At 71.2% G+C, this 51,914-nt stretch carries 47 protein-coding genes, 1 tRNA gene and 3 pseudogenes (1 of these 51 only partly in view); 28 read left to right on the plus strand and 23 right to left on the minus strand.

What is annotated here, in order from left to right:
- Both ACZ51D_RS27770 and hisF read left to right on the plus strand, forming a co-directional pair.
- Positions 1–30, plus strand: the 3' end of a protein-coding gene (locus ACZ51D_RS27770) for a RidA family protein (protein WP_465618320.1). The gene continues 432 nt to the left of window position 1, outside the view; 30 of the gene's 462 nt are visible here — the last part of the coding sequence; its start codon lies beyond the left edge, outside the window; the stop codon is at positions 28–30.
- Positions 27–797, plus strand: a complete 771-nt coding sequence (gene hisF / locus ACZ51D_RS27775) for an imidazole glycerol phosphate synthase subunit HisF (protein ID WP_360505455.1) — start codon at positions 27–29, stop codon at positions 795–797. Before ACZ51D_RS27770 ends, hisF begins: the two co-directional genes overlap by 4 nt.
- Before the next feature lie 143 nt (positions 798–940).
- Here the strand turns inward: hisF and ACZ51D_RS27780 are convergent, their stop codons facing one another.
- The 6 genes and pseudogenes from ACZ51D_RS27780 to ACZ51D_RS27805 form a co-directional block, all read right to left on the minus strand.
- The gene (locus tag ACZ51D_RS27780) at positions 941–1,720 is read right to left on the minus strand and encodes a VOC family protein (RefSeq protein WP_465618322.1); all 780 of its coding nucleotides are present in this window, start codon (positions 1,718–1,720) and stop codon (positions 941–943) included.
- Positions 1,721–1,915: 195 nt separating this feature from the next.
- A pseudogene (locus ACZ51D_RS27785) lies at positions 1,916–2,146 on the minus strand (LuxR C-terminal-related transcriptional regulator); the annotation flags it as partial.
- Positions 2,147–2,391: 245 nt separating this feature from the next.
- Positions 2,392–3,036, minus strand: coding sequence for a TIGR03085 family metal-binding protein (locus tag ACZ51D_RS27790; protein WP_465618324.1), 645 nt, complete (start codon positions 3,034–3,036; stop codon positions 2,392–2,394).
- Between the two features lie 101 nt (positions 3,037–3,137).
- Positions 3,138–3,953, minus strand: a complete 816-nt coding sequence (locus ACZ51D_RS27795) for a protein kinase family protein (protein ID WP_465663783.1) — start codon at positions 3,951–3,953, stop codon at positions 3,138–3,140.
- 69 nt (positions 3,954–4,022) lie between these two features.
- Positions 4,023–4,157 (minus strand): hypothetical protein, encoded by a 135-nt coding sequence (locus ACZ51D_RS27800; RefSeq protein ID WP_465663784.1) that lies wholly within the window; start codon positions 4,155–4,157, stop codon positions 4,023–4,025.
- Positions 4,154–4,288: pseudogene (locus ACZ51D_RS27805) on the minus strand (radical SAM protein); the annotation flags it as partial. The pseudogene ACZ51D_RS27805 and the gene ACZ51D_RS27800, both read right to left, overlap by 4 nt.
- Between ACZ51D_RS27805 and ACZ51D_RS27810 the strand changes: the two are divergent.
- Together ACZ51D_RS27810 and ACZ51D_RS27815 are read left to right on the plus strand one after the other, a co-directional pair.
- Positions 4,287–4,517, plus strand: a pseudogene (locus ACZ51D_RS27810) (tetratricopeptide repeat protein); the annotation flags it as partial. The pseudogenes ACZ51D_RS27805 and ACZ51D_RS27810 sit on opposite strands and share 2 nt — an antisense overlap.
- A gap of 30 nt (positions 4,518–4,547) precedes the next feature.
- Positions 4,548–5,051: an NUDIX domain-containing protein gene (locus ACZ51D_RS27815; protein WP_465663785.1), complete on the plus strand. Its 504-nt coding sequence runs from the start codon at positions 4,548–4,550 to the stop codon at positions 5,049–5,051.
- Between the two features lie 324 nt (positions 5,052–5,375).
- Here the strand turns inward: ACZ51D_RS27815 and ACZ51D_RS27820 are convergent, their stop codons facing one another.
- Complete coding sequence (locus ACZ51D_RS27820; RefSeq protein WP_465663786.1) at positions 5,376–5,948, minus strand: hypothetical protein; 573 nt, start codon at positions 5,946–5,948, stop codon at positions 5,376–5,378.
- A 134-nt stretch (positions 5,949–6,082) separates the two neighbouring features.
- Here ACZ51D_RS27820 and hisI point away from each other — a divergent pair, with 134 nt between their 5' ends.
- The 19 genes from hisI (at position 6,083) to ACZ51D_RS27915 (ending at position 26,999) form a co-directional block, all read left to right on the plus strand.
- A complete protein-coding gene (gene hisI / locus ACZ51D_RS27825) occupies positions 6,083–6,454 on the plus strand; it encodes a phosphoribosyl-AMP cyclohydrolase (RefSeq protein ID WP_465618328.1) in 372 nt (123 codons plus the stop codon).
- A gap of 35 nt (positions 6,455–6,489) precedes the next feature.
- Positions 6,490–8,013 (plus strand): anthranilate synthase component I, encoded by a 1,524-nt coding sequence (locus ACZ51D_RS27830; RefSeq protein WP_465618330.1) that lies wholly within the window; start codon positions 6,490–6,492, stop codon positions 8,011–8,013.
- A gap of 66 nt (positions 8,014–8,079) precedes the next feature.
- Positions 8,080–8,574: a Uma2 family endonuclease gene (locus ACZ51D_RS27835; RefSeq protein ID WP_465618332.1), complete on the plus strand. Its 495-nt coding sequence runs from the start codon at positions 8,080–8,082 to the stop codon at positions 8,572–8,574.
- Between the two features lie 26 nt (positions 8,575–8,600).
- On the plus strand, positions 8,601–9,191 hold the full coding sequence (locus ACZ51D_RS27840; RefSeq protein WP_360510007.1) for a TIGR02234 family membrane protein: 591 nt from the start codon (positions 8,601–8,603) through the stop codon (positions 9,189–9,191).
- Positions 9,192–9,383: 192 nt separating this feature from the next.
- The gene (locus ACZ51D_RS27845) at positions 9,384–9,665 is read left to right on the plus strand and encodes an HGxxPAAW family protein (RefSeq protein WP_465618334.1); all 282 of its coding nucleotides are present in this window, start codon (positions 9,384–9,386) and stop codon (positions 9,663–9,665) included.
- A 156-nt stretch (positions 9,666–9,821) separates the two neighbouring features.
- Complete coding sequence (locus ACZ51D_RS27850; RefSeq protein ID WP_360510005.1) at positions 9,822–10,262, plus strand: DUF2752 domain-containing protein; 441 nt, start codon at positions 9,822–9,824, stop codon at positions 10,260–10,262.
- Between the two features lie 212 nt (positions 10,263–10,474).
- Positions 10,475–11,281, plus strand: a complete 807-nt coding sequence (gene trpC, locus ACZ51D_RS27855) for an indole-3-glycerol phosphate synthase TrpC (protein ID WP_360510004.1) — start codon at positions 10,475–10,477, stop codon at positions 11,279–11,281.
- 9 nt (positions 11,282–11,290) lie between these two features.
- Positions 11,291–11,440, plus strand: a complete 150-nt coding sequence (gene trpM, locus ACZ51D_RS27860) for a tryptophan biosynthesis modulator TrpM (RefSeq protein WP_373560517.1) — start codon at positions 11,291–11,293, stop codon at positions 11,438–11,440.
- Positions 11,441–11,489: 49 nt separating this feature from the next.
- The gene (trpB, locus tag ACZ51D_RS27865; RefSeq protein ID WP_360510003.1) at positions 11,490–12,758 is read left to right on the plus strand and encodes a tryptophan synthase subunit beta; all 1,269 of its coding nucleotides are present in this window, start codon (positions 11,490–11,492) and stop codon (positions 12,756–12,758) included.
- Between the two features lie 2 nt (positions 12,759–12,760).
- On the plus strand, positions 12,761–13,570 hold the full coding sequence (gene trpA / locus ACZ51D_RS27870; protein ID WP_465663787.1) for a tryptophan synthase subunit alpha: 810 nt from the start codon (positions 12,761–12,763) through the stop codon (positions 13,568–13,570).
- 288 nt (positions 13,571–13,858) lie between these two features.
- Positions 13,859–14,104, plus strand: coding sequence for a hypothetical protein (locus tag ACZ51D_RS27875; RefSeq protein WP_360509887.1), 246 nt, complete (start codon positions 13,859–13,861; stop codon positions 14,102–14,104).
- A gap of 108 nt (positions 14,105–14,212) precedes the next feature.
- Positions 14,213–14,761 (plus strand): MauE/DoxX family redox-associated membrane protein, encoded by a 549-nt coding sequence (locus ACZ51D_RS27880; RefSeq protein ID WP_465663788.1) that lies wholly within the window; start codon positions 14,213–14,215, stop codon positions 14,759–14,761.
- A gap of 96 nt (positions 14,762–14,857) precedes the next feature.
- Positions 14,858–15,721, plus strand: a complete 864-nt coding sequence (locus tag ACZ51D_RS27885; protein WP_465618342.1) for a DsbA family protein — start codon at positions 14,858–14,860, stop codon at positions 15,719–15,721.
- A 120-nt stretch (positions 15,722–15,841) separates the two neighbouring features.
- Positions 15,842–16,903 carry a prolipoprotein diacylglyceryl transferase gene (gene lgt / locus ACZ51D_RS27890; protein ID WP_465618344.1) on the plus strand — a complete coding sequence of 354 codons (1,062 nt, stop codon included), beginning with the start codon at positions 15,842–15,844 and terminating at the stop codon, positions 16,901–16,903.
- Between the two features lie 149 nt (positions 16,904–17,052).
- Positions 17,053–17,790, plus strand: coding sequence for a VIT1/CCC1 transporter family protein (locus tag ACZ51D_RS27895; protein ID WP_465618346.1), 738 nt, complete (start codon positions 17,053–17,055; stop codon positions 17,788–17,790).
- 420 nt (positions 17,791–18,210) lie between these two features.
- Positions 18,211–22,812, plus strand: a complete 4,602-nt coding sequence (gltB, locus tag ACZ51D_RS27900; RefSeq protein ID WP_465663799.1) for a glutamate synthase large subunit — start codon at positions 18,211–18,213, stop codon at positions 22,810–22,812.
- The gene (locus ACZ51D_RS27905) at positions 22,805–24,265 is read left to right on the plus strand and encodes a glutamate synthase subunit beta (RefSeq protein ID WP_465618348.1); all 1,461 of its coding nucleotides are present in this window, start codon (positions 22,805–22,807) and stop codon (positions 24,263–24,265) included. Before gltB ends, ACZ51D_RS27905 begins: the two co-directional genes overlap by 8 nt.
- Before the next feature lie 349 nt (positions 24,266–24,614).
- The gene (locus tag ACZ51D_RS27910) at positions 24,615–25,481 is read left to right on the plus strand and encodes a helix-turn-helix domain-containing protein (RefSeq protein ID WP_465663789.1); all 867 of its coding nucleotides are present in this window, start codon (positions 24,615–24,617) and stop codon (positions 25,479–25,481) included.
- A 60-nt stretch (positions 25,482–25,541) separates the two neighbouring features.
- Complete coding sequence (locus ACZ51D_RS27915) at positions 25,542–26,999, plus strand: aldehyde dehydrogenase family protein (RefSeq protein ID WP_465663790.1); 1,458 nt, start codon at positions 25,542–25,544, stop codon at positions 26,997–26,999.
- A gap of 96 nt (positions 27,000–27,095) precedes the next feature.
- On the opposite strand, the gene ACZ51D_RS27920 is transcribed toward ACZ51D_RS27915, so the two are convergent.
- The 7 genes from ACZ51D_RS27920 to ACZ51D_RS27950 all read right to left on the minus strand — a co-directional run bounded on the left by ACZ51D_RS27920 (position 27,096) and on the right by ACZ51D_RS27950 (position 35,386).
- Positions 27,096–28,040, minus strand: coding sequence for an AraC family transcriptional regulator (locus tag ACZ51D_RS27920; protein WP_465663791.1), 945 nt, complete (start codon positions 28,038–28,040; stop codon positions 27,096–27,098).
- A gap of 84 nt (positions 28,041–28,124) precedes the next feature.
- Complete coding sequence (locus ACZ51D_RS27925; RefSeq protein WP_465618355.1) at positions 28,125–29,051, minus strand: NADP-dependent oxidoreductase; 927 nt, start codon at positions 29,049–29,051, stop codon at positions 28,125–28,127.
- A gap of 137 nt (positions 29,052–29,188) precedes the next feature.
- Complete coding sequence (locus ACZ51D_RS27930) at positions 29,189–29,758, minus strand: Uma2 family endonuclease (RefSeq protein ID WP_465663792.1); 570 nt, start codon at positions 29,756–29,758, stop codon at positions 29,189–29,191.
- A gap of 82 nt (positions 29,759–29,840) precedes the next feature.
- Positions 29,841–31,673, minus strand: coding sequence for a bifunctional metallophosphatase/5'-nucleotidase (locus tag ACZ51D_RS27935; RefSeq protein WP_465618358.1), 1,833 nt, complete (start codon positions 31,671–31,673; stop codon positions 29,841–29,843).
- A gap of 341 nt (positions 31,674–32,014) precedes the next feature.
- The gene (locus ACZ51D_RS27940) at positions 32,015–32,656 is read right to left on the minus strand and encodes a hypothetical protein (RefSeq protein ID WP_465663793.1); all 642 of its coding nucleotides are present in this window, start codon (positions 32,654–32,656) and stop codon (positions 32,015–32,017) included.
- On the minus strand, positions 32,643–34,295 hold the full coding sequence (locus ACZ51D_RS27945; RefSeq protein WP_465618362.1) for an extracellular solute-binding protein: 1,653 nt from the start codon (positions 34,293–34,295) through the stop codon (positions 32,643–32,645). Before ACZ51D_RS27945 ends, ACZ51D_RS27940 begins: the two co-directional genes overlap by 14 nt.
- The gene (locus ACZ51D_RS27950; protein WP_465618364.1) at positions 34,292–35,386 is read right to left on the minus strand and encodes a substrate-binding domain-containing protein; all 1,095 of its coding nucleotides are present in this window, start codon (positions 35,384–35,386) and stop codon (positions 34,292–34,294) included. Before ACZ51D_RS27950 ends, ACZ51D_RS27945 begins: the two co-directional genes overlap by 4 nt.
- 327 nt (positions 35,387–35,713) lie before the next feature.
- On the opposite strand from ACZ51D_RS27950, the gene pyk reads away from it, so the two are divergent.
- The gene (gene pyk / locus ACZ51D_RS27955) at positions 35,714–37,144 is read left to right on the plus strand and encodes a pyruvate kinase (RefSeq protein ID WP_465663794.1); all 1,431 of its coding nucleotides are present in this window, start codon (positions 35,714–35,716) and stop codon (positions 37,142–37,144) included.
- A 41-nt stretch (positions 37,145–37,185) separates the two neighbouring features.
- On the opposite strand, the gene ACZ51D_RS27960 is transcribed toward pyk, so the two are convergent.
- Positions 37,186–37,821 carry a hypothetical protein gene (locus tag ACZ51D_RS27960; protein ID WP_465663795.1) on the minus strand — a complete coding sequence of 212 codons (636 nt, stop codon included), beginning with the start codon at positions 37,819–37,821 and terminating at the stop codon, positions 37,186–37,188.
- Between the two features lie 267 nt (positions 37,822–38,088).
- Positions 38,089–38,163, minus strand: a tRNA-Leu gene (locus ACZ51D_RS27965).
- Between the two features lie 66 nt (positions 38,164–38,229).
- Here ACZ51D_RS27965 and ACZ51D_RS27970 point away from each other — a divergent pair.
- Entirely contained in the window at positions 38,230–38,916 is a 687-nt protein-coding gene (locus tag ACZ51D_RS27970; protein WP_465618370.1) for an ANTAR domain-containing response regulator, read from the plus strand.
- A 58-nt stretch (positions 38,917–38,974) separates the two neighbouring features.
- On the opposite strand, the gene ACZ51D_RS27975 is transcribed toward ACZ51D_RS27970, so the two are convergent.
- From ACZ51D_RS27975 to ACZ51D_RS28000, 6 genes are all read right to left on the minus strand, one after another.
- Entirely contained in the window at positions 38,975–39,691 is a 717-nt protein-coding gene (locus tag ACZ51D_RS27975; protein WP_360499094.1) for an ABC transporter ATP-binding protein, read from the minus strand.
- Positions 39,688–40,509 (minus strand): ABC transporter ATP-binding protein, encoded by an 822-nt coding sequence (locus ACZ51D_RS27980; RefSeq protein ID WP_465618777.1) that lies wholly within the window; start codon positions 40,507–40,509, stop codon positions 39,688–39,690. Before ACZ51D_RS27980 ends, ACZ51D_RS27975 begins: the two co-directional genes overlap by 4 nt.
- 8 nt (positions 40,510–40,517) lie before the next feature.
- Complete coding sequence (locus ACZ51D_RS27985) at positions 40,518–42,443, minus strand: branched-chain amino acid ABC transporter permease (RefSeq protein WP_465663796.1); 1,926 nt, start codon at positions 42,441–42,443, stop codon at positions 40,518–40,520.
- Positions 42,444–42,448: 5 nt separating this feature from the next.
- Positions 42,449–43,378, minus strand: a complete 930-nt coding sequence (locus tag ACZ51D_RS27990; protein ID WP_360499098.1) for a branched-chain amino acid ABC transporter permease — start codon at positions 43,376–43,378, stop codon at positions 42,449–42,451.
- A 197-nt stretch (positions 43,379–43,575) separates the two neighbouring features.
- Positions 43,576–44,808, minus strand: a complete 1,233-nt coding sequence (locus tag ACZ51D_RS27995) for a branched-chain amino acid ABC transporter substrate-binding protein (RefSeq protein ID WP_360499100.1) — start codon at positions 44,806–44,808, stop codon at positions 43,576–43,578.
- Positions 44,809–45,400: 592 nt separating this feature from the next.
- Positions 45,401–45,877 carry a PaaI family thioesterase gene (locus ACZ51D_RS28000; protein ID WP_360499102.1) on the minus strand — a complete coding sequence of 159 codons (477 nt, stop codon included), beginning with the start codon at positions 45,875–45,877 and terminating at the stop codon, positions 45,401–45,403.
- A gap of 289 nt (positions 45,878–46,166) precedes the next feature.
- Here ACZ51D_RS28000 and polA point away from each other — a divergent pair, with 289 nt between their 5' ends.
- The 3 genes from polA to ACZ51D_RS28015 all read left to right on the plus strand — a co-directional run bounded on the left by polA (position 46,167) and on the right by ACZ51D_RS28015 (position 50,640).
- The gene (polA, locus tag ACZ51D_RS28005; RefSeq protein WP_465618779.1) at positions 46,167–48,851 is read left to right on the plus strand and encodes a DNA polymerase I; all 2,685 of its coding nucleotides are present in this window, start codon (positions 46,167–46,169) and stop codon (positions 48,849–48,851) included.
- 88 nt (positions 48,852–48,939) lie between these two features.
- Positions 48,940–49,617: a hypothetical protein gene (locus ACZ51D_RS28010; protein WP_465663797.1), complete on the plus strand. Its 678-nt coding sequence runs from the start codon at positions 48,940–48,942 to the stop codon at positions 49,615–49,617.
- A gap of 261 nt (positions 49,618–49,878) precedes the next feature.
- Positions 49,879–50,640: a GNAT family N-acetyltransferase gene (locus ACZ51D_RS28015; RefSeq protein WP_465618379.1), complete on the plus strand. Its 762-nt coding sequence runs from the start codon at positions 49,879–49,881 to the stop codon at positions 50,638–50,640.
- A 142-nt stretch (positions 50,641–50,782) separates the two neighbouring features.
- Here the strand turns inward: ACZ51D_RS28015 and tgmC are convergent, their stop codons facing one another.
- Positions 50,783–51,844 (minus strand): ATP-grasp peptide maturase system methyltransferase, encoded by a 1,062-nt coding sequence (gene tgmC, locus ACZ51D_RS28020; protein WP_465663798.1) that lies wholly within the window; start codon positions 51,842–51,844, stop codon positions 50,783–50,785.
- Between the last annotated feature and the right edge of the window lie 70 nt (positions 51,845–51,914).

The following is a 51,914-nucleotide window of genomic DNA, read 5'->3' on the forward strand; positions in this document are numbered from 1 at the left end:
GCAAAGACCCTGGAAGGCAATCAGCCGTGACCCTCGCCGTACGAGTCATCCCCTGTCTGGACGTGGACGCCGGGCGGGTGGTCAAGGGCGTCAACTTCCAGAACCTGCGCGACGCCGGCGACCCGGTCGAGATGGCCAAGCTCTACGACGCCGAGGGCGCCGACGAACTCACCTTCCTCGACATCACCGCCTCCTCCGGCGACCGGGAGACCACCTACGACGTGGTCCGCCGCACCGCCGAGCAGGTCTTCATCCCGCTCACCGTCGGCGGTGGCATCCGCGCCGTCGAGGACGTCGACAAGCTGCTGCGGGCCGGCGCCGACAAGGTGGGCGTCAACACCGCCGCCATCGCCCGGCCGGAACTGGTCCGGGAGATCGCCCAGCGGTTCGGGCGGCAGGTGCTGGTGCTCTCGGTGGACGCCCGGCGCTGCCCGGAAGGCACCGAGACGCCGTCCGGCTTCGAGGTCACCACGCACGGCGGACGCCAGGGCACCGGCCTGGACGCCGTCGAATGGGCGGGCCGCGCCGCCGAACTGGGCGCCGGGGAGATCCTGCTCAACTCGATGGACGCGGACGGCACCAAGGACGGCTACGACCTGGAACTGATCCGGGCCGTGCGCAAGGCCGTCTCCGTGCCGGTGATCGCCTCCGGCGGGGCCGGCAAGCTCGCCGACTTCGCGCCGGCCGTGGACGCGGGCGCGGACGCGGTGCTGGCCGCCAGCGTGTTCCACTTCGGGGACCTGCGGATCGGCGAGGTCAAGGGCGCGCTGCGGGAGGCCGGGCACCCGGTGCGGTGACCGTTTCGTGCGGATGAGGGCCCGCCGGTGCTGGTGCGCACCGGCGGGCCCTCACGTGTCTCAGGACTCCTGCCGCGACTCGGGTCCCGTCGCGACTCAGGTACGGCCGCGACTAGGGTCCGCGACTCAGGTACGGCCGCGACTCAGGACTCCCGCGGCTCGCCGTGGATCAGCGCGAACGGGGCGCCGTTCGGATCCGCCAGCCAGGCCAGCCGGCCGACGTTCTCCACGTCCGAGGCCGCCATCAGCACCGAGGCGCCGGCCGCCGTCGCCTTCGCGATCACCGCGTCCACGTCGGCGGCCGCGAAGTACGGCGTCCAGGCGGAGGGCTGCTCCGGGGACATCGTCGGGGCGATGCCGCCGAAGCTGGTCGCCTGCTGGTCGCCCTCGGAGGTCGAGATCACCCGGTAGGCCATGCCCGGCGACGGCTCGAAGTTCTCCATCCGCCAGCCGAACAGCTTCTCGTAGAAGGCGAAAGCGACCTCCGGGCCGGAGGTGTGCAGCTCCGACCAGACCAGCGCGTCGTCCTCGGAGACGATGCCCAGACCCTTGGTGTTGCCGGCCTGCCAGACGGAGAACTCGGCGCCCTGCGGATCGGTGAGCGCCGCGAACCGGCCCTCCTGCATGACGTCCATCGGCGGCACGCGGACGGTGGCACCGGCCTGCTCGGCGGCCTTCACCGTGGCGTCCACGTCCTCGGTGCGGAAGTACGTCGTCCAGGCGGACCGCGCCCCCTCGTCGAGATTGCCGAGGGCGCCGACGGTCTTGCCGTTCAGCTGGAAGAAGCCGTAACCACCGGCCTCGGGGACCTCCTGGAACGTCCAGCCGAAGACCTTCCGGTAGAACTCGGCGGTGGCGGGGATGTCCGGGCTGCCGAGGTCGATCCAGCAGGGGGAGCCGGTGGGGAAGTCGGTGGTGAGCATGGAGTGGTGCCCCTTCGACGCAGAGTGACCGGGAGTGGCCGGGAAGGTTCCGTCGGGCGCGAGCACGCCCCCGCCCCGGCCACCTGCGAGTCTGCACCCGGGCACTGACTTCCGCAGCTCGGGCACGGCTGACCCGCGGATTCGTCGTGGACGGCTACGCCGTGCGTGGCCCCGCAGTAGCCCCGTGCCGGCCGCTCACAGCCAGCCGCGCTGCGCCGCCTTGAGACCGGCCTCGAAACGGCTGGCGGCGTCGAGCCGCTCCATGAGGGCGGACATCTGGCGACGCACGGTGCGCACCGAGATGCCGAGCCGCTTGCCGGCGGCCTCGTCGGTCAGGCCCGTGCCGAGCAGCCGGAGCAGGTCGCGTTCGGCCGGGGTGAGGCCGGTGTCGTGATGGGTGGGCCGGTCGGCGCCGAGCGGCACGGCGGTGGCCTCCGACCCGGGCCAGACCGGAAAGCTCTACCTCTACAAGGGCACCGGCAGCGGCCTGAGCTCCCGCACCGAGATCGGCTCCGGCGGCTGGTAACCGGAGAACGGACGACGCCGACCCGGTAGCGGGAGTGATCTGCGGTGACGGTGCTGCCCCACAGGTTGCTGTGGGGCAGCACCGTCACCGCGCCGGCCGCTTCCACCGGCACCCTCCCCGGCCCGATGCGCAAAGGGCGGGCGTCCTACGGCGCAGGCAGCGGCAGGACGTGCCGGAGGGCCTCGACCGCGTCCGGGGCGCCGTCGACGGTCAGGGTGGTACGGGCACCACGGCCGTAGACGAACAGGACCAGCTCGCCCGGTTCGCCGGTGAGGTGGACGGTGGGAGCGCCGGCCGGGCCGACGGTCAGCGACCGGCCGTCCGGGCGGGCGAGAGTGAGACGGACGGGAGAGCGGCGGCCGGCCTCCAGCCGGGCCAGCAGGGGAAGCCGGCGCCAGAGCGCCTCGGCGCGCCCCGGCGGGACGGGCTGCGCCGTCCAGTCCTCGCCGGCACGCAGGACGTCCTCGGCGTGCACGAAGTACTCGATGGTGTTCGCCGCCTCATCCGCGCCGGGCAGGGCGAACAGCGAGAACACCGGCGGCCCGCCCCGGAACAGCCGCACCAACTCCTCGTACGGTCGCGCGGCGTAGTCGTCCTGCACCCGCTGCGTCCACCCGGCCAGCGCACCCACCCGGATACCGGCCGCCGCATCGGCACGGCGCTCCCGGATCACCAGATGGGCAGCGAGGTCCCGGGTGGTCCACCCCCCGCAGAGCGTGGGGGCCTCCGGCCCGGCAGCGGTGAGGAGTTGAGCGAGACGGTGGCGCTCGGCAAGCGCATGGTTCGACATGCTGAAAGCCTAGGGGGTGCACACATCCGGCCCACCCGGAGCCACCCCCTCGCCTGCCTCCCGGGCTACGGAGGAGCGGCCCGGTCCTTGGGACCGGCGAGCTAACGGGCGTGCATCATCCGGAAACGGGCCCATTGCCGAGCCGCCCGGTTCAGCCCGGCGGTCCACGGGTCCGGATCGTCTCCGGCGATGTCAGCCCACATGCGGGCCTGAGCCTCCGCGAAGACGTCTACCACCGCCGTATCGCCGGTCTCCCAAGCCGGAACCCTGGCAGCCCAGGCTTCCGCGGCAGCCGGGCTGTGGCCGCCCGCCGCGATCAACCAGATCACCCACAGGGCTGGGTCGATCCAGGGCGCTCCACGGGTGGGCCACGCCCAGTCGACCAGCAGGACACGGTCGCCCCGAACCAAGACGTTCTCGTTGTTCAGGTCGGTGTGCAACAGGAAACTGCCGGCGAACCGGGCCGGCATCCCGGGGTCGTCCACGTAGGCGGCCCATCGTTGCTCGGCACGGCGAAGCCCGACCGGGGGACACGGGGTGCGACCGAGTCGGCCGAGGACGTCGACCATCAGCTCCAGATCCCCCACCTCCCTGTAGTCGGCGTGGCGGGCCTCGACGTACTCGAACGCGACGAGGCTCCAACCCCCGATGTCCAGGTGCCACAGCAGCTCGGGGGCGAGGCCTTCCACATAGCGGTTGATCTCCGTCTCACGCCGCTGCGTCCACACGCGTGGGTGGTTCAGCTGCATCCCCTTGACGAAGACAGCGCCCCCGGAAGTGGTGAGCTTGGCAGCGATCTCGGAGTTGAAACCGGCCGAGACGGTCTCCGCGGCAAGGACCGGCGTGCCGAGGCGGGCGGTGACGGCTCGGTGCACCGAATCGGGCAGGTCTGCCCAATGAATGCGGATGGTGGTCACGATGCCCAGCTTCCCAGAGCCTGCCCGGAGGCCGACGGCACCACAGCCGTCGGCCTCCGGGACTGCGTGCTAACGGTACGGATTGTCGTCGCTGCACCCGGGGAGGGCGTCAGCGCCGAAGTCCTCCATGCCGCTGATGAAGCCCAGCGTCTCGTCGTCCTCCTCGTGCCGGGTGGCGGTCATCTCGACCATGACAGCGGTCATGCTGCGTTTCCCTTCTGTCCGTGCTGGCAGTAGGTGTTCAGTGGTGCCTTCGCCTCCTGGTAGCGCTTGGCCAGTGGCCGGCAGACCGAGCAGTTCTCGGACAGCCGGCAGCCGGAGCAGCCACCGGTGCGTGTTCACGCCCTCACCTACGCCGATCTCGGGGACAGCCTGGCTGCTCAGGCCCGAGCAGACGAGGCGGTAGCGACCTGGGGGCGCGCGCTCGACCTCATGGACGGCATGACCTCGGATCGGACGAGAAAGGCGATCTCCTCAATCCGCCCCTGTTTGGCGATCTACCGTAGCCGTGGCGTTCCGGGAGTCGTTGACCTGGAGCGCCGTGCACGCGAGGCATTGACATAGCAGCCGCACCGCAGGAAGGACCGGACCGACATGGCTCAGTCGACCACTGAACAGACCGCCGCTCTCAAGCCCGCCACGGAGTCGATGACCCTGTTGGTTGCCGCCGTCATCGTTCACGACCTCGAAGCCCAGCGGGTCGTTCTTCTCCGACGAGGGCCCAAGGCCAAGTTCGCCCAAGGCTTGTGGGACCTGCCCGTAGGAAAGAGCGAACCCGGCGAACCGATCACCGAGACGGCGATTCGCGAACTCAAGGAGGAAACAGGGCTTGTCGTCACTCCCGGCGACCTGCGTCTGGCCCACGTCATTCACGGGGCCCGAGGCGTCGAGGCGCCCAACGGTTTCCTGACCGTCGTCTTCGCAGCTCACCGCTGGTCCGGCGAACTGGCGAATGGGGAACCCGGCAAGCACTCGGAGGTTGCGTGGGTCGGCGCCGAGACCGTGCCGGAAGAATTCGTCTCCACCACCAGGGAAGCTCTGATCGGGTACCTCGACAACGGTCCGAGCGTCTCCCTCGATTCGTGGCAGGAGCAGTGAAGTAGGTATGCATTTGCCCCCTGTCTCGTTCTCGTGATCGCCGCCCTCACCTCTCTGGCTGTGTCGCTGATCCTTCTGTCTTACCGTATGTCTCCCCAGGTGCTTGCGGCATCCCTCCTCGACCGAGGAGGGATGCCGCAAGCATTTTCTCTTTATATCTAAATTTTTTTCTTCTTCATGGCGACCGCCTAGCTCTCTGAGTGGGCAGGGGTAATTGCGGCGATGCACCTCGGGTGTGCCGAGGGGCATCGCAGCCAATTAATTCTTCTCCTCGGCTGACGCCTCGTTCGGACCCTTGGCCCCGGCTCTCTTGTATCCGAATTCCTACGGGTGCAGCCGGCCGGTGAGTTTGGGGGCGCCCTGTTTGTTGCCGCCGGTGAGGGTGCAGGTGTAGTCGCGCCAGCCCTGTTGGTAGTTGACCAGGGCGGGGCCGAACTGGCGGCCGTAGTAGGTCTTTCCGTCGGCCTGTTTGGCTTTGGCGGTGGCTTCGGCTTCCTTGCAGCCGTCGCGCATGGCGAGGGCGATCGGGATTTCGCCGGTGAGATTGTCGGGCAGTTTGAGGTCGGCGATGACTTCGCCGTCGTGGTCGCCGGTGCAGGGGCGTTCTTCGGCGCGGGTGATCACCGGGCTCAGCTGCGGGTGGTCGAAGCAGGTGCCGACGGGGAAGTAGGCGTACGGCGGCTGTGGCTTGGTCGGCGTCGGGCTGGGTGTCGGGGTCGGCGTGGGGGTGGCCGTGGGGGTGGGTGGGGGCGGTGCGGCGGCCGGCTTCCTGTCGTCCGGCCAGAGCACCGCGGTGGCCAGCACCGCGAGGAGGGCGACCAGCACGGCGATGACGGTGAGGACCAGGCCGCGCGACGGGCGGGAGGCGGCGGCTGCGGGCGGCTGCTCGGGGGTCATGGCCATGAGGATGGCCCACGCGTGCGGCGCCTGGCAGGCGGTTGGCCGAACTCGCCCCCGTACGGGCGGATGACCGGGACCAGAGGTCGGACGGACCAGCCGGGTCGGACGGCCGGGCTGACACAATGGGCCGCATGTCCACCACACCCGCCACTCCCGGCACCACCGCCCTGGCCCCCGAGATCGCCGCCCGCCTCAAGCGCACCGAGGACGGCCTTCTTCCGGCCATCGCGCAGCAGTACGACACCGGCGAGGTGCTGATGCTCGGCTGGATGGACGACGAGGCCCTGCACCGTACGCTCACCACCGGCCGCTGCACCTACTGGAGCCGCAGCCGCCGCGAGTACTGGGTGAAGGGCGACACCTCCGGTCACGTCCAGGCGGTCAAGTCGGTGGCCCTGGACTGTGACGGCGACACCCTGCTGGTCAAGGTCGACCAGGCCGGCGCGGCCTGCCACACCGGCGACCGCACCTGTTTCGACGCCGACGTGCTCCCCTTTTCCTGATCACCCGACCACAACTCCAGAAGGTGCCGCCGCGCATGGACCTCGAAGCCTTCCGCAAGCTCGCCGTCGACACCCGGGTCATCCCGGTCACCCGCAGGCTCCTCGCGGACGGCCTCACTCCGATCGGCCTCTACCGCAGCCTCGCCGGGGAGCGGCCCGGCACCTTCCTGCTGGAGTCCGCGGAGCAGGGCCGCAGCTGGTCGCGCTACTCCTTCGTCGGCGTGCGCGGCGCCGCCACGCTGACCGTCGACCAGGACGGCAACGCCCGCTGGCTCGGCACCCCGCCGGTCGGCATCCCCACCACCGGCGACCCGCTGCAGGTGCTGCGCGCCGCGCTGGAGGCGCTGCACACCCCGCGGCACGCCGACGACGGCCTGCCCCCGCTCACCGGCGGCCTGGTCGGCTACCTCGGCTACGACATCGTCCGCCGGCTGGAGAAGCTGCCCGACCTCAACCCGGACGACCTCAAGCTCCCCGAGCTGACCATGCTGCTGGCCACCGACCTGGCGGTGCTCGACCACGCCGACGGCACGGTGCTGTTGATCGCCAACGCCGTCAACCACAACGACCTGGCCACCGGCGTGGACGAGGCCTACGCGGACGCGGTGGGCCGGCTGGACGTGATGGAGGCCGACCTGTTCAAGCCGGTCGACCCAGGCCTGGCCACCTTCACCCCGGCCGGCCCCGGCGAGGTGCACTCGCCGTTCGGCGGCGAGCCGTACCGGGCGGCGGTGGACGAGATCAAGGAGCGGATCCGGGCCGGCGAGGCCTTCCAGGTGGTGCCGTCGCAGCGCTTCGAGGCGCCCTGCCCGGCCTCCGCGCTGGACGTTTACCGGGTGCTGCGCACCACCAACCCCAGCCCGTACATGTACCTGTTCCGCTTCCCGGGCCCGGACGGCACCGCCGAGGGCGGCTTCGACGTGGTCGGCTCCAGCCCGGAGGCGCTGGTCAAGGTCACCCGGGGCGAGGCGATGCTGCACCCGATCGCGGGCACCCGGCACCGCGGCGCCACCCCGCACGAGGACGCGGGGCTGGCCGCCGAGCTGCTCGCCGACCCCAAGGAGCGGGCCGAGCACCTGATGCTGGTGGACCTCGGCCGCAACGACCTCGGGCGGGTCTGCGAGCCGGGCAGCGTCGAGGTGGTCGACTTCATGCAGATCGAGCGGTACAGCCACGTGATGCACATCGTCTCCACCGTCACCGGCAAGGTCGCGCCCGGGCGGACCGCCTTCGACGTGCTGACCGCCTGCTTCCCGGCGGGCACCCTCTCCGGCGCGCCCAAGCCGCGGGCGATGCGGATCATCGAGGAGCTGGAGCCCACCCGCCGCGGCCTGTACGGCGGTTGCGTCGGCTACCTGGACTTCGCCGGGGACTCCGACACCGCGATCGCGATCCGGACCGCGGTGCTGCGCGACGGCACGGCGTACGTGCAGGCCGGGGCGGGCGTGGTCGCCGACTCGGACCCGTACGGCGAGGACACCGAGTGCCGCAACAAGGCGGCCGCCGTGCTGCGGGCCGTCGCCACCGCCAATACGCTGCGGAGGCCGGAACTGTCCTGACCGGAGCTGTCCTGACCGGAGCTGTCCTGACCGGAACTGTCCTGAGGCGTGAGGGAGGCGGCCGGGGTGCCCGAGGTGCCGTACGACGAGCTGCGCTGGGAGGTCGTGCTGGGCACGGCCGGGCAGCTCGGCGAGCAGCCGGCGGGCCACGGCCGGGTGCTGTCCGGTGTGGCGGTCGACTTCCCGGCGGCGCCCGGCGGCCTGGCTCCCGACGAGGTGGCGGTGCTCGCCCCGGACGTCGCCGTGCTCGCCCGCGACGCGGTGCGGGGCGAGCGGGGCCGGTTCGGCGCGGCCGGGGTCGAGGCGGTGCTGGAGGTGGCCCGGCCCGGTCTGTCGGAGGCCGGGCGGGCGTACGCGCGCAGCGGCGTGCCGCTGTACGTGGTGGTCGACCCGGCGGCGGCGGTCTGCACCGTGCACACCGCGCCGTCGCCCGAAGGGGTGTACCGGGAGGCCGAGCGGGTGCCGTTCGGCAACGACCTGTTCCTGCCGCTGGGCGGGCGGACGGTGGTGCTGCGGACGGACGTCTTCCCGGGCCCGTTCCCCACCCCGGGTACGGACTGAGGTGTCGGTCGGGGGATAGTGGACGGGTGAGCGCTGACCAGACCCCCGCCCCCACCGCCGCCGCAGGCCGCCGCACGCTCGGCGTGATGCTGCTGCTCACCGTGCTGAGCGCCGTGCTGGTGCTGACCGCGGCCGGGCGGACCTGGGCCCAGGGCCGGGCCGGCACCCTGGACGTCTCCGTCACCGGCGGCAACATCTCCGAACTGCCCGGCGGGCTGGCCCTGGTGGGCCTCGCCGCGGCCGTCGCGGTGTTCGCGGTGCGCGGCGCCGGACGGCTGGCGGTCGGCGCGCTGACCCTGCTCGCCGGGATCGGCGCGGCCGCCGCGTCGGTCGCCGGGGCGGGCGACACCGCCGCGCTGGACGCCGAGGCCGCCCGCAAGCTCGGCCTGACCGGCTCGGCGGCCACCGAGGTCGCGCACACCGGCTGGCCCTGGGTCGCGTTGGTCGGCGGCGTGCTGCTGGCCCTCGCCGGACTGCTCACCCTGCGCTACGGCCGCCGCTGGCCCGCCATGGGCAGCCGCTACGAGGCGCCGACCCGCAAGGCCCCGGCCAGGGCCGAGACGCCCGGCGACCTGTGGAAGGCGCTGGACCGCGGCGAGGACCCCACGGCCCTCTGAGGCCCCACGGCCCTCCGAGGGGCGCTCGGCCGCCCCGTCGGGCCCCGTACCCGCCCGAAGCGCGCATGTGACGCGATAGACGCGGCACCCGCTTTGGGGGCCCGGTGTGTGGCCCGGCACAATGGAACCCGTCCACCCGCCGACGGCCCCGCAGGCCCGGTCGGGCCCCGAGAGCCAAGGAGCACCACGCAGATGGCAGCAGCAGCGCACGGCCACAACCCCGCCGCCTGGACCGGCGTCGTCATCACCTTCGTCGGTTTCGGCATCGCGGGTGTCGCGATGATCCTGCCGTCGGTGCTGCTCGTCTGGGCCGGCCTGGCGGTCGCCCTGGCCGGTGGCGTGGTCGGCAAGGCCATGTCGATGGCGGGCATGGGCAAGCAGCCGAGCACCAACGTCTACAAGTCGGTCGAGGAGCAGAGCGAGGCCCGCGCGGCCCGCCAGCCCCACCCCGCCGTCGCCGTCGCCGCCGCCTGACGACCGGCCCCCGTACGGAACGGCTGCCTCCGGGACGGTTTCCGTACGACGTACGGGAAGGCCTTCGTAGGACACGCCTTTCGCACAACCGAACGGCGGGCGCGCCGCGCCCGCCGTTTCGTCGTCTCCGGGCCCGGGCGCGGGCAGAATCGGGGCGTGAACGCCGCCCCCACCGCCTCCGCCCCGTCGCCCGTGCTGCGCCGGCTGGGTCCGCCGCTGACCGCGCTGGCGGCGGTGGCCGTCCCGACCGTGTACGTCGCCGTGGTGGACCCGAACAGCCCCGGGCACTACCCGGACTGCCCGTTCCTGACCGCCACCGGCTGGTGGTGCCCCGGCTGCGGGGGGCTGCGCTGCGTCCACGCGCTGACCCACGGGGACTTCACCGGCGCGCTGCACGACAACGCCGCCGCCGTCCTGCTGTTGGGCGTGCTGGGGGTGCTCTGGCTGCGTTGGGCCTGGGCCGCGCTGACCGGTGGGCCGCTGCCGAGGGTCACCGTCGGGGGCCGGCGCTGGGCGCTGATCGCGCTGCTCGTGCTGGTGTTTACCGTGGTGCGAAACTCGCCGGTCGGAGCGGGTTTGGCGCCGCCACTGGTCTGAGCGGCGCGAACGGCCCGGTCGGGGGTGGAGAAGCGGTGAAGTCGCAGTTGAGGGCGGCCGGAGCGGGCGTCCGGTCCGCGAGACGTGTGCCGGGCTGATGCGCCCCGCGCCCCCGGGTGCCGATACCATCGAAGAGCCGGCGGGTTGCCGCCCGCGCGGTTCTGCCGGCCGACCGGCAGAACCGACTGGCAGATAAAGATGGGGGCTCCTGCGTGAGTGTGCTCGACTCGATCATCGAAGGGGTCCGCGAGGACCTCGCCGAGCGGCAGGCCCGGGTCTCCCTGGACGAGCTGAAGGAACGCGCCGCCAAGGCCCCGGAGGCCAAGGACGGCGTCGCCGCCCTCAAGGGCGACGGGGTCCGGGTGATCTGCGAGGTGAAGCGCTCCAGCCCCTCCAAGGGCGCTCTGGCCTCGATCGCCGATCCGGCCGCCCTGGCGCGCGACTACGCGGCCGGCGGTGCCGCCGCGATCAGCGTGCTGACGGAGCAGCGCCGCTTCGGCGGTTCGCTGGCCGACCTGGACGCCGTCCGCGCCGCGGTGGACACCCCGCTGCTGCGCAAGGACTTCATCGTCACCGCGTACCAGCTGTGGGAGGCCCGCGCGCACGGCGCCGACCTCGCGCTGCTGATCGTCGCGGCCCTCGACCAGTCGGCCCTGGTGTCGCTGATCGAGCGCGCCGAGTCGATCGGTCTCACCCCGCTGGTCGAGGTGCACGACGAGGAGGAGATCGGGCGCGCGGTGGACGCCGGGGCGCGGATCATCGGCGTCAACGCCCGCAACCTGAAGACCCTCGAGGTGGACCGCAACACCTTCGGGAACGTGGTCCACGCCATTCCGGACCACATTGTCAAGATCGCCGAGTCCGGGGTGCGCGGCCCGCTGGACGTGATCAACTACGCCAACCTGGGCGCCGACGCGGTGCTGGTCGGCGAGTCCCTGGTGACCGGCAAGGACCCGCGTGCCGCGGTCGCCGACCTGGTCGCCGCCGGGGCCCACCCCGCCGTCCGGCACAAGGACTGACACAGCCCGATGAAGATCGCCACCCGACTCGCCCCCGGCTGCCGCCCGCGCGGCTGCCGCGCGCCCGCACGCCGGGTGCTGGGGCGTCGGGTGCGGTACGTGATCGGCTGCGAGCCCGGCCAGGTACCGGGACGACGATGGCGCGTGACGCGCGGCTGACCCCAGCCGATCAGACGTCACTGTCGTCCAACTCCCCAAGGGAAACCACATGTCCGAGAAGGACTACCTGCCCGGTGCCCAGGTGCCGGACGCGCGCGGATACTTCGGCGCGTACGGCGGCCGCTTCATCCCCGAGGCGCTGGTCGCCGCGGTCGAGCAGGTCGCCGAGGAGTACGAGAAGGCCAAGACCGACCCGGCCTTCACCGCCGAGCTCGACGCGCTGCTCAAGGACTACACCGGGCGCCCGAGCCCGCTGACCGACGTGCACCGCTTCTCCGCCGAGGCGGGCGGCGCGCGCGTCCTGCTCAAGCGCGAGGACCTCAACCACACCGGCTCGCACAAGATCAACAACGTGCTGGGCCAGGCCCTGCTCACCAAGCGGATGGGCAAGACCCGGATCATCGCCGAGACCGGCGCCGGCCAGCACGGCGTGGCCACCGCCACCGCCTGCGCGCTGTTCGGCTTCGACTGCACCATCTACATGGGCGAGGTCGACACCCAGCGCCAGGCGCTGAACGTCGCCCGGATGCGGATGCTCGGCGCCGAGGTGGTGGCCGTCACGTCCGGCAGCCGCACGCTGAAGGACGCCATCAACGAGGCGTTCCGCGACTGGGTCGCCAACGTGGACTCCACCCACTACCTGTTCGGCACCGTCGCCGGGCCGCACCCGTTCCCGATGATGGTCCGCGACTTCCACCGGGTCATCGGCGTCGAGGCGCGGCAGCAGGTGCTCGACCGGACCGGGCGGCTGCCCGACGCCGTGGTCGCCTGCGTCGGCGGCGGCTCCAACGCGATGGGCATCTTCCACGAGTTCATCCCGGACGCCGGCGTGCGCCTGATCGGCTGCGAGGCGGCCGGCGAGGGCGCCGAGACCCCCCGGCACGCCGCCACCCTCACCAAGGGCGACCCGGGCGTGCTGCACGGCTCCCGCACTTACGTCCTGCAGGACGAGGACGGCCAGACCATCGAGTCGCACTCGATCTCGGCCGGCCTGGACTACCCGGGCGTCGGCCCGGAGCACGCCTGGCTGAAGGACACCGGACGGGCCGAGTACCGCCCGGTCACCGACGACGCCGCGATGCAGGCACTGCGGCTGCTGTCCCGCACCGAGGGCATCATCCCGGCCATCGAGAGCGCCCACGCGCTCGCCGGGGCCCTGGAGCTCGGCCGCGAACTCGGGCCGGAGGCCACCATCCTGGTCTCCCTCTCCGGGCGCGGCGACAAGGACATGCACACCGCCGCCGAGTACTTCGGCCTGTACGACGAGCCGGGCGCCGGTACCGCCGGCGGCGCCGGTTCCGCCCAGGGGGGTAAGTGATCATGGCTACGAAGCTGAGTGACGCCCTGGCGGCCGCCAGGGCCGAGGGGCGCGCCGCGCTGATCGGCTACCTGCCGGCCGGCTTCCCGACCGTCGACGGCGGCATCCGGGCGGTCAACGCGCTGCTGGAGGGCGGCTGCGACGTGGTCGAGGTCGGCCTGCCGCACTCCGACCCGGTGCTGGACGGCGCCGTCATCCAGACCGCCGACGACATCGCGCTGCGCGGCGGCGTGCGGATCAAGGACGTGCTGCGCACCGTCCGGGAGGTCGCGTCCGCGCACCCCGAGGCGGCGGTGCTGGTCATGACGTACTGGAACCCGGTCGACCGCTACGGCGTGGCGCGCTTCGCCGCCGACCTGGCGGCCGCGGGCGGGGCCGGCTGCATCCTGCCGGACCTGCCGGTGGAGGAGTCGCAGGAGTGGCGCAAGGCGGCGGACGAGCACGGGCTGGACACCGTGTTCGTGGTCGCCCCCAGCAGCAAGGACGCGCGGCTGGCCGAGGTCACCGCGGCGGGCAGCGGGTTCGTGTACGCGGCCGCGGTGATGGGCGTGACCGGCACCCGGTCGGCGGTCGGGTCGCTGGCCGAGGACCTGGTCGCGCGCACCCGGGCCACCACGGACCTGCCGGTCTGCGTCGGGCTCGGGGTCTCCGACGCCGGGCAAGCGGCGGAGGTCGCGCGGTTCGCGGACGGCGTGATCGTCGGTTCGGCGTTCGTGAAGCGGATCCTCGAAGCGGGCGACGACGAGGCGGCGGCACTGGACGCCGTGCGCGCGCTGGCCGGGGAACTGGCGGCGGGCGTGCGGAGGCGCTGACACTCGGTCGGAACGGTCGATCGACGGCCCGCCACTCCCCGGGGAGTGGCGGGCCGTCGGCGTCGGGGCTGTCGGCGTCGGGCGGGACGGGTCGAGGCGGGGGCCGTCGGCTGAGGGCGGGACGGCGCGGCGCGGCGCGGGTCGGGACGGGTCGGCGCCGGGCGCGTCGACTTCGGGGTGGCCCCGAACGAGTGAACAGCGGCGGCGACACGCATCAGCGGGGGTTGACGGGCGTTGAGTGGAGGGACGAGTGCACGGAGGCAGCGGAGCGAGCGAAGGGGTGAGCCGGTGCGGGGTTTTCATCGGGCCGTTCTGCTGCGGGCGGCGGCGGCCGCACTGGCTCTCGGCGCCGCCGTCGGGGCGCACACCGAGGTGGGGCAGGCGCTGGCCAAGCGGGGTGCCGAGCGGGCGGAGCGGGAGGCGGTCGCGTGTGCCGAGGCGGCCCGCTGGGACGCCGCCGAGCGGGCCGGCCGCACGCAGCACGAGGGGCGTCCGGACCTGTTCGACCCGGGGCGGATGCCGGGGTGCCGCTGACGTACGGGTGTTCGCCGGATTCGGACAGACCGTCATCTAACGTCACCCATAGGGCTTAATTCCTGAATACGGAGGAACCCCCCTTCATCCCTTACGGTTCATCAGGAAGTGAACGAGTTTCCCGAGGGGGGTTCCCTGATGGCCGGCCCGGCAGCACAGTCCGGTGACCCGGCACCCACGCCGTCGGCGCGTCGGCCGGTGCCGGCCTGGAGCGACTGGCTGGGCACGGCCGCACGGCTCGGCCTCGCGGTGGTCTGGGGCTGGGCCGGACTGGCCAAGATCGCCGACCCGGCGGAGGCCGCCCAGGCCGTGCGCGCCTACGAGATCCTGCCCGAGAGTCTGGTCAAGCCGATCGGCTACGGCCTGCCCTTCCTGGAGCTGGCGCTCGCGCTGCTGCTGGTGATCGGGCTCGGCGTCCGGCTGGTCGCCGGGGTCTCCGCGCTGCTGCTGCTCGTCTTCATCGCCGGGATCTCCTCCGCCTGGGCGCGCGGCATCTCGATCGACTGCGGCTGCTTCGGCGGCGGCGGGCACGTCGACGAATCCCAGACGGCGTACCTACAGGAGATCCTGCGCGACACCGGGTTCCTCCTGCTGGCCGGGTGGCTGCTGTGGCGGCCCCGTACCCGGTTCTCGGTGGACGGCTGGCTGGCGAGCTGACCCTCCGGCCCCACCGGACCCCCCACCGCTGCACCCCCACCCCGCACCCCCACCCCTGCACCCGACGAAGGCTCCCCGACCGTGGATGTCAAGGCAATGAGCGAGAAGAACCGAGAAGGCAAGCGCACCGCCCGCGAGCGGATGCTGGAGCAGCGGGCGGCCGACGAGGCCTCCTCCCGGCGCAAGAAGAAGCTGATCGTGGGCGGCGCCGTGCTCGCGGTGATCGCCGCCGCCGTGATCGCCGGCGTCGTGGTGCAGAACGAGCGCTCCAAGCCGGAGACCCCGACCGCCGCCCCGGCCGGGACCATCGGCGACAAGAACCTCGTCATCCCGGTCGGCGCGGGCAACGCGCCCGCCGTCCTCACCGTCTACGAGGACCCGCGCTGCCCCGCCTGCGGCGCCTTCGAGCGGGAGTTCTCGGCGACCGTCGACCAGCTCGAGGACGCCGGCAAGGTCTACACCAACTACCACATCGTGTCGTTCATCGACCGGGCCGTGCCGGGCAAGGGCTCCAAGGCCGGCGCCAACGCGCTCGCCTGTGCCCAGGACGCCGGGCACTTCCGGGACTACCACGACGTGCTGTACCGCAACCAGCCGGACGAGACCAGCGACGCCTTCGGCAACAAGGCCGTCCTGCTGAACCTGGCCAAGCAGGTCAACGGGCTGGACACGCCTGAGTTCCAGGCCTGCGTCAACGACAACAAGTACGGCGGGTGGGTGTCCTCGGTACAGCAGGACTTCGACAAGTCCAGCTACAAGTCCACCCCGACCGTGCTGCTCAACGGCCAGCCGATCTACCCCAAGAACGGCAACGACGAGATCACCCCGGAGAACCTGGTGAAGTGGGTGGACGCCGCCAACCAGGGCAAGCAACTGGGCACGGCGGGCTCGCACGGGCAGACCCCGGCGCCGACCAGCGGCGCCTCGGAGGCCAACAACCCGTCGCCGAACGCCGGCTGACCCCCGCACCCGGCCGCCGCGCCCTCCCCGTCCGGAGGGGGCGGCGGCCGCTGTTGTTCGGTTTCTGTGACCCGGGGGGTGTCGGACGGGGGCCGTCGACCCTGTAGCGTCGGAACTGCCATGGATATCGCCTACATTCCCAGCCCGTCGCGGGGCGTCCTCCACCTCGGACCCATCCCGCTGCGCGCCTACGCCTTCTGCATCATCCTCGGTGTCGTCGTCGCCGTCTGGCTCGGCAGCAAGCGCTGGGTCGCCCGGGGCGGTGGTAAGCACACGGTCGGCGACATCGCCGTGTGGGCCGTGCCGTTCGGACTCGTCGGCGGCCGCCTCTACCACGTGATCACCGATGGCGGCCGGCTGTACTTCGGTGAGGGGAAGAACCCCTGGGACGCCCTCAAGATCTGGGAGGGCGGCCTCGGGATCTGGGGCGCGATCGCGCTGGGCGCGGTCGGCGCCTGGATCGGCGCCCGCCGCCGGGGCGTGCCGCTGCCCGCGTACGCCGACGCCATCGCACCGGGCATCGCCCTCGCGCAGGCGATGGGCCGCTGGGGCAACTACTTCAACCAGGAGCTGTACGGCCGCGAGACCACGCTGCCCTGGGGCCTGAAGATCCACAAGGTGCTGCCGGACGGCACGGTCGTGGACGGCGTCTACCACCCGACCTTCCTGTACGAGTCGCTTTGGTGCGTCGGCGTCGCGCTGCTGGTGATCTGGGCGGACCGCCGGTTCACGCTGGGCCACGGCCGGGCCTTCGCGCTGTACGTGGCCGCGTACACCGTGGGCCGGTTCTGGACCGAGTGGCTGCGGATCGACGAGGCGCACGTCTACTTCGGCCTGCGCCTGAACGACTGGGTGTCCATCGCGGTGTTCCTGGGCGCCGTGGCGTACCTGGTGATCGTCGGCAAGAAGCGGCCCGGCCGGGAGGACCCGGCGAGCATCGACCCGGGCGCGCAGCTGGAGATGGAGGGCCACGACGGCACGGCGGGCGGCACGGCGGACGCCACGTCGGATGCCAAGGCCGAGCGGAAGGCCGGCGCCGTGGGCGAGCAGAAGGCCGACGCCAAGGCCGGGAAGGACGCGGACGGGAAGAAGCCGTCCCGGTCCGTGGACGAAAAGCCGGCCGCCGAGCCGACTGCCGTGATCGCCGAGAAGGCCGGCGAGGACGCCAAGAACCCGATCTGACCTGGGACTTCCCCCCGGCTGAGGCCACCCTTCGCGAGGCTTGCGAAGGGTGGCCTCAGTGCTGTTCGGACAGCCTTACTTTGCTGGAAATGCCCAGGTCAGGCGGGCTACGTTCAAGGCGGACGAACGACGACGGAGGGGAAGAGACGATGACTGTGACCACCCTGGAGCCCGATGCCGGACACCAGCCCCGGATACCCGCGGCCGGTCACCACCGGGACGTCAACGGCGGCTGGCTGCGCCCGGCGGTGTTCGGCGCGGTGGACGGGCTGGTGTCCAACTTCGCGCTGATGACCGGTGTGGTCGGCGGCGCGGTGTCCAACGGCACGGTGATCCTGACCGGGCTGGCGGGCCTGGCGGCCGGTGCCTGCTCGATGGCGGCGGGGGAGTACACCTCGGTGGCCTCGCAGCGGGAGCTGGTGCAGGCCGAGATCGAGGCCGAGCGGCTGGAACTGAGCCGCAACCCGCACGGCGAGCTGGCCGAGCTGGCCCAGCTGTACGTCTCGCGCGGGGTGGACCCGGAGCTCGCCCACGAGGTGGCCCGGCAGCTGTCCGCCGACCCGGAGCTGGCCCTGGAGGTGCACGCCCGCGAGGAGCTGGGCGTCGACCCCACCGACCTGCCCTCGCCGCTGGTCGCGGCCGGGTCCTCGTTCCTGTGCTTCGCGCTCGGCGCGCTGCTGCCGCTGCTGCCGTACCTGCTGGGCGCGACCTCGCTGCTGCCGGCCCTGGTGCTGGCGGGGGCCGGACTGTTCCTGTGCGGCGCGGTGGTGGCCCGGGTGACGGCGCGCAGCTGGTGGTTCAGCGGACTGCGGCAGCTGGTGCTGGGCGGGGCGGCGGCCGGGGTGACCTACCTGCTCGGCCTGTTGATCGGCGGGCATGTGGGATGACCCAGAACTGTGCATGATTATGCTGGGCAGCGCGTGACGTTTCACACATGGGCGTCGCGTAGCGCCTGGCCTAGTCTCATCATCCGGGCCTCGGCGCCGCGGATTCGCATCCGTGGACGGGCCCCCGGGATGGATTCGCAGGCGGCCATGATCGGCCTCTGTGGCGATCCGGTTTCGCCCCTGTTTCGGGCCGCGGAGGGTTGGGCACAATCGTCGGGACGCGCACTGTGGCGCGTCCTTCTTCCCACACCCCCTGACCTGCGGCTCGTCCCGCCATGTGGACGGGATATTCCGCTTCTCGGGATCCTGGGCATCATGTAACTTGCACGACACCGCACCACCGCATCAGGGCCAACGTCGTCCCTACTTGCACCAACTTGCCGAAAGACGACGACGGGAGAGCCGATGCTGCCTGCATCCATGCACTCCGCCAACGAGCCCCAGGCCGGCGCCGCCCGCCAGCCGTACGCGCTCGTGCCGGATGCGCGACCTGCTGCTCAGGGCCTGTACGACCCGCGAAACGAGCACGATGCCTGTGGCGTCGGTTTCGTCGCCACGCTGACCGGCATCGCCGACCACACCATCGTCGAGCAGGCGCTGAACGTCCTGCGCAACCTGGAGCACCGCGGCGCCACCGGCGCCGAGCCGGACTCCGGTGACGGCGCGGGCATCCTGACCCAGGTCCCCGACGCCTTCCTGCGCGGCAAGGTCGACTTCGAGCTCCCGGCAGCCGGCTCCTACGCCGTCGGCATCGCCTTCCTGCCCGACAACGACGACGAGGACGCCGCCGCCGTCGCCCGGATCGAGGGCATCGCCGCCGAGGAGGGCCTCACCGTCCTCGGCTGGCGCGACGTCCCGGTCACCCCGGACCTGCTCGGCGCCACCGCCCGCAGCGTCATGCCGCGCTTCCGCCAGATCCTGCTGTCGCACGGCGAGAGGGCCGGCATCGAGCTGGACCGGATCGCCTTCGTGGTCCGCAAGCGGGCCGAGCGCGAGGCCGGGGTCTACTTCCCGTCGCTGTCCGCGCGCACCATCGTCTACAAGGGCATGCTGACCACCGGCCAGCTGGAACCCTTCTTCCCCGACCTGTCGGACCGCACCTACGCGTCCGCGCTCGGCCTGGTGCACTCGCGGTTCTCCACCAACACCTTCCCGAGCTGGCCGCTCGCCCACCCGTACCGCTTCGTCGCCCACAACGGCGAGATCAACACGGTCAAGGGCAACCGCAACTGGATGAGCGCCCGCGAGTCCCAGCTCGCCACCGACCTGATCCCCGGCGACCTGTCGCGGATCTTCCCCGTCTGCACCCCGGACCACTCCGACTCCGCCTCCTTCGACGAGGTCCTGGAGCTGCTCCACCTCGGCGGCCGCTCGCTGCCGCACTCGGTGCTGATGATGATCCCGGAGGCGTGGGAGAACCACGCCACCATGGACCCGGCCCGCCGCGCCTTCTACCAGTACCACTCCAACCTGATGGAGCCCTGGGACGGCCCGGCCTGCGTCACCTTCACCGACGGCACCCAGATCGGCGCCGTGCTCGACCGCAACGGCCTGCGCCCCGCCCGGTACTGGATCACCGAAGACGGCCTCGTCGTCCTCTCCTCCGAGGTCGGCGTCCTCGACATCGACCAGGAGAAGGTCACCAAGAAGGGCCGGCTGCAGCCCGGCCGGATGTTCCTGATCGACACCCTCGAAGGCCGCATCGTCGAGGACGAGGAGATCAAGTCCGCCCTCGCCGCCGAACACCCCTACGAGGAGTGGATCGGCGCCGGACAGATCCAGCTCGCCAAGCTGCCCGAGCGCGAGCACATCGCCCACACCCACGCCTCCGTCACCCGCCGCCAGCAGACCTTCGGCTACACCGAGGAGGAACTGCGCGTCATCCTCGCGCCGATGGCCCGCACCGGCGGCGAAGCGCTCGGCTCGATGGGCACCGACTCGCCGATCGCCGCGCTGAGCGAGAAGCCGCGCCTGCTGTTCGACTACTTCGTGCAGCTCTTCGCGCAGGTCACCAACCCGCCGCTGGACGCCATCCGCGAGGAACTCGTCACCTCGCTGCTCTCCAACCTCGGCCCGGAAGGCAACCTGCTGGCCGCCGAGGCCTCCGCCTGCCGCTCGGTCGGCATCACCTTCCCGGTGATCGACAACGACGAGCTGGCCAAGCTCGTCCACATCAACGCCGACGGCGACCAGCCCGGCCTCAAGGCCGTCACGCTCTCCGGCCTCTACAAGGTCGCCACCGGCGGCGAGGGCTTGGCCTCCCGCCTCGCCGAGATAGCCGCCGAAGCCGACGCCGCGATCGCCGACGGCGCCCGGATCATCGTGCTCTCCGACCGGCACTCCGACGCCGAGCACGCCCCGATCCCCTCGCTGCTGCTCACCTCCGCGATCCACCACCACCTCATCCGCACCAAGCAGCGCACCCAGGTGTCGCTGCTGGTCGAGGCCGGCGACGTCCGCGAGGTGCACCACGTCGCGCTGCTGATCGGCTACGGCGCGGGCGCGGTCAACCCGTACCTGGCCATGGAGTCCGTCGAGGACCTCGTCGCGCAAGGCACGTTCCTGAATCAGCGGGGCATCGAGGGCGTCGAGCCCGAGAAGGCCATCAAGAACCTGATCAAGGCGCTCGGCAAGGGCGTGCTCAAGGTCATGTCCAAGATGGGCATCTCCACCGTCGGCTCCTACCGCGGCGCCCAGGTCTTCGAGGCCATCGGCCTCTCCCAGGACCTGGTCGACGGCTACTTCGCCGGCACCACCACCAAGCTCGGCGGCATCGGCCTGGACGAGATCGCCCGCGAGACCGCCGCCCGGCACGCCAAGGCGTACCCGGCCTCCGGCATCCCGGCCGCGCACCGCGCCCTGGAGATCGGCGGCGAGTACCAGTGGCGCCGCGAGGGCGAGCCGCACCTGTTCGACCCGGACACCGTCTTCCGGCTGCAGCACTCCACCCGCAACCGCCGGTACGACATCTTCAAGCAGTACACGGACCGGGTGAACGAGCAGTCCTCCCGCCTGATGACGCTGCGCGGCCTCTTCCAGCTGGACGGCCTCGACCGCGAGCCGATCCCGGTCGAGGAGGTCGAGCCGGTCTCCGAGATCGTCAAGCGCTTCTCCACCGGCGCCATGTCCTACGGCTCCATCTCGATGGAGGCGCACGAGACGCTGGCCATCGCGATGAACCGCCTCGGCGGCAAGTCCAACACCGGCGAGGGCGGCGAGGACCCGGAGCGCCTGTACGACCCGGAGCGCCGCTCCGCGATCAAGCAGGTCGCCTCCGGCCGCTTCGGCGTCACCTCCGAGTACCTGGTCAACGCGGACGACATCCAGATCAAGATGGCCCAGGGCGCCAAGCCCGGCGAGGGCGGCCAGCTGCCCGGCCACAAGGTGTACCCGTGGGTCGCCAAGACCCGGCACTCCACCCCGGGCGTCGGCCTCATCTCGCCGCCGCCGCACCACGACATCTACTCGATCGAGGACCTGGCACAGCTGATCCACGACCTCAAGAACGCCAACCCGGCGGCCCGCATCCACGTGAAGCTGGTCTCCGAGGTCGGCGTCGGAACGGTCGCGGCCGGCGTGTCCAAGGCACACGCCGACGTGGTCCTGGTCTCCGGCCACGACGGCGGCACCGGCGCCTCGCCGCTCACCTCGCTGAAGCACGCCGGCGGCCCCTGGGAGCTCGGCCTCGCCGAGACCCAGCAGACCCTGCTCCTCAACGGGCTGCGCGACCGCATCGTCGTCCAGACCGACGGCCAGCTGAAGACCGGCCGCGACGTCGTCATCGCCGCGCTCCTCGGCGCCGAGGAATTCGGCTTCGCGACCGCCCCGCTCGTCGTCTCCGGCTGCATCATGATGCGCGTCTGCCACCTGGACACCTGCCCGGTCGGCGTCGCCACCCAGAACCCGGTGCTGCGCGACCGGTTCTCCGGCAAGCCCGAATTCGTCGTCAACTTCTTCGAGTTCATCGCCGAGGAGGTCCGGGAGATCCTGGCCTCGCTGGGCTTCCGCTCCATCGAGGAAGCCGTCGGCCACGCCGAGCACATCAACGCCCAGGCCGCGATCGACCACTGGAAGGCCGCCGGGCTCGACCTGGCCCCGCTCTTCCACGTGCCGGCCCTGCCCGAGGGCGCGGCCCGCCACTGCACCACCACCCAGGACCACGCGCTCGACAAGGCCCTGGACAACCAGCTCATCACGCTCGCCGAGGACGCCTTGGAGCGCGGCGACGCCGTCCGCATCCAGCTGCCCATCCGCAACGTCAACCGCACCGTCGGCACCATGCTCGGCCACGAGGTGACCAAGCGGTACCGCGGCGAAGGCCTGCCGGAAGGGACCATCGACGTCACCTTCACCGGCTCCGCCGGACAGTCCTTCGGCGCCTTCCTGCCCCGCGGCGTCACGCTGCGCCTGGAAGGCGACGCCAACGACTACGTCGGCAAGGGCCTCTCGGGCGGCGTCGTGATCGTCCGCCCGGCCCGCGACGCCGCCGCGATCGGCGCCGACGCGCAGAACCACGTCATCGCCGGCAACACCATCGGCTACGGCGCCACCGGCGGCCGGATCCACCTGCGCGGCAAGGCCGGCGAGCGCTTCGCCGTCCGCAACTCCGGCGCCACCCTGGTCGTCGAAGGCGTCGGCGACCACGGCCTGGAGTACATGACCGGCGGCCGGGTCGTCATCATCGGCGAGACCGGACGCAACCTCGCGGCGGGCATGTCCGGCGGCATCGCGTACGTCCTGGACCTGCGCCCCGCCAACGTCAACGACGGCATGGTGGGCATCGAAGCCCCCACCGCCGCCGACCGCGACTGGCTGCGCGAGACCGTGCAGCAGCACTACGAGGAGACCGGCTCCACCGTCGCCGCCGAACTCCTGGCCGACTGGGGCAGCGGAGTCTCCCGCTTCTCCAAGATCATGCCGACCGACTACAAGGCAGTGCTCGCCGCCAAGGACGCCGCCGAGCGCGATGGCCTCTCCGAGGCCGAGACCACTCGCAAGATGATGGAGGCGGCACATGGCTGACCCCAAGGGCTTCCTGACCACGCCCAAGCAGCTGGCCGAGCGCCGCCCCGTGGACGTCCGTCTGCGGGACTGGAACGAGGTCTACGTCGAGCGCAGCCTCCTGCCGATCATCACCAAGCAGGCCGGCCGCTGCATGGACTGCGGCATCCCGTTCTGCCACAACGGCTGCCCGCTCGGAAACCTCATCCCCGAGTGGAACGACCTCGCCTACCGGGACGACTTCGTCGGCGCGATCGAGCGGCTGCACGCCACCAACAACTTCCCGGAGTTCACGGGCCGCCTCTGCCCCGCGCCGTGCGAGTCCGCGTGCGTCCTCGGCATCAACCAGGACGCGGTGACCATCAAGAACGTCGAGGTCACCATCATCGACAAGGCCTGGGACCGCGGCGGCGTCACCCCGCAGGTGCCGGAGCGCCTGTCCGGCAAGACCGTCGCCGTCGTCGGCTCCGGCCCGGCCGGCCTCGCCGCCGCCCAGCAGCTCACCCGCGCCGGGCACACCGTCGTCGTGTACGAGCGCGCCGACCGCATCGGCGGACTGCTGCGCTACGGCATCCCCGAGTTCAAGATGGAGAAGCGCCACATCAACCGCCGCATCGAGCAGATGCGCGCGGAAGGCACCCGGTTCCGCACCGGCGTGCACGTCGGCGAGGACATCACCGGGCAGCAGCTGCGCGAGCGCTTCGACGCCGTCGTCGTCGCGGCCGGCGCCACCACCGCCCGCGACCTGCCGGTGCCCGGGCGCGAGCTCAAGGGCGTCTACCAGGCCATGGAGTACCTGCCGCTGGCCAACAAGGTGCAGGAAGGCGACTTCGTCGAATCGCCGGTCAGCGCCAAGGGCAAGCACGTCGTGGTCATCGGCGGCGGCGACACCGGCGCGGACTGCGTCGGCACCGCCCACCGGCAGGGCGCCGCCTCCGTCACCCAGCTCGAGATCATGCCGCGCCCCGGCGAGGACCGGCCCGGACACCAGCCGTGGCCGACCATGCCCATGACGTACAAGGTCACCTCCGCCCACGAGGAGGGCGGCGAGCGGATCTACTCCGTCAACACCACCCACTTCACCGGCGACGAGGACGGCAACGTCCAGGAACTGCACCTCGTCGAGGTCGAGTTCAAGGACGGCCGGTTCGAGCCCGTGCCGGGCACCGAACGGGCCATCCCCGCGCAGCTCGTCACCCTCGCCATGGGCTTCACCGGCACCGACGTCAAGAACGGGCTGGTCGAGCAGCTGGGAGCCGACCTCGACGCGCGAGGTAACATTGCCCGCGACGGCCGGTTCGCCACCAATGTCGATGGCGTGTACGTCTGCGGAGACGCCGGCCGAGGCCAGTCGCTGATCGTCTGGGCCATCGCGGAAGGCCGTTCGGCCGCTGCCGCGGTGGACACGTACCTGGGCGGCAAGACCCCGCTTCCCGCCCCGATCCGGCCCACGGACCGCCCCCTGGTGGTCTGACGATCCGACCGGCCCCCGAACCCCCGGCGCCGCATCGCCGGGAGCTCAACCCGCTGCCCCCGCCAGCGTCGCCGGGCCAACGCGGTCTCCTGGCGCCTGCCCTCTTCCCCGACCAGTTGGAGGGCGGGCGCCGTCGCGTTTTCCGGGAGGTTTTCCGGGGGGTGCCGGGCAGGGGAACCGGTGGGTGCCGCCGTTTTTTCGTCCGCACACCGAGGGTTGGCTCACAGCGGAACCACAGGCTTCTCCCAGGGACCGGAAAGCCTCCCGGGACGGGCTGTTGTTCGTCGGTGCCAGGTGGCAGACTGCCGCCGACGGCCGGGGGGCTGCGCGAGTGCGGAGGGTGACTTCGATGGGCACGACTCAGGCAGGCGGGGGCGCGACGGTACGACGCCTCATGCTCGGCACCCAGCTGCGCAAGCTCCGTGAGGCCAGAGGCGTCAGCCGGGAGGAAGCCGGGTACTCGATCCGCGCCTCCGAATCCAAGATCAGCCGGATGGAACTCGGCCGCGTCGGCTTCAAGGAACGCGACGTCGCCGACCTGCTGACCCTCTACGGCGTCGACGCCGAACAGGAACGCGCCACCGTCCTCGGACTGGTCCGCGACGCCAACGCCAACTCCTGGTGGCACGAATACGGCGACGTACTGCCCGGCTGGTTCCAGAACTACCTCGGGCTCGAGGAATCCGCCGCCGAGATCCGCAGCTACGAGGTCCAGTTCGTCCACGGGCTGCTGCAGACCGCCGACTACGCCCGCGCCGTCGTCACCGCCGGCTGCCACGACCACGGGGCCGAGGAGATCGAACGCCGGGTCGACGTACGCCTCAAGCGCCAGGCCGTACTCACCGGCGAACGCGCACCGCAGCTCGTCGCCGTACTGGACGAAGCCGCACTGCGCCGCCCCTGGGGCGGACCCGAACTGATGCGGGCCCAGCTCGACCGGCTGCTGGAACTCGGCGAACTGCCCAACGTACGGCTGCAGGTACTGCCCTTCGGCAACGCCGGACTGGCGGCCGAGAGCGGCGCCTTCACCGTGCTCGGCTTCGCCGAACCGGAACTCTCCGACGTCGTCTACCTCGAGCAGTTCACCACCGCGCTCTACCTCGACAAACCCGCCGAGGTCACCGAGTACCGGCACGCCATGGACGACCTGGTCGCCGACAGCCTCGACCCGGCGCGGACCCGGGACTTGTTGCACGCGGTACGCCAGGAGCTGTAACACATCAGTACGATGATGCCCCATCAGGGCGGTGCATGATCGGTGCATGAGAGGGATCAGATGTCGTACTTCTCCGAGTTGGCGCTGCAGTACATCGACGGCGAATGGTGCAGCGGCAGCGGCTCCTGGGACATCGTCGACGTCGACCCCTACACCGGCGACAAGCTCGCCACCATCACCGTCGCCACCACCGCCGAAGTCGACCGCGCCTACCGCGCCGCCGAACGCGTCCAGAAGGGGTGGGCCGCCGACAACCCCTACCAGCGCCGACTGGTCTTCGAACGCGCGCTGCGCCTGATCGAGGAACGCGAACCCGAGATCGTCGCGGCGATCATGACCGAGCTCGGCGGCACCGCACTCAAGGCCGGCTTCGAGCTCTCCCTGGTCAAGGACCTGCTGCGGGAGTGCCTGCACCTGTCGGTGGCCGCCGAGGGCCGACTGCTGCCCTCGCCCGCCCAGGGCAAGGAGAACCGGCTCTACCGGCTGCCCGTCGGCGTCGTCGGCGTGATCAGCCCGTTCAACTTCCCGCTGTTCCTGGCGCTCAAGGCGGTCGCCCCGGCGCTCGCCCTCGGCAACGGCGTGGTGCTCAAGCCGCACCAGGAGACCCCCGTCGTCGGCGGCGGCCTGATCGCGAAGATCTTCGAGGACGCGGGCCTGCCGCCCGGCCTGCTGAACGTCGTGATCACCGACATCGCCGAGATCGGCGACAGCTTCATCGAACACCCGGTGCCCAAGGTGATCTCCTTCACCGGCTCCGACAAGGTCGGCCGGCACGTCGGCACCGTCGCCGCCGCCCACTTCAAGCGCTCGGTCCTGGAACTCGGCGGCAACAGCGCGCTGATCGTGCTCGACGACGCCGACCTCGACTACGCCGTCGACGCCGCGGTGTTCAGCCGCTTCGTCCACCAGGGCCAGGTCTGCATGTCCGCCAACCGCATCCTGGTGGACCGCGCCGTCGAGGCCGAGTTCACCGAGAAGTTCGTCGCCAAGGTCGCCTCGCTCACCGTCGGCGACCCGAAGGACCCGGCCACCCACATCGGCCCGCTGATCAACCCCGTCCAGGCCGACACCCTCTCCGCCCAGATCGACCAGGCGGTCGCCGCCGGCGCCACCGCGCTGCTGCGCGGCACCACCACCGGCAGCCTGATGGCACCGACCGTGCTCACCGGCCTCGCCGAGGACGCGCCGATCCTGCAGCGCGAGCTGTTCGGCCCGGTCGCCCTGGTGGTGCCCTTCGACGGCGAGGACGAGGCCGTACGCATGGCCAACAACACGCCGTTCGGACTCAGCGGCGCGGTGCACACCGCCGACCTCGAGCGCGGCGTGCGGCTCGCCCAGCGGATCGAGACCGGCATGATCCACGTCAACGGCGCGACCATCGCGGACGAGCCGGGAGTGCCCTTCGGCGGGGAGAAGAACTCCGGTGTCGGGCGGCTCAACGGGGAGTCCACGGTGGACGCCTTCACCACGCTGAAGTGGATCTCGGTGCAGCACGGGCGGGCGGCGTTCCCGTTCTAGCCCTTGTGGCTACGCGCGAGGCCTCGTGCGTGGGTTCTTGTGAGGCCTCGCGCGTGGGCTCTTGTGAGGCCCCGCGCGTGGCTTCTCGCGTGGTTTCTATGCGGCGCGGGCCTCTCGGCGGTAGCCGCCGGGGGCCTGGCCGAACTCCCGCTTGAACGCCTTCGCGAAGGCGTACTCCGAGCCGTAGCCGGTCTGCGTCGCGACCGAGGTCAGCGGCGCCTCCGACTCGCGCAGCAGCCGGGCCGCCGTGGTCATCCGCCAACGCGTCAGGTACGCCATCGGCGGCTCGCCCACCATGGTGGTGAAACGGCGGGCGAAGGCCGCCCGGGACAGGCCCGCCCGGTCCGCCAGGGACTCCACCGTCCACGGGGTGGCCGGCGCCTCGTGGATCGCCGCCAGGGCCGGGGCGACGGCGGCGTCCCGCAGCGCCGCCGCCCAGCCGTCGGCCGTCGCGGCGGGCTGGTCCTCGAACCAGGCCCGCAGGATGTACAGCAGCAGCGAGTCGATCAGCGCCGGGACGATCCCGGTCGAACCGATCCGCGGGTTCTCCAGCTCGGTGCCCAACAGCTGCACGGCGGCGGCCAGTTCGGGGTGGCGGCCGTGCCGGGTCGGCAGGTGGATCAGGGTCGGCAGTTGACGGACCATCGGGTGCGGGCGGCCCTGGTCCAGGTGGTAGCTGCCGCACAGCAGGCTGGTGCGGGCGCCGTCGCCGCCCAGACTGAGGGTGCCGATCGGCGAGGCGTCGTTCACCCGGCAGGCGTGGGTGTCCACCGGCGGCGTGTCCGGATGGTCGGCCAGGACGTGGCCGCCGCCGTCCCGCAGGAAGACGATGTCGCCGGGGCTGAGCGGCACCGGCGCGTGCCGCTCCGCCCCTTCCCCGGTGCCCAGCGGGAGCAGCCAGCAGGTGCCGTACAGCACCACGTGGAAGCCGGCGCCGAGCACCGGGGGCAGGCGCAGGGCCCACGGGGCGCGGCCCTCGGTGCGGACGGAGGACGGGTACGCCGTCCGCATCGAGCCCAGTGCCTCGGTCAGGATGTCCAACGCCCGTCCCCCTTCGGTGCTTTCGGTGCCTTTGGTGGTCCGCCCTCGATCGTGGCCCGCAACCGTCGCCGTCCGTTCGGGCCTTCAGTCGACGGTGAGGACGACCTTGCCCTGGACGGTACCGGAGCCCACCAGCTCGTGCGCCCGGCCGGCCTCGGCCAGCGGGAAGGCCTGCGCGACGTGCGGACGGATCCGCCCCTCGTCCACCAGGGCGGCGATCGCCTCCAGCGCGGCGTAGTCGGGCTCGACGGAGATGCCCGCGAAGCGGCGTCCGGCGGCCTCGACCGCGGCGGCGAGCTCCCGGTCGCGGTGCTCCATGATGCTCACCAGGAAGCCGCCCGGCTTCAGCACCTCCAGCGCGCGGGTGTTCTCGGAGGAGGAGTCGAAGACGACGTCGACGTCCTTGACCGCCTGGGTGTAGTCGGTGGTGCGGTAGTCGATCACCTCGTCGGCGCCGATCTCCTTGAGGAAGGCGTGCTTGGGCTCGCTCGCCAGCGCGATCACGTACGCGCCGCGGGCCTTGGCGATCTGCACCGCGAAGTGGCCGACGCCGCCCGCCGCCCGGTGGATCAGCACCCGCTGCCCCTCGCCGACGTTCGCCGCGTCCACCAGGCCCTGCCAGGCGGTCAGCGCGGCCAGCGGCAGGGCGGCGGCCTGCACGTGGTCGACCGAGGCGGGCTTGCGGGCCAGCTGGCGGGACGGCGCGGCCACGTACTCGGCGTAGGCGTTCGCGGCACGCGGGAAGAACGGCATCCCGTACACCTCCTCGCCCACCCGGTACCGGGCGCCGGGCGCGGCCTCCTCGACCACCCCGGAGACGTCCCAGCCCACCGTGAACGCCGGCTCGCCCAGCAGCGGGAACAGGCCCGCCCGCACCGCCACGTCCACCGGGTTCACCCCGGCGGCCTTCACCCGCACCAGCACCTCGCCGCTCAGCAGCTCCGGACGCGCCACCTCGGCGACCTCCAGGACCTCCGGCCCGCCGACCTCACGCTGCACCACCGCACGCATTGCACTCACTCCCCACCCGGTCAACACCGGCCCCCCGTGGGGCCGTTCTCGATGCCTCAACGATAGGGAGGGCGGGCGAGCCGATGAATATCCTCCAGTCTCTGTCAGATGTCCGATCGTCTTGATCGGAGAGCAAGTCAGGCCGGGTAGCGGACGAGGCCGTCGGTGGCGAGCTCGAAGCCGAAGGGGGCCGGGATCGGCACCCGGTCGCCGAACTTCCCGTTCCACTGCTGGTGGTAGCCGGTGGCGGAGGGCTCGGAGTAGAGCGTGATGGCGCTGGTGCGCGGGTCGATCAGCAGGTACAGCGGGATGTCCATCAGCGGGTAGTCGCGGACCTTGCCGACCAGGTCGTTCTCGGGGTTCGACGGGGAGACGATCTCCACCGCGATGGCCGCCTGCTCGGCGGGCACCTCGTTGCCGCCTTGCTTGACGAAGGAGCGCGGGATGTAGGTCAGGTCGGGGTTTCGCAGCGTGCCGACGTTCGGGGAGGCGAGGTCTGTGTTCTCGCTCGGCATCAAGTCGGACGGACGGTGTGCGTCGATCTGCTCGCGGACGAACAGAACGTTGTGCTGGTGGATGACTGAGGGGCCGGCCATCATGATGATCTCGTCTCCGGAGATCTCGATCTTCCACCCGGCGGGCGGGGTCAGGCTCTGCGCGTACGCCAGGAGCCGCGCGTGGCGCTCGGGGATCTGGAACTCGCTCATGACGCCATTCTTCCACCGCCCGGATGTGGCGAGGCGCCGCCGGGCGGACGGGCCCGGCGGCGCCTCGTGGGGGGAGGGCCGGTCAGAAGACCGGCTGGCCGGCGCGGACCAGGCGCCAGGAGTTGGTGAAGAAGTCGGCGGGGTCGATGACGCCCTTGGCCTTCACCCAGGCGATCATGGTGTTGCGGATCTCGTCGGAGTTCGACCAGACCAGCTTGGCGCCGGCGACGTGCGGGAAGTTGCCGCCGCCGTTGGCGCGGTAGTTGTTGACGGCCAGGACGAACTGGGCGGCGGGGTCGATCGGCTTGCCCTGGAAGGACAGGTTGACGATCCGCTGGCCCTTCGGCTGGGCGATGTCGATGTCGTAGCTCAGGCCGTAGACCGAGTCGTAGTTGTAGTCCGGGGTGGTCTCGGCGCCGGTCAGGGCGTCCTTGTCGACCGGGGCGCCCGGGGCGAGCTGGTTGTAGTACTTCGCCGAGAACTCCAGGTAGTCCTTGAGCTGGGCGCCCGTCAGGATGCGGGCCTCCATGGTGTTCTCGTAGATGTAGAGGCCCGCGGCGTCGCGCAGCTTGACCTGGCCGGACGGGATCAGGGCGGTGCGGTTGAACGGGGCGGCCTGGGCGAGCACCGGCAGGTTGGCGTACTGCCCGCCCGCCAACGCGGCCTTGACGGCGTCGGCCTGGACCTTGCCGATCAGGTCGATGATCGGGGTCGCCTTGAAGCGGGCGTCGGCGATCGACAGCTCGATCTTGCTGGTGCCGATGTTCTGGTTGACGTACGCGACGACCTTCTTGTGCTGCTCGGAGAGCGCGTTGGTGATCTCCGGGTTCTCCGGCACGGTGTTGGAGTTCAGCACCCGCGAGGAGACCGAGGTGACCTTCCAGGCACCGTTGGCGAACTCGACCTCGAAGTCGAAGCAGCTCAGGCGCTGGCCCCAGCAGAGCGGCTCGGAGAGCACGACCGTCTTGCCGGTCTTCTTGTTGACGATCAGGCGCTGCGGGACCTCCTTGTGGGTGTGGCCCACCAGCACCGCGTCGATGTCCGCGACGGTCTCCGCCATCTCGCCCGAGGCGTCCTCGGGCCAGGGCAGCTGGTCGCCGTAGGTGGTCGGCTCGTCGATGCCGGAGTGCGCCGAGACCACGATGACGTCCGCGCCCGCCGCCTTCATCCGCGGCACGTACTTGGCGGCGGTCTCCACGATGCCCGGGAAGATCATCTGGCCGCTGACGTTGGCCTTGTCCCAGATCGCGATGCCCGGGTTGGTGAGGCCGAGGATGCCGACCTTCAGCGGCTTGCCCTCACCGAGGTGCAGCTCCTTGATCACGTACGGCGGGAAGGCCGGCTTCTCGTTCTTCGCGTGCAGCGCGTTGGCGCCCAGCAGCGGGAACTCCAGCTGGTCCTCGAAGGCCTTCACGGTCGGGATGCCGTAGTTGAACTCGTGGTTGCCGAGCGCGGCGGCGTCGTACTCCATGAGGTTCATGGCGACGGCCATCGGGTGGTCCGGGACGGTGTCGCCGTCGGTGGCGATCGGCTCGACCCGGGCGTAGTAGTAGGTCAGCTGGGTGCCCTGGATGATGTCACCGGAGTCGATCAGCAGGCAGCGGTCCCAGCCCTTCTCCTCGCGCACCTGGTTGGCCAGGGTGGAGATCTTGGCGAGGCCGACCGCGTTGTGCGCCTTGTCGAGGTACTCGGCGTCGGTGAAGTAGTCCCAGTTGAGCACCCGGCCGTGCAGGTCGGTGGTGCCCATGACGGTGAAGGCCTGCTTGCGGGGCTTGCGCGGGCCCTTGGCGGCCGCCGTGTCCGGCTCGGCGGCCGCGGCGGAGGGGGCGGCGGCCACGGCGGCACCGCTCGCCAGGGCGGCGCCGGCGGCGGTGGCGGCGGACCGGGTGACGAAGTCACGGCGGTTCAGGGGCATGGACGACTCTCCCGGGTGGGAACGACGGCAGATGGGCCGTCAACTGGTGTACGTGAGTGGGTGCGCGTCGACGCGTCGACATCGCGTCAATGCATCGACGCGCGTAGAGGGACGCGCGTAGAAGTGTGCCGTGCGGGCCGGGTCGCTGAATAGCCCCCGGACCTGTCCAAGAGGTGAGATCTTGGCGACTCGTTCGTGACGAAGATGGGCGGGGGCGGGGGTGGTAAAGGGAGCAGGCGGGTCCTGACCTGCGCTCCTGACCTGCGGCTCCGGCTCGGGGCTCTGGTTTGGAGCCCTGGCTCGGGGCCCTGGCTCGGGGCCGGCTCGCGGCCGGCCCCGGGTCAGGACAGTTCGGCGGTCAGCAGGACCACCTCGCGGCCCAGTTCGGCCGCCGGGTCCGGGGCGTCCGGGCCCGCCCACGGCTGCCAGGTCCGCGCCCGCAGGTAGCTGGCCACCGCGAGCGGCAGCCGGTGCCGGACGATCCGCTCCGCCACCGGGCCGGGACCGGCCTCGCGCAGCGCCGTCAGCAGACCGTCCACCCCGGCGGTGGGCGGCAGCGGCACGGCGCCCAGGTAGGCGGCCAGCGCCTCCAGCTCGGGGTCGGGCAGGGGCACCGGCTGAGGCACCGAGACCGACACCGACACCGGGACCGGCCGGGACACCGACCCCGTTCCTGACCCTGACTCCGACTCCGACTCCGACTCCGACTCCGACTCCGACTCCGACTCCGACTCCGACTCCGACCCTGACTCCGGGCCCGGGTTGGGGTCCGTCGTCGGCCGGCCGGGCGGGTCGGGCTTGCGGCCGGGCGCCACCAGCGCGCCCACCCCGTACAGGGCGGCCGCCACCCCGGGCCACAGGCTCCCGCCGAGCTCGAACTGGTGCAGCCCCACCCCGACCGCGGCGCCCGCGAGGCCGGCCAGGTTCTTGGCCGAGTTCAGGTACCGCAGCGCCAGCCGGACGGGCCCGTCACTGGTAGCCACGGATCTCCTCGAACGCCCCGTCCAGCGAGCCCGAGCCGTCGAACAGCTTGCCGCCGCTGATGTCCGCGATCCCCTGCAGCTGGGTCACCGCGGCCTCGCCGAACTTGATCGGGAACACCGGGATCGACTTCTCCCAGGCCGGCAGCCCGTCGTGGAATCGCTTGAAGTCGGCGTCCGACGCGCCGACGTTGCTCTCCCCGTCGGTCATCAGCACGATCGAGGTGAACCGGTCGTCGTTCGCCGCCGCCTGCTGGCGCTCGATCACCCGGTACGCCTCCTCCAGCGAGCCGTACACCGCCGTGCCGCCCGAGGCCGCCAGCGACTGCACGTCCGAGTTGATCGCCGCCAGCTCCTCCTGCGGACCGGGCTGGCTGCCCGTGGACGGCACCACGTGCGTCTTGGACCACTTCACCGAGGAGGCGAAGGACACCAGGGTGACCTCCTCGCGGTTCCGGAAGCGCCGCACCCCGCGGGTGTCGTCCGCCCCGGTCAGCCGGCCCATCGCGTTCTTCAGCGCCGTGATCCGCGAGCCCTCCATCGAGCCCGAGGTGTCCAGCACGTACACCGTCCGGGACGGGCGGCGCAGGTCGTTCTGGTACGAGGCCAGCAGGCCGTCCGCCACCGCCCGGGTGCCCGGGAAGGGCAGCTCCCGGCGGCGGTCCGTCGGCAGCCCGGCGGCCGGGGCCACGCCCGCCGTCGCGGGGCGGCGCAGCGTCGTCTCGGAGATGCGTTTCTGTACCTCGTCCTTGAGCAGGTACGAGGTCAGCCGCTGGAAGGCGTCACGCTGGTCCGGCGCGGCCGAGGACAGCAGCGACAGCGGGTAGTCCGCCGACACCACGCCGTCCACCGGGCGCACCACCGTCAGCTGCTGCTGCGGCGGCAGCGTCTTGTTCAGCGACAGCAGTACCGACTCGTAGTTCACCAGCGCGCCCACCAGGCCCGACTCGGCCCGGGTGTACGCCTGGGCCAGCCAGCCCGAGGACCCGGAGGTCAGCTTCTGGCCGGTGAAGAACTGCTTCAGCTGCGGCGTCGCCTTCTGCACGTCCGCCTCGGCCAGCGCCCCGTCCGCCTTGGAGAACGCCGAGGCGACCGCCACCAGGGTGGAGAAGCCGGAGTTGGAGCGCGAGGGGTCGGCCATCCCGTACGTCAGCTTGCCGGCCGCGGCCGCGTCGCCGACCTGCGCCCAGGTGACCTTCGAGCCGTCGCCCCAGCCCAGATCGCCGAGCACCGAGGAGCGCACCCCGATCGCGACCGGCGAGACCATCACGGGAGTCTCGGACAGCACCTTGGACTTCCCGGTCGGGTCCAGGCGCAGGTACTGGTTGGAGGGGAACCACACCGCGTCGTACTTGCCGTCGGCCCGGCCCGAGGACACCGCGTCCGCGCCGTCCAGGGTGCCCGTCCAGGAGAACTGCACGGTCACCCCGGTGGCCTTCCGGGCCTCCTCCAACACCGGTGCCAGGTCCTGCAGTTCACTGCCGGCCAGGATGCGCAGCACCCCCGGCCGGGCGGTCTCGGCGGGCGGGTCCGAGGGCCCCGGGCCGGGCTTGTCGCCGGAGGAGGTGCAGGCGGTCACCGCCGCCAGGACGGCCACCAGTGCGGCGGTGAGCCGGCTGCGGCGCTTCGTACGGAGGTTCACTTCGGGGTCCCACCCTTCGCCGCGGCGGTCAGCTTGAGGAGGTTGTCCAGTGAGGGCAGCGTGGCCTGCTTGAACCCGGAGTTCCTCAGATCGTGCGCGAAGGACGGCTTCTTGTCCTTCATCAGGTTCCAGAAGGCCTCCTGGTCGGCCTGCGGGCGCAGGCCGTACCGGGCTTCCAGGTTGCGCAGCACCGCGTCGTTCTCCAGCGCGTCGGCCAACTTGCGGCCGCCGTCCGTCCGGGCCACCAGCGTGTGGTCCGACTGGATCGTCGTGTCCGGGTACATCACCACCATGTCCCCGGTGTCCTTGCCCCGCAGCGGCAGGGCGGCGGCCTGCGACTCGTAGGCGAAGACCAGCGTGCCCACGCCCGCGAAGAAGTCCCGGAACGGTTCGTCGCTGCTGATCTTCTGCATGCCCTGGACGCCGTTCGAGGCGGCCAGGACGTCCCGGACGGCGTTCACCCCCGCGTCGTCCTGCACCACCTGGTTGCCGTTCGCGATGTAGGAGAGCAGCGCCAGGTACATCGCGCCCGAGGACGAGGTCTCCGGATCCGTGGTGGACACGAACAGCGGGCCGGTCAACTCCGGGTGCTCGCCCGCGCCCTGGAGGTCCTTCCACTTCTGGCCGCTCTTCAGCGCCGCCACGTACTTGTCCATCCGGAACGTCCAGACGCCCTTGGCGTCCACGTCCGCCAGCTGGCTGTCCTTCAGGACCCGCGCCGCCGACTCGTGTGTCACGATCACCAGCGGAGAGTAGAAGGGCACCAGCGGCGAGTCCTTCAGCTCCCAGTTGCGCTGGATCTCCCGGGCCGGCGCGGCGCTCGCCGGGAAGGCGAAGTCCAGTCCCGTGGTGCTCTTCGCCTGCTCGCTCATCGTCCAGGAGCCGGTCGAATCCGCCCGGACCTCCAGGCCCTGCTTCTTCAACTCGGCCTTGACGGCCGGATCTTCGAAGAAGTCACGTTTTTCCGACCCGATCAGGCCGGTGACCGTGACCACCGCGGGTCCCCCCTTGCCGCCGTCGGGGATCAGCGCATAGGCCACCCAGCCCAGCAGGGCCAGGGTCGCCACCACCCCCAGAGCGCCGCGTTTCATGCCGAACCCCCCTCGGACGCGACTTCTGCCGCGTCGTCTACGTCGTCCGGGTGGTCACCCGAACCTCCGGGCCGTCACCCCGGGGTGACGAGCGTCCCGCCGGGCGGGGAGCAGTAACGGAAGTGACGGTGAACCAGAGGTGAACACCCCTTCACGGAATCGCATCGACCGACCCGTTCGCGGGCGCGACCGGAGGCGCCGGGGCGGCAGGCCTCGCACACCGGTCCGAGGACGTGTCAGATTGTTCAACTCGCCTTACCGCAAAGGTCATCCCGCAGTCCGGACCCGCCTCGTTGTTACGCGCCGGTAATGCCTAGTCTCAGCACTATGCGCCGAGCAAAAATCGTCTGCACTCTCGGGCCCGCCACCGACTCGTACGACCAGATCAAAACCCTGGTCGACGCCGGGATGGACATCGCCCGACTCAACCTCAGCCACGGCACGCACGCCGAGCACGAGGAACGCTACCGCCGCGTCCGCAAGGCCGTCGACGAAACCGGCCGAAGCGTCGGCGTCCTCGCCGACCTTCAAGGCCCGAAGATCCGGCTCGACACCTTCGCCCACGGTCCGGTACTTCTCGAACGCGGCGACGAGTTCACCATCTCCACCGACAAAGGCGTCGTAGGAGACAAGGACATCTGCGGCACCACCTACGCCGGACTCGCCGGCGACGTCAGCCGCGGCGAACGCATCCTGGTCGACGACGGCCGCGTCACCCTGGAGGTCGTCGCCGTCGACGGGCCCCGGGTGCGCTGCCTCGTCATCGAAGGCGGCCTCGTCTCCGACCACAAAGGCCTCAACCTCCCCGGCGTCGCCGTCTCCGTCCCCGCACTCAGCGACAAGGACGTCGCCGACCTGCGCTGGGCCCTGCGCACCGGCGCCGACCTCATCGCGCTCTCCTTCGTCCGCAGCGGGCGCGACGTCGAGGACGTCCACCGGATCATGGCGGAGGAAGGACGGTACGTCCCCGTCATCGCCAAGATCGAGAAACCGCAGGCCGTCGAGAACCTCGAATCCGTCGTCGACGCCTTCGACGGCATCATGGTGGCCCGCGGCGACCTGGGCGTGGAGATGCCCCTCGAACAGGTCCCGCTCGTCCAGAAGCGCGCCATCAAGCTCGCCCGGCGCAACGCCAAGCCGGTCATCGTCGCCACCCAGATGCTCGACTCGATGATCAACGCCTCCCGGCCCACCCGCGCCGAGGCCTCCGACGTCGCCAACGCCGTCCTCGACGGCACGGACGCGGTGATGCTCTCCGGGGAAACCTCGGTGGGCAAGTACCCGATCGAGACCGTCAAGACCATGGGCCGGATCATCGAAGCCGCCGAGAACGACATCCTCGCCGCCGGCCTGCCCCCGCTGACCACCGGCAGCAAGCCGCGCACCCAAGGCGGCGCCGTCGCCCGCGCCGCCGCCGAGATCGGCGACTTCCTGCACGCCAAGTACCTGATCGCCTTCACCCAATCCGGCGACACCGCCCGCCGACTGACCCGCTACCGCTCGCCCATCCCGGTACTCGCCTTCACCTACGAACCGGCCGTCCGCAGCCAACTCGCCCTCACCTGGGGCGTGGAGACCTTCCTCGGCCCGTTCGCCCCGACGACCGACCAGATGGTCGAACAGGTCGACGCGGCCCTGCTCTCCCTCGGCCGCTGCCAGAAGGGCGACATCGTCGTCATCACGGCAGGGTCGCCCCCCGGCCTCGCCGGCTCCACCAACCTCGTCCGCGTCCACCACGTGGGCACGTTGGACGCCTGAGATTCCAAGGCGGCGCGGCCTCGTTCGGGGTCGCGCCGCTGTCAGTACTTGGGGCCGATGCGGGCATCCATCAGGGCGACGGAGTCCTTGCGGGCGACGGAGATGTTGGTGGCGCCGGCAGGACGCGGGGCGGCCCGCCACTGGACGCCGACGGCGTCGAGGGTTGCGGTGAAGAGGCCGATGATGTCGGTCGAGGTGTTGGTGAAGAAGTAGCGCGGGTACTCGTAGCGCTTCGTGACGCCCCCGACCGTGCGGGTCGCCCAGTTGGTGATGCGGCAGCCGTCGGAGTGGATCAGGCCGCGCAGGAACTCCCATGGGTAGGCATCGACGATCTCCTGCTGCCAGGGCGCCAGGACTATGGTGCGCTCGTGCTTCTTGCCGGGGCCGTGCTGGGGGAAGAGGCAGGGCCAGTGCTTGCTGGTACTGACGACACTCGTGCAGCCGGGCGCGCGGACGCGCATCACCTTGTTGTGTGGCATGACGGCGGAAACGGCCCGCTCACACTCGTCGATGAGTCCGGGCCAGGAATCGCAGCAGGCGATGCGCAGGGCGTACACCTTGCGACGGCCCTCGCTGATGCAGCCGTCGCCGAGGTAGAGACCGAGCAGGTAGGTGTAGTCGGCGGGCGGACGCGAAGGATCGAGCCGGCCGCTGTGGGCCGGACATTCGGCGGTCATGCGTGGACTGGGTACGGCACCGGACGCCCACTCGCGGATCGCGAACCGGGATACCCCGGTCGCGCGGCTGACCTGGCTGAAGGTCAGCCCGGATGCGTGGAGCTCCAATGCCCGCTGGCGTGTAGCCATGTCGTACATACGAGCGAGATTGCATTGCGAGATGGTCGCATGCATGCAAACAAGGGGATCTCCGCTCGATCGAGTGAAGATCCCCTGAGTACGAAAACCGTTGGACCGGATGCCGGTCCCTTCGATTCGAAGGAAAAGTGCCCCGAGTGGGATTCGAACCCACACTGTATGGTGTTTGAGACCATTGCCTCATGCCAATTGGGCTATCGGGGCCTACGATTTGAAGGCGCTTGCCTTGCCGTCGTGTCTCAAACATACCGTGTCTAGGTACCCTCGTGCATGCAGTACCCCGCCGGAACTAGGAGCCCCGTGAGCACCGCCGACGAGCAGGCACAGCCGCTTGAGACCGATACGCCCCAGATCACCCGGATTGTGATCGCCGAGGACGAGGCGCTGATCCGTCTCGACCTCAAGGAGATGCTCGAGGAGGAGGGGTACACCGTCGTCGGCGAAGCGGGGGACGGGGCGACGGCGGTGAAGCTCGTGGAGGAGCTGAAGCCGGATCTGGCGATCTTCGATGTGAAGATGCCGGTGCTGGACGGGTTGTCGGCGGCGGAGCAGATCCACGACAAGCACCTGGCGCCGGTGCTGATGCTGACGGCGTTCTCGCAGCGGGAGCTGGTGGACCGGGCGCGGGACGCGGGGGCGATGGCGTACATCGTCAAGCCGTTCTCGAAGTCGGACCTGGTGCCGGCGATCGAGATGGCGGTGTCGCGGTACACCGAGATGCGGGCGCTGGAGAAGGAGATCGGGGATCTCACCCAGCGGCTGGAGACCCGGAAGCTGGTGGACCGGGCGAAGGGTGTGCTGCAGACGAAGTTCGGGCTGAACGAGCCCGCTGCCTTCCGGTGGATCCAGAAGACGTCGATGGACCGGCGGATGACGATGGCGGCGGTGGCCGAGGCGGTCATCGAGGAGGGCGACGCCCAGGACCGCAAGAAGGCGGATGAGGGCAAGTCCGAGTAGGACGAGCGACGGAAGGGCCCGGCGGATGTTTCCGCCGGGCCCTCTCGCGTGGAAGGGGTCAGTCCTCGCCGAGGTAGGCCTTGCGGACGGACTCGTCGTGGAGGAGGTCGGCGCCGGTGCCGGAGAGGACGATGCGGCCGGTCTCCATGACGTAGCCCTGGTCGGACAGCGACAGTGCCGCCTGGGCGTTCTGCTCGACCAGGAGGATGGTCGTACCGGACGACTTGAGTTCGATGATGGTCGCCATGATCTTCTGCATCATCAGCGGGGAGAGGCCCATCGACGGCTCGTCCAGCATGAGCAGCTTGGGCTGGGACATCAGGGCCCGGCCCATCGCGAGCATCTGCTGTTCGCCGCCGGAGAGCGTTCCCGCGGCCTGCTTGCGGCGTTCGCCGAGGATGGGGAACAGCGAGTACGCCCGCTCGACGTCGGCGGCGATGCCGGCGGTGTCGGTGCGTAGGAAGGCGCCGAGGAGGAGGTTCTCCTCGATGGTCATGCGGGGGAAGATGTGCCGGCCTTCGGGGGAGTGGGCGAGGCCGAGGGCGACGATCTTGTGGGCGGGGACGGTGGAGAGGTCCTGGCCGTCGAAGGTGATGCGTCCGGCGGTGGGCTTGAGGAGGCCGGACAGGGTGCGCAGGGTGGTGGTCTTGCCGGCGCCGTTGGTTCCGATGAGGGTGGTGACCTCGCCCTGTTCGACGGTGAAGCTGATGCCCTTGACGGCTTCGATCTTGCCGTAGGCGACGCGGAGGTCCTCGACCTCGAGGAGTGCGGTCACTGGTCGGTCTCCGTAACGGTCTCCGGGCCTGCCGGGGTGCTGTCTTCGAGCGGGGCGCCGAGGTAGGCGGTGATGACGCGTTCGTCGTTCTGGACGGTTTCGCGGTCGCCTTCGACGATCTTCTGGCCCTGGACGAGCACGGCGGTGCGGTCGCAGAGGTTGAAGATGAAGCGCATGTCGTGCTCGATGACGAGGATGGAGATGCCCTTGTCGCGGATGGCGAAGACGAGTTCCTCGGCGGCGCGGGTCTCCTGGGGGTTCATGCCGGCGGTGGGTTCGTCGAGGAGGAGCAGGCCGGGTTCGGAGGCGAGGGCGCGGGCGATTTCGAGCTTGCGCTGCTCGCCGTAGGGGAGGTTGCGGGCGAGGTGGTCGGCCTTGGCGGCGAGGCCGGTGAACTCGAGGAGTTCCATGGCCTTGGCGCGGCTTTCGGCTTCGGCGCGGTGGTAGCCGGGGCCGCGGAGGATGGCGGAGAAGATGCCTTCCTTGGTGCGGGTGTGGCGGCCGACGAGGACGTTCTCGAGGACGGTCATGTTGGCGAAGAGCCGGATGTTCTGGAAGGTGCGGGCGATGCCGGCCTGGGTGACGAGGTGGGGCTTGGGCGGCAGCACGACGTCGCGGTAGCGGACGGCGCCTTCGGTGGGGACGTACAGGCCGGTGAGGCAGTTGAAGAAGGTGGTCTTGCCGGCGCCGTTGGGGCCGATGAGGCCGATGATCTCGCCCTCGCCGACGGTGAGGGAGACGTCGTTGACGGCGGTGAGGCCGCCGAAGCGCATGGTGACGCCGGTGACTTCGAGCAGGGGTGCGGCGGTGGTGCTCATCGGGTGGGTCACGCCCCTGCCTTGGTGAGTGCGGTCGGCTCGCCGGTGGGCTGGGCCGGGATGGCGGCCTCGTGGAACTCCAGCTGCTGGCGGCGGTTGGGGATGAGGCCCTCGGGGCGGACGCGCATCAGGATGATGAGGGCGGCGCCGAACGCGAGGAGCTGGTAGTCGGCGAGGAACTCGAGCTTCTTCGGGATGAGGAAGAGGAGGGTGGCGCCGGCGAGGGGGCCGCTGATGGTGCCCATGCCGCCGAGGATGACCGCGGCGAGCAGGAAGGCCGAGTTGGGCGGGAGGGCTTCGGCGAAGGTGTACTGGTCGGGGGTGACGGTGTAGCTGACGTGGGCTTGGACGGTGCCGGCGAGGCCGGCGAGGCAGGCGCCGAGGGCGAAGGCGAGGAGCTTGAGGCGGAAGCCGTTGATGCCCATGGCTTCGGCGGCGGTCTCGTCCTCGCGGATGGCGACCCAGGCGCGGCCGATGCGGGAGTTGCCGACGCGGGCGAAGATCAGCACGACGAGGGCGGTGACGAGGAGCATCAGCAGGTAGTAGTTGGAGAAGCGGCCGAGTTCGATGCCGGCGACGGTGTGGGACTTGCCGAGGTCGAAGCCGAGGATCTCCAGGTCGGGGATCCGCGGGATGCCGTTGGAGCCGTTGGTGATCTTGGGGCCGGTGGTGCCGTTGAGGTTGAGCATGGTGATGCGGAAGATCTCGCCGAAGCCGAGGGTGACGATGGCGAGGTAGTCGCCGCGCAGCCGCAGGGTGGGGGCGCCGATGAGGACGCCGAAGACCATGGAGACGGCGGCGCCGGTGAGCATCGCGGCCCAGAACGGGAACTGGACGTGGATGGGCGAGGCGGGGGAGCCGGAGACCAGGGCGGCGGCGTAGGCGCCGACGCCGAGGAAGGCGACGTACCCGAGGTCGAGCAGGCCGGCCAGGCCGACGACGATGTTGAGGCCGAGGGCGACGGTGGCGAAGATCAGGATGTTGGTGGCGACCGAGGTGTACTGGTCGCTGCTCTGGGTGAAGGGGAAGCTGGCGGCGGCGGCGAAGGCGGCGCCGGTGGTGACGGGGCGGTGCTTGACGGTCAGGGCGCGCAGTCGGGCGATCAGGCCGGACTTGGTGAGGGCGGCGACGGCGAGTGCGGTGAACAGCAGGAAGCCGGTGAAGAGTTCGCCGTATTCGGTGTCGATGCCGAAGGTGATCGCGAAGAGGCCGAGCCCGAAGGCGCCGACGATGATCAGGACCTCGACCCAGGAGGGCAGTAGGCGCGGCGCGGGCAGCGGGCGCTCGATCTTGCCGAGGCGCAGCCGGCTGTTGGCGAGGTGGCCGAGCTGGAGGAGGAGCACGGCGCCGGTGGCGATGGCCACGCCGCCGGCGAGGGCGGTGAGGACGGGGGCGACGGGCTTGTCGCCGGGGATGGCGTGGGCGCCGAACCAGACGAGGGGGGCGGCGGGGACGAGCAGGAAGAGGCGCTTGTCGACGATCCGCAGGGGGACGCTGGTGCGGCGGTCGAGGGGGAGGCCGAGGGCGCCGAGGACGCTGATCAGGCCGCCGGCGGCGAGGACCCAGCCGCCGGGTTCGAGGTTGACGAGGCCGTCGAGTTCGACGGCGATCGAGGTGACGGAGTAGGCGCTGACGGCGAGGGCGCCGGTGGCGGCGTACAGGACGGCGTTGTTGTTGCGGGTGGGGGCGGCCCAGCGCAGGCCGGGGACGCCTTGGGTGGCGAGCAGCAGGACGAGGGTGAGGATGCCGGCGGTGAGGGCGAGCCATTGGAGGCCGGCGGGGGAGCCGTAGTAGGTGAGGTCGCCGGGGAAGTCGGAGGTCCAGGTCCAGGACATGGCGGCGGAGGCGGCGGTGGCGAGGGCGCCGAGGCCGGTGAGGGCGGCGGCGGCGCGGGCCGGCAGGGGGATGACCGGGGTGGTTTCGGTGGTGGTCATGGTGGTCACGCCCTGTCCGCGACGCGCTCGCCGAGCAGCCCTTGGGGCCGGACGAGGAGCACGAGGATGAGGAGTACGAAGGCCCAGACGTCCTTCCAGGCGCCGCCTCCGAAGAGGTGCATGCCGGGCAGGTGCTGGATGTAGCCGGTGGCGAGGGCTTCGGCGAGGCCGAGGGCGAGGCCGCCCAGCATGGCGCCGTAGATGTTGCCGATGCCGCCGAGGACGGCGGCGGTGAAGGCCTTGAGGCCGAGGATGAAGCCCATCCGGAAGTCGATCTGTCCGCTGCGCAGGCCGTAGGCGATGGCGGCGACGGCGGCGAACGCGGCGCCGATGGCGAAGGCCATGACGATGATGCGGTCGGTGTCGATGCCCATCAGCTTGGCGGTGTCGGGGTCCTGGCTGGTGGCCTGCATGGCGCGGCCGGAGCGGGTGCGGGTGACGAACCAGCCGAGGGCGAGCATGCACAGCGGGGCGGCGATGATCAGGAAGAGGTCGCTGCGCTGGATGGTGACGGAGCCGAGGCTGAAGGGGTCGCCGGGGAGCTTGGGGAAGACGCGGGCCTTCTTGGCGTCGGGGTAGAAGGAGAAGACGAGTTGCTGCAGGAAGATGGACAGCCCGATCGCGGTGATCAGCGGGGCGAGGCGGGGCGCGTTGCGCAGGGGGCGGTAGGCGAACCGCTCGGCGGCGACGGCGGTGAGCGTGGAGACCAGGACGCCGGCGATCAGCATCAGCGGTAGGGCCAGCCAGAGGGTGGTGCCGCCGGGGAGGGCGAGGTAGGCGGTCAGGGCGCCGAAGCCGCCGACCATGACGATCTCGCCGTGGGCGAAGTTGATGAGCTGGACGATGCCGTAGACCATCGTGTAGCCGATCGCGACGAGTCCGTAGAGGGCGCCGAGGATCAGGCCGTTGGCCAGCTGCTGCGGTAGGTCGTGCACCGCTGGGCCTCCGTAGTGCGTTCGGGGGTGTCCGCGTGGGTGGTGGATGTGGGGCGCGCGGGGGCACTCGTGGCGCCCCCGCGCGCTGTGGTGGAGAGGGTGGTGCGGGTGGCTCAGCCCTTGGAGGCGGGTGCCTCAGCCGTCGAAGGCGGGTGGCTCAGCCGTGAAGGCGGTGCCTCAGCCGTGAAGGCGGTGGCTCAGCCGTTGAAGGTGCCGGTCTTCTCCACGTCCCACTTGCCGTCCTTGACGGTGTAGACGGTGAGCTGCTTGTTGGTGGTGTCACCGAACTCGTCGAAGGAGACCTTGCCGGTCACGCCGTCGAAGGAGACCTTCTGGACGGCGTCGACGATGGCGGCGCGGGCGTTGGAGGGGAGCTTGCCGTTGTTGGCGGAGACGACGGACTTGACGGCCTGGATGATGGCCCAGCTGCTGTCGTAGGAGTAGCCGCCGTAGGTCTCGTAGGCGTCCTTGTAGCCGGCGGCCTTGTAGTCGGCGATGAACTTGGCGGCGGTCGGGAGCTGCTCGACGGCGCCGCCGACGGCGGTGGCGAAGTCGCCGGCGCTCTTGGGGTTGAGCTTGATGAAGTCGGCGCTCTGCATGCCGTCGCCGCCCATCAGCGGGATGTTGACGCCGGCTTCCTTGAGCTGGAGGGAGAGCGGGCCGGCGGCGGGGTACTCGCCGCCGTAGTAGACGGCTTCGGCGCCGGAGCTCTTGACCTTGGTGACGATGGCCGCGAAGTCGCGGTCGTCGGGGTTGACGTGCTCCTCGCCGACGATGGTGCCGCCCTGCTTGGTGAACTCGGCCTTGAAGGTGGCGGCGAGGCCGGCGCCGTAGGTCTTCTGGTCGTCGATGAGGAAGACCTTGGACTTCTTGGCGTCCTTGGCGAGGAACTGGGCGGCGAAGGGGCCCTGGACGGCGTCGGTGGTGGCCGTGCGGAAGTAGGTCTTGAAGGGGCGGGTCTTCTCGCCGCTGGCCCACTTCTCGCCCTGGCTGAGGGCGACGCCGGTGTTGGCGGGGGAGATCTCGACGAGGTTGGCGTCGGCGAAGATCTGCTGCATCGACTGGGCGACGCTGGAGTTGAGCGGGCCGACGACGCCGAGGACGGTGTTGTCGCCGACGAGCTGGGTGGCGTTCTGCTGGCCGGGGCCGGGCTTGGCGGTGTCGTCCAGGGCCTTGATCTGGAACTTGACGCCGGGGACCTCGTTGGTCTCGTTGGCCTTCTTGGCCGCGAGTTCGACGGAGTTGCGGATGCCGAGGCCGATGGCGGAGAGGTCGCCGGTGAGCGGGGCGTCGATGCCGATGGTGACGGTGGTGCCGCCGCCGCTGCCGCCCCCGTCGCCGGACTTCTTGTCACCGCGAGAGCCGCAGGCGCTGAGGCTGAGAGCGGCAATCACGGCAATGCTCACGACAACTGCTGAACGATGACGCACGAGGGTCCCCTTCGGTTCAGGAGGCGCCCGCGCCTGAGTGGCGGGAGCCGGAGTGCGCGGCGGGCTGGGCCCATCGAGTGGCGCGGTGACTGGCCGTGACTCTAGATGTCGTTGGGCGGCTCGGGCAGTGGTGCGAGCAGGCTGTGATTCTCTTGTTATGAGCACACGGAGGAGTTGTCTCAACATGTGGTCGTTTCGGCTCGATCGATCCTTGTGTTGTCAGGCGTTTACCCGCTGGTAGGGCGATGTAAGGGCCAGAAATGCAGGTTGCAGCTGGCGTCGTCGGTAATCGGACAGCTGCGTCCGATTCCCGGGTTTCGACCGTGCGCGTCCGGATTTCGGACCAGGAAGGCGCGGTGAAGCGGCTCCGGGGCGACTGGAGGCCCTCGGGGCCGGCATGTGCTCGGATTTCCTGCCTGTTACGCAGTGTTACAAGCGCGGGAGTTCGTCGGCCGCGCCCGGGCATGCGAATGCCCCCTTGTCCAGACCAACGCCTGCCCAGTGGGGCGGAAGGTCAAACAAGGGGGCGGGAAAGGGATTTGATGTCCTATCCGCTGAACTCGCGGCAGCTGTCGGCCCGTTAGTCGGGTCGTCAGAGGTCGCGCAGCATGCAGGTCAGCCGGCAGCTGGTGACCCGCTTGCCGGTGTCGTCGGTGATCGCGATCTCGTAGGTGGCGGCGGTACGGCCCTTGAACACGGCCGTCGCCACCCCGGTGACCAGGCCGGAGGTCGCCGAGCGGTGGTGGGTGGCGTTGAGGTCCACGCCGACCGCGTACCGGCCGGGGCCGGCGTGCAGCATCGCCCCGATCGAGCCCAGCGTCTCGGCCAGCGCCGCCGACGCGCCGCCGTGCAGCAGCCCGTACGGCTGCTGGTTGCCCTCCACCGGCATCGTGCCGACCACGCGGTCGCCGGAGGCCTCGACGATGCGGATGCCGAGCTTCTCGCCGAGGTGGCCGCCGGAGAAGGTCTCCGGGCTGACGCCGAGCTTGGCGAAGTGGTCCAGCACGTCCTGCGGGACGTTCAGGACGGGGGTGGTGGAGGGGGCGGTGTCGGGGGCCGCATCGGTCATCGGGGAACTCCTGCCGCTGGGGGATCACGGGTGCTGCTGCCTGTGATCGTACGACCGTCCTACTCGGTGGTAGAGCGCGCGGGCGGAGGCTGGCGTGGCGCCCCGGGGGCGTTCGCCCGGCCCGCCGGGCGGGGCCCGACCCCACCGGTGCCGTGCCCCTTTTGTCGGTGCCGGGCCATAGGATCGGTGGCCGGTAGTGGAATCGGCAGGAACGGACGTTGACGTGGCTACGCAGAGTACGGACAAGGGCGCTACGGGTGGCGGCGGGGCCGGCCCGCGGCCCCGGCTGATGCTCCTCGACGGGCACTCGATGGCCTACCGGGCCTTCTACGCCCTGCCCGTGGAGAACTTCAACACCTCCACCGGGCAGCCCACCAACGCGGTCTACGGCTTCGCGTCGATGCTCGCCAACACCGTCCGTGACGAGCAGCCCACCCACCTCGCCGTCGCCTTCGACCTCTCCCGGCAGACGTTCCGCTCCGTCGAGTTCCCCGACTACAAGGCCAACCGCGCCAAGACCCCGGACGAGTTCCGCAGCCAGGTCGGCCTGATCGGCGAACTGCTCGACGCCATGAACGTCCCCCGGCTGACCGCCGAGGGCTTCGAGGCCGACGACATCATCGCCACCCTCGCCACCGCCGCCGAGGCGGCCGGCTACGACGTCGACATCGTCACCGGCGACCGCGACTCGCTCCAGCTGGTCACCGACCACGTCACCGTCCTCTACCCGACCAAGGGCGTCTCCGAGCTCACCCGCTTCACCCCGGAGAAGGTCACCGAGAAGTACGGCGTCACCCCGCGCCAGTACCCGGACCTCGCCGCGCTGCGCGGAGACCCGTCCGACAACCTGCCCGGCATCCCCGGCGTCGGCGAGAAGACCGCCGCCAAGTGGGTCAACCAGTTCGGCTCCTTCGACGAACTGGTCGCCCGCGCCGACGAGGTGAAGGGCAAGATCGGCGAGAAGCTGCGCGACCACCTCGACTCGGTCAAGCGCAACCGCGTCCTCACCGAGCTGGTCCGCGACGTCGAACTCCCGCTCGGCGTCGCCGACCTGGCCCGCGCGCCGTTCGACAAGGCCGCCGTCGCCACCCTGATGGAGTCGCTGGAGTTCCGCAACGCCAACTTCCGCGACCGCGTCCACGGCATCGACCCGGCCACCGGCGAGGAGGAGGCCGTCGAACTCGCCCCCGGCGTCGAGGTCGACGGCGAACTGCTCACCGACCCGGGCACCCTGGCCGCCTGGCTGCGCGAGCACGCCTGTGACGGCAAGACCACGGTCGCGCTCGCCGCCGTCTACCAGTGGGCGCTCGGCACCGGCGAGGTCACCGAAGTCGCCCTCGCCGCCGGGGAGTCCGCCGCCTGGTTCGACCCGGCGCTGCTCGCCGAGGAGGACGAGCAGGCCCTCGCCGGGTGGCTCGCCGACCCCGCCGCCCCCAAGGCCCTGCACATCGCCAAGCAGGTCATGCGCGCCTTCGCCGAGCGCGGCTGGGCCATCGAGGGCGTCGTCGCCGACACCGCGCTCGCCGCCTACCTGGAGAAGCCCGGCCGCCGCACCTTCACCCTGGAGGTGCTCGCCGAGGAGTACCTGGCCCGCTCGCTCACCCCGGCCCCCGCCACCGAGAGCGGCCAACTCGCCTTCGACGCACCGGAGGAGGACGAGACCGCCGCCGCCCAGTCGCTGATGCTCCAGGCCCGCGCCGTGCTCGACCTCGCCGCGCTCTTCGACACCCGCCTCGCCGAGGTCGGCGCCACCGGGCTGATGCGCGACATGGAGCTGCCCATCGCCGCCCTGCTCGCCCGCATGGAGCGCTACGGCATCGCCGCCGACGGCGCGTGGCTCACCACCCTGGAGACGCGGTTCGCCGCCGAGATCCAGCGCTGCGTCGAGGAGGCGCACGCCGCCGCCGGGCGCGAGTTCAACCTCGGCTCGCCCAAGCAGCTCCAGGAGATCCTCTTCGGCGAGCTCGCGCTCCCCAAGACCAAGAAGATCAAGACCGGCTACACCACCGACGCCGACGCGCTCACCTGGCTGGCCACCCAGACCGACAACGAGCTGCCGGTCATCCTGCTGCGCCACCGCGACCAGGCCAAGCTGCGCACCACCGTCGAGGGCCTGCTCAAGACCGTCTCGCCCAAGGGCCGGATCCACACCACCTTCAACCAGATGGTCGCCGCCACCGGCCGGCTCTCCTCGCAGGACCCGAACCTGCAGAACATCCCGGTCCGCACCGAGGAGGGCCGCGCCATCCGCCGCGCCTTCGTCGTCGGCGAGGGCTACGAGTCGCTGCTCACCGCCGACTACTCGCAGATCGAACTGCGGATCATGGCGCACCTGTCCGAGGACGAGGCGCTGATCGAGGCCTTCGCCACCGGCGAGGACCTGCACACCACCGTCGCCTCCCAGGTCTTCGAAGTCCCGGGCGACGCGGTCGACGCCGAGATGCGCCGCAAGATCAAGGCGATGTCCTACGGCCTGGCGTACGGGCTGTCCGCGTACGGGCTCTCCCAGCAGCTCGGCATCAAGCCCGCCGAGGCGCAGGGCCTGATGGACACCTACTTCGAGCGCTTCGGCGGCGTGCGCGACTACCTGCGCCGGGTCGTCGACGAGGCCCGCGCCACCGGCTACACCGAGACCCTGCTCGGCCGTCGCCGCTACCTGCCGGACCTCAACAGCGACAACCGCCAGCGCCGCGAGATGGCCGAGCGGATGGCCCTCAACGCCCCCATCCAGGGCTCGGCCGCCGACATCGTCAAGATCGCCATGCTCCGGGTGGACGAGGCGCTGCGCGCGGCCGGGCTCACCTCGCGGATGCTGCTCCAGGTGCACGACGAAATCGTCCTGGAGCTGGTCCCGGGCGAGCGTGAGCGGGTGGAGGCCGTCGTCCGCGAGCAGATGGCGGGCGCCTACCCGCTGCGCGCCCCGCTGGACGTCTCGGTCGGCGTCGGCGCGAACTGGGAGGCCGCCGCGCACTGACGCACGATCAGAATCCCTCGGGCGCGTGCCGGTTGCGGGCCGCGCCCGAGGGCTTCCCGGCGCCGGTGCGCGCCCGTACGCTGACGGAATGCCCCCGGACAGCGTCCTGCGTACCGGCCCCGCATCGACCGATCTCGTCCTGCGCGAGGGCGGTGGGACGCGGCGCAGCGCGCTGGTGTACTGCCTCACCTCCGTCGGGGAGGCGCTGAGGGCGCCCCTGGTGCTCTTCGCGCCGACCCTGCTGGTGGCGTTCGGTCTGTGGCTCTTCGGCGCGGCCGGGAGCACCGTCGCCGCCGTGGTCGGGGTGATCGCCGGTACCGAGTACCTGCTGGCCATTCCGGTGATCGCCCGGATGGAAGTGGTCGCCGTCCACCGGGTCGAGTTCGCCCCGACCGAGGCCGCGGACCGGTTCCGGCTGGTCCGGGGCGGACGCCCCGGCGGCTGGCGGCCACCGGCCGAACTGCGCGCGATCCGGCTGGTGCGGTCCATCGTGGAGCCCTACCCGGGTGATCGCGCGCCCGCCGGCGAGGTCCTCACCGTCCGCCTGGAATGCGTCGACGAGAAACTGACGTGGCGACCGCCGGCCGGCACCGACCCGGAGCAACTGCACGAGGCCCTGGCCGCGCTGCTCGGCCCCGCCGGGGTGCAGGTGGAACTGGTCACCAAGCGCAGCGTCCGGTTGAAGCCCTCGCCGACGTCCTCCTCACCGTGGATCTCCGGAGGATCGGGTTCGGCGAACTCGGGCGGCTTCTCGGGCGGCGGCTGAAGGTGCGCCTCCGGGGCGGCGACCGCCCCGGGGGGTGGGAGTTCTCTGCCGGCGCCGACCGGGAGGCCGCCGCGCACGGGCCCGCCGCTGCCGATCCGACCGCCGGGCGTGGGGGCGGGCGGTCCGGTATGGGCGGGCGGTCCGGTGTGGGCGGGTATCAGGATGTTCGTGCCCGCCGGGTGGTCCGATGGGGACGTGGCCCGGCCGGCTCGCAGGGAATCGGCCCGTACGGTGGGTCAATTTCGTACTACCGTAGGCACAATGACAACGGGATCCCCTTCGACCGACCAGTCCATATCCTTGGCCGAGGCGCCGACGAGCCAGGCCCGCAACTCCGCCGCCTTCTGGGCCGCGACCGGCCGTAGCCGGGGGCACGAGGTGATCCGGCGCCGCGGATTCGTCGCGGTCGACGGCGACGAGCGGGCGGGCCTGCGGATCCTCATCCAGGAGCCCGACCTCGACCCCGGCGAACTGGCCGAGGTGAGCGAGCTGGTCCGCGGGGCCAAGGGGACGGCCTACGTCGAGGACCCGTTCAGCGCGGCCGACCTGAACCACCTGGGCCTGCGCAACTGGCAGATGCCGATCATGCTGCGCCTGCCCGGGCCCGTCGGCGAACCGGCGCTGGACGTGATCCGGGTGCAGCAGGCGGAGGACCTCCGGACGGCCGAGCAGGTCGTGATCGAGGGCTTCGACCTGGACGGGTTCCAGCCCCACCGCGCCGGCGAACTCTTCCCGATGGCGCTGATCGAACAGCCGGGCGTGGACGTGTTCGTCGCCTCCATCGACGGCGTGGCCGCGGGAGCCTGCGTCAGCGTCGTGGCCGACGGCATCGGCAGCCACTACTGGGTCGCTACGTCGTCGGCGTTCCGGTCGCGCGGCGTGGGCCGGGCCGTCATGCTCGGCGCCCTGGCCCACCTGGCGGACCTGCCGGCCACGCTCACCGCCTCGAAGCTCGGCAGGCCGCTGTACGAGTCGCTGGGCTACACGGTCGCGACGCCCTCGACCTGGTGGGCCTCCTCCTGAGCGACAGCGTCGCAGTGACGCCCGCCGGCCCGCACCATCGTGATGCGCCGGCCGGTGCCCGCGCCGCGTGGGAAGTCGGCGGGGCCGACTTCCCACGCGCGCCTGGCTGCCCGGGCGGCGGGCGGAAAGCTCTCCCCGCAGGTCAGACCGGTAGGTCCCAGCCCGGACCGTTCTCGCTGCCGAGCCAGATTCGTTGCCTTGCCGCCGAGACCGTGATGCCGAAGCCGTCCTGGTGCGGCTCGCCCGCGCTCTGCCACGCCTCGATGGCGGCTTCCACGTGGTCCCACAGCCGGAGCGGTCCGCGCTGGACCACGGTCCAGCCGCCTTCGGAGTCGGGCATGGTCCGGGCCTGCGATCCGGTGGCCACGTCCGCGAGGATCTGTTGCCCGCCGGCTCCCATCCGTTCGGCCGAGGGCGCCGCGAGCTGCGCAACCCAGCTTCCGGTCCAGGTATCGAGCTTCGCGGGGTCGATCCGGCTCGCGCGCTCCTCCCCGGGGAGCAGGGCCAGGGTCGGGCGGGGTGGCCGGTCGTGGGGCCGGGCGATCATGAAGCTGGTGTAGCCGGGCAGGAACCGGCCCGTGGCCTCACCGGGGCCGGTCACCTCGAGCAGCGCCAGGGCGCTTGCGTAGCTCCACCCGGACAGGGTGACCAGGATCCGGCCGCCCGGCTTCACCTGGCGGAGCCAGGCCATCGGCAGGTACCGGACCGAGCACGTCGCGATCAGCCGGTCGAAGGCGCCGCCGTCGGGGTCCCCGCCGAGACCGTCGCCGACGATGAGGCGCGGGGCGTAGCCGGCGGCCTGAAGTGCGGCGGCGGCGCGTGCGGCCACCCGGGGGTCGTACTCGATGCTGGTGAGGTTCCGGTCGCCGAGGCGGTGGGCGCCGAGGGCGGTCGAGTAGCCGGTTCCGGTGCCGACTTCGAGCACCCGGTGTCCGGCATCCGCGCCGAGTTGCTGCCACATGTCCAGCACGAGCGAGGGCAGTGTGGAGGAGGACGAGGGCGCCGCCCCGGTCACCGGCTGGTCCCCGGCGTCCTCCGGGTGGGTGCGGCCGTCGAGTTGGGTGATGAGGGTCCGGTCGGTGTAGATCCCCTCCAGCCATCTGGGGGCGCCGTGGTGCAGGGCCCGGTAGCCGGTCGGGGTGCTGCCCTCGATCGGGACGAAGTAGCTGCCGGCGAACAGGGCGAGTTCAATCGGTCGTTGCAACACCGGGTTGTTGTAGTGAGCGTAGTTGCTCGGTGAAGACCTCGGCGGGGGTCTTCCAACCGAGGATTTT

Source organism: Kitasatospora sp. NPDC033851 (assembly GCF_055576085.1).

Excerpts from the sequence above, each read along its gene's own strand:
- ACZ51D_RS27960 (WP_465663795.1), bottom strand. The coding sequence starts at position 37,821 with ATGACCGCCGAATGTCCGGCCCACAGCGGCCGGCTCGATCCTTCGCGT.
- ACZ51D_RS27910 (WP_465663789.1), top strand. The coding sequence starts at position 24,615 with ATGGGCACGACTCAGGCAGGCGGGGGCGCGACGGTACGACGCCTCATG.
- ACZ51D_RS27930 (WP_465663792.1), bottom strand. The coding sequence starts at position 29,758 with ATGAGCGAGTTCCAGATCCCCGAGCGCCACGCGCGGCTCCTGGCGTAC.
- trpB (WP_360510003.1), top strand. The coding sequence starts at position 11,490 with ATGTCCGAGAAGGACTACCTGCCCGGTGCCCAGGTGCCGGACGCGCGC.
- ACZ51D_RS28015 (WP_465618379.1), top strand. The coding sequence starts at position 49,879 with ATGACAACGGGATCCCCTTCGACCGACCAGTCCATATCCTTGGCCGAG.
- gltB (WP_465663799.1), top strand. The coding sequence starts at position 18,211 with ATGCACTCCGCCAACGAGCCCCAGGCCGGCGCCGCCCGCCAGCCGTAC.
- ACZ51D_RS27895 (WP_465618346.1), top strand. The coding sequence starts at position 17,053 with ATGACTGTGACCACCCTGGAGCCCGATGCCGGACACCAGCCCCGGATA.
- ACZ51D_RS27885 (WP_465618342.1), top strand. The coding sequence starts at position 14,858 with ATGAGCGAGAAGAACCGAGAAGGCAAGCGCACCGCCCGCGAGCGGATG.
- ACZ51D_RS27830 (WP_465618330.1), top strand. The coding sequence starts at position 6,490 with ATGGACCTCGAAGCCTTCCGCAAGCTCGCCGTCGACACCCGGGTCATC.
- ACZ51D_RS28000 (WP_360499102.1), bottom strand. The coding sequence starts at position 45,877 with ATGACCGATGCGGCCCCCGACACCGCCCCCTCCACCACCCCCGTCCTG.
- polA (WP_465618779.1), top strand. The coding sequence starts at position 46,167 with ATGCTCCTCGACGGGCACTCGATGGCCTACCGGGCCTTCTACGCCCTG.
- trpM (WP_373560517.1), top strand. The coding sequence starts at position 11,291 with ATGAAGATCGCCACCCGACTCGCCCCCGGCTGCCGCCCGCGCGGCTGC.
- ACZ51D_RS27985 (WP_465663796.1), bottom strand. The coding sequence starts at position 42,443 with ATGACCACCACCGAAACCACCCCGGTCATCCCCCTGCCGGCCCGCGCC.
- ACZ51D_RS27815 (WP_465663785.1), top strand. The coding sequence starts at position 4,548 with ATGGCTCAGTCGACCACTGAACAGACCGCCGCTCTCAAGCCCGCCACG.
- lgt (WP_465618344.1), top strand. The coding sequence starts at position 15,842 with ATGGATATCGCCTACATTCCCAGCCCGTCGCGGGGCGTCCTCCACCTC.
- trpA (WP_465663787.1), top strand. The coding sequence starts at position 12,761 with ATGGCTACGAAGCTGAGTGACGCCCTGGCGGCCGCCAGGGCCGAGGGG.
- pyk (WP_465663794.1), top strand. The coding sequence starts at position 35,714 with ATGCGCCGAGCAAAAATCGTCTGCACTCTCGGGCCCGCCACCGACTCG.
- ACZ51D_RS27915 (WP_465663790.1), top strand. The coding sequence starts at position 25,542 with ATGTCGTACTTCTCCGAGTTGGCGCTGCAGTACATCGACGGCGAATGG.
- ACZ51D_RS27925 (WP_465618355.1), bottom strand. The coding sequence starts at position 29,051 with ATGCGTGCGGTGGTGCAGCGTGAGGTCGGCGGGCCGGAGGTCCTGGAG.
- ACZ51D_RS27845 (WP_465618334.1), top strand. The coding sequence starts at position 9,384 with ATGGCAGCAGCAGCGCACGGCCACAACCCCGCCGCCTGGACCGGCGTC.
- ACZ51D_RS27970 (WP_465618370.1), top strand. The coding sequence starts at position 38,230 with ATGCAGTACCCCGCCGGAACTAGGAGCCCCGTGAGCACCGCCGACGAG.
- ACZ51D_RS27935 (WP_465618358.1), bottom strand. The coding sequence starts at position 31,673 with ATGCCCCTGAACCGCCGTGACTTCGTCACCCGGTCCGCCGCCACCGCC.
- ACZ51D_RS28010 (WP_465663797.1), top strand. The coding sequence starts at position 48,940 with ATGCCCCCGGACAGCGTCCTGCGTACCGGCCCCGCATCGACCGATCTC.
- ACZ51D_RS27800 (WP_465663784.1), bottom strand. The coding sequence starts at position 4,157 with ATGACCGCTGTCATGGTCGAGATGACCGCCACCCGGCACGAGGAGGAC.
- ACZ51D_RS27950 (WP_465618364.1), bottom strand. The coding sequence starts at position 35,386 with ATGAAACGCGGCGCTCTGGGGGTGGTGGCGACCCTGGCCCTGCTGGGC.
- ACZ51D_RS27780 (WP_465618322.1), bottom strand. The coding sequence starts at position 1,720 with ATGCTCACCACCGACTTCCCCACCGGCTCCCCCTGCTGGATCGACCTC.
- ACZ51D_RS27905 (WP_465618348.1), top strand. The coding sequence starts at position 22,805 with ATGGCTGACCCCAAGGGCTTCCTGACCACGCCCAAGCAGCTGGCCGAG.
- hisI (WP_465618328.1), top strand. The coding sequence starts at position 6,083 with ATGTCCACCACACCCGCCACTCCCGGCACCACCGCCCTGGCCCCCGAG.
- ACZ51D_RS27820 (WP_465663786.1), bottom strand. The coding sequence starts at position 5,948 with ATGACCCCCGAGCAGCCGCCCGCAGCCGCCGCCTCCCGCCCGTCGCGC.
- ACZ51D_RS27790 (WP_465618324.1), bottom strand. The coding sequence starts at position 3,036 with ATGTCGAACCATGCGCTTGCCGAGCGCCACCGTCTCGCTCAACTCCTC.
- ACZ51D_RS27980 (WP_465618777.1), bottom strand. The coding sequence starts at position 40,509 with ATGAGCACCACCGCCGCACCCCTGCTCGAAGTCACCGGCGTCACCATG.